Origin of the sequence: Staphylococcus sp. HMSC070D05, assembly GCF_001815595.1 — a bacterium.
Lineage (GTDB): Bacteria > Bacillota > Bacilli > Staphylococcales > Staphylococcaceae > Staphylococcus > Staphylococcus hominis.
Window position 1 is genome coordinate 15,049 of the sequence record NZ_KV821138.1, and the last position, 43,730, is coordinate 58,778.

Consider the following 43,730-nt stretch of genomic DNA (forward strand, 5'->3'; position numbering starts at 1 on the left):
TATCACATCTCTTATTTCAACCATCTTCTTATTGATTATGGTACCGTTCTTCTTGATTTATATGTTAAAAGATCATGAAAAATTTATTCCAGCAATTGGTAAATTTTTCAAAGGAGAACGTAAAGTTTTTGTTGTTGATTTACTTAAAGATTTAAACTATACCTTAAAATCATATATTCAAGGTCAAGTTACTGTTAGTTTCATCTTAGGTATTATTCTTTACATTGGTTATACCATTATTGGGTTACCTTATACACCATTGCTTGTATTATTCGCTGGTGTAGCAAACTTAATCCCATTTTTAGGACCTTGGTTATCATTTGCGCCTGCTGCAATATTAGGGATTATCGATGGTCCATCAACATTTATTTGGGTCTGTGTTGTTACATTAATTGCACAGCAACTTGAAGGTAATGTCATCACACCTAACGTCATGGGCAAATCATTAAGTATTCATCCACTTACAATCATTGTTGTTATCTTAGCAGCAGGTGATTTAGGAGGATTCACACTTATTTTAATTGCTGTTCCACTTTATGCAGTATTAAAAACAGTAGCAAGAAATGTATTTAAGTATCGTCAACGTATCATTGATAAAGCAAATAGCGATGTTAAAGATTAAATTAATTATTAATGCTTTTTAATTACTTACTGCGGATAGAATATATTCTATTCGCATTTTTTTATGTCATATCACATTAAATAATATAATGATAGAAAGCGAGATAAAATTCATTTTTAAGTCGTCGTTCTACATCATCAATGCATCCTCAATTTGCGTTGAACGTAGCTGTTCTTATTGAAACTCTCTATGTTCTAGCCTTGGAACTGAAATTGAATAAAGCTTAATACAAATACCTTTTCAATTCAGTCATCAACGGTCGATTTATTAAAAAAGTCTAAGACAACTCATTGTCTCAGACTCTTAAATTTATCATATATTTTATAACTATTTTTCAATTTAAACTTATTTAATTGCGTGGAAACCACTGTCTACGTGGATATTTTCTCCAGTCACACCACTTGAAAAATCACTTAATAAATAAGCAGCAGTTCTGCCCACTTCTTCTTGATCTACATTACGTCTTAACGGGGCACGTTCTTCAACTTCTTTAAGAATTAAATTCAATCCACCTACACCTTTAGCACTTAATGTACGAATGGGTCCAGCAGAAATCGCATTGACTCGAATATTATCTGGACCTAAATCATATGCTAAATATTTAACATTTGCTTCAAGACTTGCTTTTGCTACCCCCATTACATTATAGTTTTGAATTGCAAATTCTCCACCTAAATAAGTTGTAGCTACAATACTACCACCATCCGGCATAATTTTTTTCGCTTCATGAGCTACAATGGTTAATGAATATGAACTAATATCTTGTGCAAGTAGGAATCCTTCACGAGATGTTTCAGAAAAACGACCACGTAAATCTTCCATATTAGCAAATGCAATTGAATGATAGACGCCATTAATATTTCCAACTTCTTCACCAATTTTCGCAAAGCCATTAATGACATCTTCATCTTTTTGAACATCTATTTGATAAAGATGATGCTCTTTTTGATTTAATTGGTCTAATAATTTTTCTAATTCTTTTTTACTGCGTTCTTTACGATATGTAAATACGAGATTAGCACCTAATTCGTCTAATACTTTAGCTACGCCAAAACCAATACTACGTTTATTAGCGATACCCATAATGACAAAGGTTTTATTTTCTAAATTAATCATATAAATTATCTCCTTATGTTACTTTATATTAATCCGTTCATTATAAACGTTTTTAACATACATATTTTACCATTGTTAATAATATTTAATAAAGTAATAATAAATTTTCAAATCATATCAATAAAAGAGAGGTCCACAAAGTAATGTATCTTTTTATGTCATGTTCAAAGATACCCTTTATTTTGTCCTCTCTTTTAAATGGATTAATAATAAAATTCTAATTCAGATTTGAGTTCGTCTACATATTCTTTAGAACCTGTTACGATTAAACGGTCTTTATATCTAAGTTGCGTATCTCCATGTGGCACAATGGATTCATTATTTCTAACAATACGTACAAATATGATGTCCCCACCAAATGGGAAATTACGCAATAGAATATTTTCATATTTATAATTTAACATTTCAATTTCATATAGTGAAGTTTCAACATTACTTAAAATATTTAGCATATTTGGTGTTTCAATTAGACCTTTTAAGAAAATTTTATTACTAATAAAGTTACTAAATACTTCAATACCATCTGTTTTTAATTCTTCATCATCACCACTATTTTCTAGTCGACAAATAACTCTGTTTACACCATGAGATTTAGCTAATTTTGCTATCATTTTATTTAAACCGTCATCATTAGCAGAACATACGACAATATCTTGATTAAACAAGCCAAGTCTCTCTAATAAACTTTCTTCATATTCACTAATTTCAATGACAGTCACATTGTCAGGTAAATTTCGCTTATCACTTAAATCTTTACGGTAAAACAACGTTATATTATATAACTGTGAAGTCAGATTTTGAACAATTGGAATAGTCAATTGATTTTTACCAATTAACGCAATATCAATTTTTCGGTTCACTTCATCTGGAATTGGGAATAATTTTTTAAATACAACAGGTACAAATACACATGTAATAATTGCACTTAATATTAATATCCCTGACATTTCAGAAGTAATCGCTTTTAATTCTTCAGCAATTTTTGCTGCAGCAATAACAAGCGAAAGTGTAGATGTTAATAAAAATGCTGATGCAATTGTTGTTTTAGTATCAAACCATCTTCGAATAAATAAGACAGGAATCAACTTAGAAACGATAAAGGACAATATAAGTATCGGAATTATAATAAGTAAAGAGGGTTCTTTAATTAAAGATGGTATATCTAAATCTACACCAACCATAATAAAGAATATTGGTATAAAGAATCCGTATCCAAATGAATCTAAGGTATGAATCATTTCTTCATCAGGTTTTAACAGTGATACAACTACACCAGCTAAAAAAGCACCTAATATATATTCAGCACCAACACCCTCAGCAAGAGCAACCAGTAAAATGATTAATGCAAAAATGGCCCGTATGCCAATTTGTGTGGTACCACCCATTAAGCGTTCCATAAAATTTAATCGTTTAAATACAGAACCTAATAAATAAAATATTGCAGTAAATACGATTAAAATTGCAGATAGCCAAATTGACCCTCCGCCTTCACCATTGATTCCACCATAAATAGTTAATAAAACCATCGTAAATAAATCTGCTAATACTGCTACTAATAATATAAATTGTCCTATTGTTGTACGCATGATATTCATTTCTTTAAGTGTTGGCACAACTACACCCAATGAAATGGTTGAAATGATAATGACCATTAATAATACATCATCTACAAAGCCCAACCATTTAAATGCAAATGCTAAAATGATCGAAAGCACCATTATTAATGAAAAAACTGTAAGTGCTAATTGTAAATGACTGGGTAAATTCTTTTCATCTTTGTTAATACCCTGTCTTTTTCTTGTGTCTTTTTTAAATGCGCTGAAATCAATTTCCAGTCCACTTAAAAACATTAAAAAGATAAATCCTAATGTTGAAAGAATATTTAACATTTCATCTTTGTGGACAAGTCCTAAAAATGAATTTCCTATAATAATTCCCATTAATATTTCAGCTACGACAACCGGTAAAAAAGTGACGTTTAATCGGTTAACAATAATCGGTGTAAGAAATGCTGCGACGACGACTATGACTAAAGAAAAAAATCCCATTTCATCCCCCTATGTTAGATATGACATAAATGTTGTTGCAAGACCAAAATAAATCAACATACTTACAATATCATTGATAGTTGTAATAAATGGTCCACTTGCGACAGCAGGGTCAATATGAATTTTATTCATTAAAATTGGAATCATTGATCCTACTAACGTACCTACTGTCATGGCAATAGTTAAACTTGCACCTACAATCAGTGCCAAGAAGGGTTGACGATAAATAATGACAATAATTAAGAATAAAATCACTGCACATACAAAACCAGTTATTAACCCACTACCTGCTTCTTTTAAAGCTATTTTAAGTTTACTTTTTTCTTTAATATCACCATTAGAAATATTACGAACAGATACTGCTAATGATTGCGTTCCTGAATTTCCTGACATTCCACTTATAATAGGAATAAATGCTGCTAATAATGCAACTTGCGACAATGTATTTTCAAAACCACCCAGAATCGTTGCTGTTATCATACCTAAAAATGTTAAAATAATGAGCCATGGTAATCTCTTCAATGCTTTCTTAAATACTGATTGATCAGTAGATTTAGTATCAGAAACCCCCGCTAAACGTGAATAATCTTCATCTGCTTCTTCATTTACGACATCTAAAATATCATCTATTGTAATAATCCCTACTAAATGATGTTGATAATCGATAACAGGCATAGCAATAAAATCATAATCTTTCATTTTTTGAGCAACACGTTCTTGATCTTCTTCTACGTTTACACTTACAACACGTTGAATCATTACTTCTTCAACATGAGCATCAATATTTGCTACAATTAAATCTTTCAAAGATAGAACACCTACGAGTTGACCGACAGTATCAACAACATAAATCACATATATTGTTTCTGCATCAGGTGCTTGACTTTTAACTAGCATGAGTGCCTCTTTTACAGATGTACCAATATCCAATGAAATATATTCAGTAGTCATGATACCGCCAGCAGTATCTTCTTCATAATGTAATAACTTTTTGATTTTATCTGTGACTCTGTTGTCCATCAAAGCTAATAAACTGGCAACTTTTGAGTTAGATAATTCATTTAGAATATCAACTGCGTTATCTGTAGACATATTTTCTAATACTTCACTTGCATAATGTGCATGCATTGAATCAAATAATATTTCATATTCTTTCCCCTCAATATCTAATTGGTTAAAAAATCTACTCACTTCTTGAGGCGATAAAAATTCGAATATTCTTTGTCTATTCTGATTCACTGTATTTTCAAAGTATTCACTTTGTTCATATTGATGTAAAGTTAGAAATTCTTTTCTGAATTGATCTATGTCATTGCGGTCTAAACTGTCATCTAACAGTTTTTGATTGTATACTTTATTATGTTGTATGTCAGTTGTTTCTGTATTTAATGACATCAAGTGTACCTCCTAATTTTAATTTACACTTTGATATATTTTTTCTAAGTTTTTATAATCTATAATAATCTCGATTTCTTTATTATAGATTGGATGTATAAATTTTACTTTATAACACTGTAAAGATTGTGTTTGAATCTGAGGATGAAAACCATCATATAAGTCATCCCCAATAAGTGGATGACCAATATGCTTAAAATGAACTCTAATTTGGTGTGTTCGTCCAGTATGTAATTTAACTTCACATAAGCTTGCACTGTGATGACTACTCAACGTTTTATATTCAGTTTTTGCATATTTACCAGATGACGTAATACATCGAGTAATAATACTATCTTTATTTCTACCAATAGGTGCCTCTATCATAGATTGTTCTTTAGTTTTACCGTAACACACACATATATATCGCTTATCTATTTCAAATGTCGACATAAGATGATGAATATGACCATGTTTAGTAAAGATAACGATCCCCGTCGTATTACGATCTAATCTTGTAACAATATGAGGTACTACATATTGTACTTTATTCGTAGAATGATTTAAATAATACATCACGCGTTCAATTAAACTATCATGAGGATGTTCTCTTGAAGGGGCACAATTTAAATGCGCCGGTTTTGAAACGATAATTAAATATGTATCTTCATATAATATTTCAATATATTTGTTTGAAGGACGAAGATATCTACTCGGAACTTCTTCCGGAAGTTTAACAATAAGTTGATCATCTTTTTTCAACATATATCTAACTGTCACAGGTTGTCTATTAATAATTAAAGCGCCATCACGTTTAATGGCGCTAATTGTTTTCTTTGAATAATTATGACGTTGTAAAAATGTCTTAAGCATTTCTTCGCTATGAATATGGTATACAAATTTCATCAATCATCTTCACTTTCAATAAACGAATCATGAACTCTTTTCCAAAAAGGAAATGGTCTAAACCTAGCAAAGCGAACTTTTTCATTTGCGACTCTAAATTGAATGTCGCTCACATTTTTATGTTTTAGACTGACATGATCAATTGTTGTTCTAATTGTATTATGATTTACAGGTGTAATCAAACATGTATGATGCTTTGGTAATACTAAGGGTGAACCTACTGTCCTAAATACTCTATTATTAATAGATGCAATTTCAGCAATTTGTATGGCTTCAAGAGAAGGGTGAATCAGTGCACCACCTAGTGCTTTATTATAAGCCGTCGACCCAGAAGGTGTGGAAATACATAGACCATCTCCTCTAAATCGTTCAAAATGTTTACCTCTAATTGCGACATCTGCTACTAGTGTTGATCCATTTTCAGTTTTCAAAGTTGCTTCATTAAGTGCTAAATAGCGTGTTTCATTCTTAGTGTTGTTATATTTAACCATAATTTCAAGTAATGGATATTCAATCACTTGAAATTCTGAATGATGAATTTCTTCAATCAATTTTTCAACTTCATGAGGTAACCAGTCTGCGTAAAAACCTAAATGGCCAGTATGTACTCCAACGAATGCCACATTTGATAGCATATGACTATACTGATGAAAAGCTTGCAAAAGTGTTCCATCTCCACCGACAGATATGACTATTTCTGGATTTTCTGTATCCTCTATCATATGAAAACCATTCATTTGATTCATCATTTTATGTTTAAGAGTGTTGGATTTAGAGTCACCTTTAGATAAAATCGTATAACGCATTTATTGACACCTCATCAGTCATGTTTTTTTGCACGTTTTTGAGTATAATATTTTTGAGCTTCTTGTATTTCCTCTTTAATTTCAGACATCTCTTCATCTAATAAGTAAGCCGCTTCAGCAGCTCTTTCTAGACGATGTTGTATCTCAGCAGGATAATCTCCATCATATTTGTATCTTAATGTATGTTCGATTGTAGCCCAAAAATTCATTGCTAATGTTCGAATTTGAATTTCAGCTAATATCATTTTTTGACCACTTAATGTTTCAATTGGATACTCGATAATTACATGATATGAACGATAACCACTTTGTTTGGTATTATTAATATAATCTCTTTCTTCTACAACTTTAAAATCTTGACGTTGTCTAAGCATATTAACAACTACATCAATATCATCAACGAATTGACACATCATCCTTAAGCCAGCTATGTCGTACATTTCTTCACGTAATCGATCAAAAGGAATTCCCCTTTTATTCGCTTTATCAATGATACTTGTAATAGGCTTTACACGACCAGTTACAAATTCAATGGGTGAGGCGTTTTCTCCAACTTCATATTGCTTACGTAAGCCTTTTAATTTCACCTTTAATTCATCGACTGCTTGTTTATATGGTGTTAAAAATTGCTCCCATTGATTCATATGGTTCCACTCCGTTTCACTTTAGTTCGAAAGTTTCTTCAACTGCTGAAACAAACTCCTTACCATAGTTATTATTTCCTTCAACATTTTCTAAGATATAACTTAACTCATCTTGAAAATGTTCTAATTCTAATTCATCGTTAATAATTACTTTTTTATCTCTATTATTATGTAACATTGACCACGTCTCTTGTACAAAAATCAAATATGAATACGACGAGCCATCATCTAATAAATACGCAAAACTAAAATTATCACTATCTACAAGCATTTGTCCTACTTCATCTAATCCATCAGTTGGATCTTCTGAGTAGCAATAAATGCTATCATCTTTGATTTTAATTTCATTTACATATATACGCATGCTTGTTCCTCCTTATTATTCCTTATTAGTTTAACATAATTTAACTCTCAAACACACATTAGAGTACCATAGTTCAAGTATGCTCTAAACGATTAAATATTTAGCTTTATATATTTTATTTTTAGTATTGTTATTACTTTAATTTTTTACAAATGTCGGTCATAATGAACTACAATAATATACTAAAGATTTTTTAATGAGGTGTAATTATGAGTACTAATAATGAAATTGAATTTAAGCAATTAATTGATTTCAATGTATATAACGCGATTAAAGATTCTTATTTTAAACAACTCACACCATTCACTCAAACAAATTATTATATTGAATCACCTAGTTTCAAACTACGTAATCATCGTTCTGCTTTAAGAATACGTGTTAAACAAAACACATTTGAAATCACACTAAAAGTACCAGCCAAAATTGGCTTGATGGAATATAATCATCCAATCGATATTAAGCCTCATATTGGACAAACAATTATCAAATCAACATTACCTAGCGATATTCAAAAAATTCTTACTGAATTTGATATTGGAGAAAACGAATTAAGCGTTTTAGGTGCATTGACAACTGAAAGATTAGAAGTTGAATTTCAAAATGAACTATTAGTATTAGATAAAAGTCAATACTTTGATAAAACAGACTATGAACTAGAATTTGAAGTTAATGATTATCAAATAGGCTTTGAAAAATTTCAAAATTTATTAAAACAATTTGACTTAGTTCATAAACCACCTAAAAATAAAGTCCAACGATTTTTTGAATATCAAGCTCAATTATGATAGATATGAGATAAACTTGTGAAAAATCAAATTACTTTTAAATGTAAAAATTCATGTTATATTAGAAATATATTAATAGAAATTGGTGATACTATGGCTACAACACCTTATGATGTAATAGGAGAAAAAGCTTTGTATGATATGATTGATTATTTCTACTTTCTTGTAGAGAATGATCAAAGAATTAACCATTTATTTCCTGGAGATTTTAAAGAAACAAGTAGAAAGCAAAAGCTATTCTTAACACAATTTCTAGGTGGTCCTGATTTATACACTCAAGAACATGGTCATCCAATGTTAAAAAAGAGACATATGGAATTTAGAATTACTACTTATGAAAAAGATGCATGGTTAGAAAATATGTATAAAGCAATCAATAAAGCTCAATTTCCAGCAGGAGTTGGCGAATACTTGTATGAAAGATTGCGTTTAACTGCTAACCATATGGTGAATTCCTAAATATAATTGAAGGTGAGTTAAACATGGCTGAAGAACTTAAAATTGTAGATAATGCGAGTCGTGAAAACACTAATCTGTCACCTGTAAATAAAATAGAAATTTATTCATTCTTTGATCCCTTTAATAAAGATTGTTTTAAATTATCCGCAATTATATCTAAATTAAGAATTGAGTATAATCAATATATTCGAATTAGACATATTTTAAATCCTTCATTGAAGGTTTTGACTAAATGTCAAGCTCAAAGCACTTCAGATTTTGATAATATTGCCCTAGCATATAAAGCTGCTGAATTACAAGGTAGATTGAGAGCTGAACGTTTTATTCATTTAATGCAGAACGAAATTATACCGAAAAAAGATATTATCACTGAAGAAATGATTTGTAATTGTATTAAAAATGCTGGTTTAGATTATGATGTTTTCAAAGAAGACTTACAAAAAAATAAACTTACCGAAAGTTTAAAAATAGATTTGCATATTGCAAGAGAAATGGAAATTGAACAAGCACCTTCACTTGTATTTTTTAGCGAAGATGTACATGAAGAAGGTTTGAAAGTTGAAGGCCTTTATCCTTATCATATTTATACTTATATTATTAATGAATTAATGGGATGCCCTATCGAGAAAGAATTACCTCCAAGTCTCGAAACTTATATTCAATCCAAGCAATTAGTAACGATGGAAGAATTGCTTACTATTTATGAATGGCCGGAAAAGTTACTTGTAAAAGAATTGAAAAAATTAGCTTTACAACAAAAAATTGAAAAACTAAATTATCCCGACGGCGAATTTTGGCAATCTAAAATGCCTAAGAAATAACAAAGAGCGATCACTTATTTAAAGTGTATCGCTCTTTTTATATTAAATTAATTTAATAATTAAGCATAAAAAAAACGCCGTGTCTGATTACACGACGCTAAACAAAGGGGATGGGAGAAATTTTTCACTTCAAACAAAGGGGTATGTTTGTTATGTGATTAATTTCATGTATATAATATAACACGCTCAAAATGGCGTTTCAATATTAAACTACATTTCCAACCGAAATGTCATAAATTAGACACATTGAAAACGGATACACTATTTTTAGTGCTTCATTAATTTTTCAAATGCTTCTAATTTTTGTTCAAAAACTTCACAAGCTTGCTCTATAGGTTCTGGTGTAGTCATATCTACACCCGCATTCTTAAGAATCTCAATTGGGTAATCAGAACTACCTTTTTTCAAGAATTCATTTATATATCTTTCAACAGCAGGTTGTCCTTCTGTTAAAATTTGATGACTTAAACTTTGAGCAGCACTGTATCCAGTTGCATATTGGTATACATAATAATTCATATAGAAGTGTGGAATACGAGACCACTCTTTACTAATATGATCATCTGTTTCTACCACATCACCGAAGTATAGTCTATTTAATTTAGCGTACTCTTCATTCATACGAGTTGATGTTAATGGTTCTCCAGCTTCCTCAATTTGATGAATTTTATGTTCAAATTCAGCAAACATAGTTTGACGGAATAATGTTGCTCTGAAACGCTCAAGTTCTTGGTTTAGTAATAATAGACGTCGATCATCATCTAAATGTTTATCCATATAATCACTTAGTAGAGCTTCATTACATGTTGAAGCAACTTCAGCTACAAAGATAGAATAATCACTAGAGTTTGATGGTTGATTTTTACGACTAAAGTAACTATGTGCAGAATGTCCAAATTCATGAACAAGTGTATATAAATCAGAGGTTGTATCAGACCAATTTAATAAAATAAATGGATTAGTTAAATGTGCGCCTGAAGAATAACCACCTGAGCGTTTTCCTTTATTCTCATAAACATCTACCCAACGATGATTTAAACCTTCTTTAACTACATCTAAATATTCTTTTCCCATTGGCTCTAGTGCTTTTAGCATCCATTCTTTAGCTTCGTCATATGGCATTTCAAATTTAACATCTTTAACTAATGGAGTATAAATGTCATACATTTTTAAATCATCAATACCTAAAAGTTCTTTTCTCAATTGAGTGTATTTATGCAACAATGGAAGATATTTATGAACTGTTGCAACTAAATTATCATATACTTCTTCAGGAATATGGTTATTACTTAAAGCGCGTTCACGTGCCGTTTTATAGTTATGCGCACGCGCATTAAAAATATTTTTCTTAACTTCGCCAGCTAAAGTTGAGCCTAATGTATTGTTATATGCACTATACGCTTCATATAAGTTGTTATAAGCTGACTGACGTAATTCACGATCATCTGATTCTAAATATTTAATAAATGTACCTTGTGTTAAAGGATGTTTTTTTCCATCTTTGTCTACTGCATCTTTAAATTCTAAATCAGCATTACTAAACATGCCATAGACATTTTCTGGAGTTGATAATGCATCTTGCGCTTGGGTTAATAATTTTTCTTTATCAGCATCTAAAATATGTGGACGTTTTTCATTAATTAATTTCAATTCAAATGCATAACGTTTTAAATCATCGTTACTCTTAATAAAAGATTCTAATTTCTCTTCATCAATTTGCAAAATCTCTGGAACTAAGAAACTCCATGCTGAGCTAATTTTTATGATGAGTTGATGCGCACGAGATTCAAAACCAGTATATTTATCGTTAGATGTATCTTGGTCTTGTTTTAAATGTGCATAAACATACACCTTTTCTAATTGTGTTCCAATCTCATCTTCTAAAGCTAAAGCATGATATAAAGTTTTAGCACTATCTCCTAGATGTCCTTTAAATTGTTCTTCTTTACCTAGGTAACTTTCTACCTCTTTTAATGCTTTTTCAAAAGCTTCATCGCTTTCAAAAATAGTTGTTAAATCCCAAGTTTCATTTGGATATTTTCGTTCTTGCTCTTCTCTAGTAAGTTGTTGACTCATACATGTACCTCCTAAATGAATTAATGTTATAATTTTCTCATTCTTTTATTTATTTTGCACGTTTAAACTCCCACTTATTTGTTGAATATAATCATCTATTAACTTTAAAGTAATTTCTTCTTTATTAATATCCTGTAGATAAAATTGTCTGAATTTCAAATACGACATTAAATCATGCTTGGGAAGGTTATGTTTTAACAACAACTTAAGCTTGAGTTGCCATTGTACTGGATGATTTTCGATAAAAATTTGATACGAAAAAATATAACCTGTATCTCTACATACCTCATCGTCAGTTATTTGTAATTGATACATAGCGCTTAAAGACGGTTCTAGCACTGAACGTTTTTTTCTACAATTAAAAATATAACGACTGATATGTTTATCTGACAATTTATAACAATATGACTCATTCTTTTTTTCATTGAATGTTAATAATTCAGAAATTTGAATAATTCGTCTATGCGCAATAAATTTTCGGCCACCAATATGTTGTATATTGACATACTTTACTATCAGTTGTTTTTCATGCTCCCAACTGTATAGCGTTCTATCAACGGGATTAATGAAATAAGCTTGAAACGTGTTCAAGTATAAATAACCCTTATGATATTGTAATTGTTCGATAAGCCAAATAACTGCAACTCCAATTTGTTCAAATCCTCTTGATCGAGATTTAACCTCTTTTATACTTATTCTTGAAAATTGAACTTCTATAGCTACTTTAGCGTTCACAAGAATATCAGGATACTGCATAATTTTAGAAAAATAAGGTTCTATTTCAACATTAAAGTGATATTGTTTTAAATGTTGGGCAATAAAAAATTTAACGTAGTAATGTTTTTCTGTTTCATTTTTTATGCATCTTCTTTTAGTTTGAGAGACATGGGCAAAATGCGGAATCTTTTTTAACCCTTTTTTTAAAAGAAGTTTTTCTTTGCAATATGGACATCGGTATTCTTCACTAATGATAGCTTGATGAGCATATACGGTTTCATTATTACGATTAATCGCTACTAACATGCATTCACCTCATATTATTAAACGTTTAAGATGATTTATTTACTTTTAAAAAAAAGAGAGTAGCAAAGAAATTCATTTTAAATTTCTTTGCTACTCTCGATTAATCGTTATATATTATTCTACTGAATCAGTAAAATAACGACGTACTTGTGAAGTAACATTATGACTCATAATAATTTTAGCATAATCATTTAAATACACTTCTGTCTTATCACTAGGATAAGCGAATTCAAGTAATTGACTATAGCTATCATTAATTGTCTCTTGGCTAACAGTACTATCGAAGTGCATTGCATAGTAGTAATGTGAATCACTCATATACAATAAATCTTCAAACTCATCTGTAGATAGATTATGATGATAAGCGTAATGAATGACTTCTTCTAAGTCTTCGAATTTCACAATAATTGTTCTTAAACTAGAACGTTGTTGTGATGATTTACGTTTAGATTTATGTGCTTGTTTTTGTTGTGCACGTTGTTCAAATAAATCTTCAATACTTTCTTCTTGTTCTAATGTATTAGCTAGCAAATCATTCACTTGTTCCTCAAATTGTTCATTTGCATGATCATCTGACATGTTCATTGCTTCTTCATTTTTAGATTTAGAGATTGTGACTTCCACGCCTTTTTCAAATGCATGTACTTGAATCCAAAGAGGTCCTTCAACTACAAAATCTTCTTCTTCATTAATCTCGTCCATCATTGACCAAAAGAATTCTTCACCACGCTTACGATTTGTCCATAAATCTTCACGACTAAATCCTCTTGCTTCAATATCACCATAAGTTATAAATAATTTCACAGTTGTGTCGTCAACGCGTTCTATTCTCATATCATCTCACTCCTTACAGTCGATGAATAGTAACCATATTGTATTAGAACGTAAGTTAAATTACAATTTATTTGTTTGATTAAATTTCACTATTTTAAATAGGATACTATATCATATTATATTCCCTTTTTTTATTATAAAAAACAGCACTATAGCTAAGCCAGTGCTGTTAAATAATAGGTTCTTAAATTTTAAATATTAGTCGACTAAACGTTGAGCTTCTTGTAATTGGAAAGTACGAACTTTTCTAGGTAAGAAACGTCTGATTTCATCTTCGTTATATCCAACTTGCAAGCGTTTTTCGTCTAAAATAATTGGACGACGTAATAGTCCAGGATTATCTTGAATAATTGTATATAAATCTTGCAATGGTAAAGAATCAATATCAACGTTTAATTTTTGATAAGTTTTAGAACGAGTTGAAATAATTTCATCTGTTCCATCTTCAGTCATTTTTAAAATTTGTTTAATTTCATCAATTGTTAAATGTTCAGAAAAAATGTTACGCTCCGTATACGGAATGTCATGTTCTTGTAACCATGCTTTCGCTTTACGGCAAGATGTGCAACTTGGTGATGTAAATAATGTTACCATACATCTCACTCTCCTATTGAATAAATATTATTCATTATATTAATAATTATGCTAAATTGTCTTAAGCTTATATTATAAGTATAATATGTTAACATTAAAATCAAATGAGAAAATTCTAATTTTCCTAAGAAATTTCAAATTTTCTAAAAATTTCTCTACAAAATTTAATTTCTCTTGTATACGTCTATTATAACATAACTTACAATTTAAAAAAATACTGTTATAATCTAGTTAAAATGAATTATTTTTAAAGAAAGTAGGCATCTATATGGAGACATTATTTTCAGGAATACAGCCAAGTGGGATACCTACATTAGGTAACTATATTGGTGCATTAAAACAATTTGCAGAAGTACAGAACGATTACAATTGTTACTTTTGTATTGTAGACCAACATGCGATTACTGTCCCACAAGATAAAATCAAATTGCGCAAGCAAATTCGTCAGTTAGCAGCAATTTATTTAGCTTCAGGTATTGATCCAGACAAATCTACATTATTTATTCAATCAGAAGTTCCAGCACATGTTCAAGCCGGTTGGATGTTAACAACAATTTCAAGTGTTGGTGAGCTTGAACGTATGACGCAATATAAAGATAAAGCGCAAAAACGTACAGATGGTATTCCAGCTGGTTTATTAACTTATCCACCTTTAATGGCAGCTGATATTGTTATTTATAATACAAATATTGTACCTGTAGGTGAAGACCAAAAACAACATATGGAACTTACTAGAAATTTAGTGGAACGTTTTAATAGTCGTTATAACGATATATTAGTTAAACCAGAAATTCGTATGCCAAAAGTTGGTGGACGTGTAATGAGTTTACAAGATCCAACAAAAAAAATGAGTAAAAGTGATGATAATCAAAAAAACTTTATTTCATTACTAGATGAACCAAATATTGCAGCGAAAAAAATTAAAAGTGCTGTAACTGATTCAGATGGTATTATCAAATTTGATAAAGAAAATAAACCAGGAATTTCTAATTTATTGACCATTTATTCAAGTTTAACTGATCAATCAATTAAAGATCTTGAAACACAGTATGAGAATGAAGGATATGGAAAATTCAAAACAGATTTATCTGAAGTTGTTAAAGACTTTTTAGTACATTTCCAAGAAAAATATAACGAATTTTATAATTCAGATAAGTTAGATGACCTCTTAGATCAGGGACGTGACAAAGCCCAAAAAGCTTCTTTTAAAACATTGAAAAAAATGGAACGTGCAATGGGCTTAGGACGCAAGAGATAAATCATTATAAAAAAGACCACGAGTATAAGTAAATGACTCGTGGTCTTATTTTAGTTATCTTTCTTTTTTCCTGTTTCACGATCAATTGATTTATCAATATATACATGTTTCAGTGTAGTATCTGGACCAATTTTATGATACTGTAATCCTTTGACCTGTGGATTAGTTAAGTGTGCTTCACCTTTTTGATAAACAGGAGCTACTGGTGCATCATGAAGCAAGATACTTTCCGCACGTTGTAGCGCTTCATTTCTTTTTTCTGTTTCACGTAACAATGAACTATTTGATTCTTTTAAAAGCCTGTTATATTCTTTGTTATCCCAATCAGTATTATTTTGAGCATTATCCTTAGTCATAGTTTCTAAAAATGCTGTTGGATCAGGATAATCTGGACTCCAACCTGAATAAGTCGCTTCGTAATTATTAGCTAATTCTAAAGTGGTTTTTTGTTTAAATGGCATTTGTTTAATTTTTAATGTAACGCCTGGTAAGTTTGATTCAATTTGAGATTTAATATACTCTGCAGCTATTTTAGAAGCAGGCGTATCTTGCGTATTCATTGTAAATGCAAACTCTTCTTTACCTAATTCTTTTTTTGCCTTTTCCCAATTTTGTTTTGCTATCTTAGGATTATATTTTAAAGGAGACTCAACTGTACTTGCGAAGTCTTTTCCGTCAGGCGTCTTCGCTGTACCTATTCCCGTGAAGTTATTTGAAGCAAGAGACCCATCATTTAAAACAGTTTTTACATACCCTTTTTTATTAATAGCTTGCGCAATAGCTAATCTCAAATTTTTATTTTTAAATTCAGGCACTTTTTTTTCATTCATTTTAATATAAAAAGTACCAGCAGTTAAACGATAGTTTAATTCTTTACTGCCTTTATATTTATCAACTTGTTCAGAAGTGATGATTGTATCATCGATTGAATTAGTATCATATAAAGAAGCGCCAGCTTGTTGATCTTTTAAAACTTTATAATTTACTTTATCTAATTTAACATTTTTCTTATCCCAATATTGATTATTTTTAACCATTTGTATTTTATCTTCTACCTGCCAGTTAGTAACTTTGAAAGGACCATTATAAACTGCTCTTTCAGCATTCGTTCCATATTTTTTACCATATTTTTTGGCAATTTTAGCATCTTGTGGATAAAAAGTACTTAAAGCAAGTAATTCATTTATGTACGGTACCGGTCTTTCTAAATCAATTTGAAGTTTATATTTATTTAACGCTTTGATTCCTAAAGAATTTAATGGTTTTTTTCCAGTATTAATTAAATCTGCATTTTTTATATCACTCATTATATATGCAAATTCAGAGGCAGTTTTTGGATCTACAACTTTTCTCCATGCATAAACAAAGTCATGCGCTGTTACAGGATCTCCATTTGACCATTTTGCATCATTTCTTAAATTGATAGTCAGAGTTTTACCACCATTACTTTTTTGTGGTGTTTCTTTTGCTACACCTAAAGTTACTTTGTCATTTTTATCTATTGAATATAATCCTTCGAAAGTTTGACCAACAACATCACTAGAAACAGCATCTGTAATAAGAGCTGTATCTAAAGTAGTTATATCTTGACTAATTATTTTTCTGAATACCTGTCCTTCATCAGAATATAAACTTTTTTTGTTACTACATGCTGATAGTATTAAAGTGACAATAACTAATAGCGTTAAATATTTATATTTTTTCTTCACATTCTTGTCCTCCCTTCCTCAGACTTAATTATGTTGAAGATGAGTTTGTTCTTGTTCTTTTAAACGTACTGCTTCTTCATCTGTTACAAAAACATAATGATTAGGTCTAATTTCTTGCAGTCTACGTTCTGCATTTTTAGATTCATCTTCTTCATACACAATTCGCTTTCTTGTTCTTTCACTATCAGGATCAGGTTGAGGGATAGCAGATAACAGTGATTTAGTATAATCATGTAAAGGATGATAATAAATTTCGTCAGACGCTCCTAATTCTACAATTTTCCCAAAATGCATTACTGCTATACGATCAGAAATATATTTAACCATTGATAAATCATGGGCAATAAATAGGAAAGTAATACCTCGTTCTTTTTGCAATTTCAGCATTAAATTTACTACTTGAGCTTGAATAGACACATCCAATGCAGAAATAGGCTCATCCGCAATAATAAACTCAGGTTCTACAGCTAACGCACGAGCAATTCCTATACGTTGACGTTGTCCACCAGAGAACTCGTGAGGATAACGATTCGCATGTTCCTTACTTAAACCTACTGTTTCTAGCAAATCATATACACGACGTTTACGATCTTTTTTATTACTTGCTAACTTATGAATATCAATACCTTCTGCTACAATATCCATGACCTTTAGACGTGGGTTTAAAGATGCATATGGATCTTGAAAAATCATTTGAATTTTCTTATTGAAATTTAATAACTCTTTTCTTTTAGTAATCTTCTGGATGTCCTGTCCTTCGTAAAGAATTTCACCATCTGTAATATCATTTAGTTTAATCATTGCTTTTCCAGTTGTAGATTTCCCACATCCAGATTCTCCTACTAACCCCAATGTTTCTCCCTTATAAATATTAAATGAAATATCTTCGATTGCTCTAACTTCATTACGTTTGCCTTCATTAAAGTACTGCTTCAAATTTTTTATTTCTAATAATACTTCTTTACTCTTCTCCATTGAACGACACCCTTTCTACTCGACATGGTTTGTCGTAATTATTAGGCATTTGACGTTGTCTCTTTTTCACCATTTCCGGCGGTTCAACTTTTGGAGCGCGTTCGTCTAGCAACCATGATTTCACATAATGAGTAGGCGATACTTTAAACCATGGTGGTGCTTCCTTAAAGTCAATGTCTAGCGCATATTGACTACGTCTTGCAAATGCATCACCCTTTGGTGGATGTAATAAATCAGGTGGGGTGCCTGGAATTGCAATTAACTCTGTCTCGTTACTTGTCGTTAAATCAGGCATTGAAGATAATAATCCCCATGTATATGGATGTTTTGGATCATAGAAAATTTCATCGACATGTCCAGTCTCAATCATTTGTCCGCCATACATAACAGCCACTCTATCAGCCACATTTGCTACTACCCCTAAGTCATGTGTAATAAAAATAATAGATGTTTCAATTTTTTGTTGTAATTCTTTCATTAAATCTAAAATCTGTGCTTGCATTGTTACATCAAGTGCTGTCGTTGGTTCATCTGCAATTAAAATTTTAGGTTCGCATGCCAAAGCAGTTGCAATAACAATTCTTTGACGTTGACCCCCAGAGAATTGATGGGGATATGCTTTAAATCTTTTTTCTGCATTAGGCAATCCTACTAGATTTAAAATCTCAAGTGCACGTTTCTTTGCTTCAGGTTTATTATAATGACGATGTTTTATTAAAGGTTCCATGACTTGCTTACCAATTTGCATCGTAGGATTTAATGACGTCATAGGGTCTTGAAATATCATAGAAATATCTTTACCACGAAGTTTGTTTAATTCTTTTTCAGATTTAATTGCTAAATCTTCCCCTAAAAAATTAATTGTCCCTTTTTTAATTCTCCCTGTATCACCCTGGAACAATTTTGTAATTGCTTTTGTTGTTACAGATTTGCCAGAACCTGATTCTCCGACAATCGCTAATGTTTCCCCTTTATTTAAAAAGAAATCTACTCCTCTAACTGCTTGCACTTCCCCAGCAGTAATATCAAAGGAAACATGCAAGTTGTTGACTTCTAACACTCTTTCTGACATTGATTTTGCCTCCTTTGTTATTTACGCATTTTTGGATCAAATGCATCGCGTAATCCGTCACTAAATAAGTAAAAGAATAAAATTAATAAACTTAATACTGTAGCGGGAATAAATAATTCGTGTGGGTGTATTAACAACATTGCTCGTCCATCATTTACGAGTGAACCAAGCGATGTTTTCGGTGCAGGTACCCCTATACCAATAAAGCTTAAAAATGCTTCGAAGAAAATTGCACTTGGTACAGTAAACATAGATGTTACTACAATGGCACCTAGTGTATTCGGTAAAATATGTTTAAAAATTAATTTAAATTTTGAAGCTCCTAATGTTCTTGAAGCCATTACAAATTCTTGACTTTTTAGTTTTAAAAATTCACCACGCACTACTCTACTCATACCTAACCATCCGGTGATAGACATAGCTAAAATAATCGTCCAAATAGATGGTTCAAATATCAATACAAATAAAATAACAATAATAAGGTTAGGAATAGATGCTATAATTTCTAAAATACGTTGCATCACATTATCAATACGTCCCCCAAAAAACCCTGAAATAGCGCCATAAACGACTCCTATAAAGATATCTAGTGCAGCAGCTACAATACCAATAAATAATGAAATTTGAGCACCTTTCCATGTTCTAGTCCAAAGATCACGACCTAATTGATCTGTACCAAACCAAAAATTTTCTTTCACGCCCGCGTCTTTATAGGCGCTCTTACCATCTGTTCCTGTTCCATCAAAAGGTAAAAAGTGTACTTGATCTAGTACTGGAATTTTAGCAGGTAAATTTCGTCTAGTAACATCTTGTTCAGCATAATCATGTTTACTAAATGCTGGTCCTACAAATGCAAGAATGACAATTAAAATGAGTCCAATCAAACCGACAATTGCTAATTTATTTCTTTTCAACTGTGTCCAAGCATCTTGCCAGAAGTTTTTACTTTCACGTTGTATTTCTGGCTCTTTATTTAAATCGAGTTCTCTAATAACAAAATCCGTCCCAACCGCTCCTTCAGAGGTATGTGACATCGCTGCATTTGAATGGTCATCAAATGGTTTATTAAAATTTTCAGGCATTATTTTTTACCTCCTTGTACACGGATTCTTGGATCAATTACACCATAAAGAATATCTACGATAAAAATTGAAACGATAAATAATGTACTAAATAAAATTGTAGTAGCCATAATAACCGAGAAATCATTTGTTGTAATCGATCTAACGAATTGGTCCCCTAAACCGGGCACACCAAAGATATTTTCAATCGTTAAAGTCCCTGTTAAAATACCGGCTAACATTGGAACAATAATTGTAATAATAGGAATTAATGCATTTCTTAATGCATGTCCAAAAAGGACTCTTATCGGAGAGTTACCTTTAGCTCTTGCTAATAATATGTAATCAGAACTTAGTACCTCTATCATTTCAGCTCGAATATAACGAGCTACTGTGGCCATTACACTTGCTGATAATGCTAAGGAAGGCAATACTGCTGTTGAAAATCCTTCCCATCCTGCCACTGGAAACCATCTTAAACGTACTGCAAAAACGTATTGTAATAGTACTGCTAAGACGAATGAAGGTACTGATACTGCTATAACTGAAATAACAGTAGTTGTATAGTCTACCCAAGTGTTTTGTTTCGTAGCAGCTGCTACGCCTAAAATTAAACCTAAAATCACTCCAATAATCATTGCAGTAATCCCCATTTCCATAGAAGGAATCAATCTCGGTCTAATTAATGACCAAACTGGTTGATTATGATATTGGAACGAATAGCCAAAATCTCCAGTTACTACATTTTTTAAATAATGAAGATATTGCACTGCTACTGGATCGTTTAATCCATATTTTTCGTTTAAAATTGTTTTTTGCTCAGCGCTTAATTTAGCATCATTAAATGGTGAGCCAGGCATCATTTTCATTAAGAAAAATGTAATTGTGATGATAATAAATAACGATAAAAACATATATCCCAAACGTTTTAATATATATCGCGTCATTATACAGTCCTCCTTTACTAAATATTCAAAATTAACATTCCCTTCAAAATTTTCAGAAATATTTATACATATTATATATACTTTTTTCATAAAATTGCAATATAATTTTACATTTTCTTAATATAAGAGTAATTTTTATATATATTGTTTAAAAGAATATATATTTTAGATTTTATTTATAGTAAGTTTACAGTAAATTAGACTATATAGATAAAAAAGTTGGAGGCGTACATGAATAATATTAAAATTTGGTTTATATGGCTTTTTTTGCCACTCATATGTACTTTTTTACTTTGGATGTTCGTAACTCGACATTCGTTTGTCTCATTTATTGATATCTTATTTTATATATCACTTGTATTATTTATATTGTTATTTTTAATTCTCCTTGTACAAGAAGGTATATTTGATGCTACAAGTTTTGGTTTTAGACGCATGCGTTATCAACTCGCTTCTCGCGCTAAGAAAAAATCTTTAGAAAACGATGACTTTTTCAATCCAAAACAAGTAAAAAAAGAGCATTATACCATTTCAACATGGTTACTACCTGCTCTAATACTATGTGCATTTTACTTCATTTTGACTATTCTTATTTCAATTTTTCTATAAACATAAAAAACCATGCATATTATTGCATGGTTTTCTACTCTTAACTTAATTTTTAATCTTTAAACTTTTTAAATACTAATACTGCGTTATGTCCACCGAAACCTAGACTATTACTCATTGCATATTCAATTTCTAAATCTTGTGCTTCATTAGGAACAATATCTAAGTCACATTCTGGATCTGGCGAATCTGCATGAATCGTCGGTGCAACTTTAGAGTCACGAATAGATAATGCAGAGAAAATTGCTTCAATTCCCCCTGTAGCACCTAATAAATGCCCTGTCATAGATTTAGTTGAGCTAATTTTTAAGTTTTTAGCTGCATCTCCAAATGTATTTTTAATCGCTTTAATTTCATACAAGTCACCTACTGGCGTACTTGTACCATGTGCATTTAAGTATTGAATATCTTTAGCTTCAATACCTGCATCATCTAAAGCCGCTTGCATTGCACGAGAACCACCTTCGCCTTCAGGTGCTGGTGCAGTAATGTGATAAGCATCTCCAGTTGAACCATATCCTACAATTTCAGCGTAAATTTGTGCGCCACGTGCTTGTGCTGATTCTAATGATTCAATGACTAAGATACCAGCTCCTTCACCCATGATAAATCCATCACGTCCTTCTTGGAAAGGACGACAAGCTGTTTCTTTATCATCGTTTGTTGATAATGCACGACTTGCACTGAATCCTGCAAGTGCCATATGCGTAATAGGTGCTTCAGTACCACCAGTAATCATAGCATCAGCAGCACCTCTTTGAATGATTTTAAATGCTTCACCGATAGAATTTGTACCTGTTGCGCAAGCAGTAACAGTTGAACCATTAGGTCCTTTTGCACCTAAATCGATTGAAACTTGGCCAGTAGCCATGTCAGGAATAAGCATTGGAACAAAGAAAGGACTAACTCTTCTTGGTCCCTTATTCTTTAGTATTGTATGTGCAACTTCAAATGTTTCCATTCCACCAATACCCGAACCAATCCATACACCGATACGATTAGCATTATCATCATTGATAGTTAAATTAGCATCTTCTACAGCTTGTCTTGCCGCTACTACTGCATATTGTGTAAAACGATCCATGCGACGCGCATCTTTTTTCGAAATATGATCTTCAATATTAAAGTCTTTTAATTCACCTGCTAAGTGAACATTATATTCTTCAGTATCAACGCGTGTAATTGTATCAATTCCATTGACACCTTTTAAGGCATTTTCCCAATTTGTTTGGGCATCGTTTCCAATAGGTGATAATGCACCCATACCTGTAATTACCACTCTTTTGTTTTCAGTCATACATTAAATCCTCCTATTTACCCCATTTGATTACCATAGCGCCCCATGTTAGGCCGCCACCGAAACCTACGAGTACTAAAGTGTCATCATCTTTAATTCTTCCGTTTTCTAACTCTTGTTGAATACTTAAAGGAATCGAAGCAGCTGACGTGTTTCCAAAACGGTTAACTGAAACACTCATTTTTTCTCTTTCAATACCCAATCTTTCACGTGCTGATTCCATAATTCTGATATTTGCTTGATGTGGTATAAACATATCAATATCATCAGATTCTAAACCAGCTTTTTCAACTACACGTGTAGACGCTTCGCCCATAATTCTTACAGCGAATTTAAAAACTTCGCGTCCATTCATTACTAGTTTACCAGTCTCTTTATTTAAATATAAGTATTTTCCACCTGACCCATCTGAGCCCATTTCATAGCTAATAATACCTCGTCCTTCTGAGACTTCACCAATGACTACTGCACCTGCACCGTCTCCAAATAGTACAGCAGTTGAACGATCAGTTAAGTCAGTGATTTTGGATAATTTATCCGCACCCACTACTAGAATATTTTTATAGTCTCCAGATTGAACATATTGTTTTGCAGTAATCATTGAATACATGAAACCTGAGCATGCAGCAAGTTGATCCATAGTGGGCACTTTACCCGTACCTAATTTTTCTTGTAGTATATTAGCTACAGATGGAAATGGCATATCTCCAGTTGCTGTAGCTACAATAATCATATCTATATCATTCGGTTTAATACCAGCATCTTCAATTGCTTTCTTACTTGCTTCATATGCTAAGTCTGACGTATCTTGATCGTCACGAGACCAACGTCTTTCTTTAATACCAGTCATTTTTGAAATCCATTCATCAGACGTATCTAAAAAACCTTCAAAATAGGCGTTATCGACTACTCTCTCAGGCGCATAAGCACCAAAACCTTTTATACCTACGTTCATGAACGTACACCTTCTCACTTCAATTTTTAATACCAGGTATTAATTTAACATACTTTTTAAATCTAACTCAAGTAGTTAAACTTTATTAAACGATTTTGTTAAACAGTCACGAGTCAATAACTCATATAAAAATTGGTACAAATTTTTATACATTCTCTACTAATACTATACAAATAATTCACTTTACTTTAAAATGATAATATATATAAATTGGAGGTCATATATATGAAATACCTCGTAACTTTTATTTGGGCGTTAATCTTAACACAAATGGTTAACTTTGTACTTAATAGTTTAAATGGTGGCGGCAGTCTAGATGTGATTAAACCAATTATTATTGCAATCATCATTACCATTGCTATTGCCATTTTAAGTGCTATGATTAAACCTAATGATTTCGCTCGTAAAGGGAATAGAGACGTCTAAATAGTATTGGATTACGTGTTTGGAGTAATATAACGCTCTTAACAAGTTTAATATAAGAAAAGGCATTGGAAAGCAAAGCTTTCCAATGCCTTTTTATATACTATTCAGCTGAAGGTTTTTGGACATCAAATGTTAATTCTTGATTATCGTTAAGATCAACATCTACTTTTGTACCTTCTGGCATATTTTCTTTAATCATCATACGAGCAAGTGGTGTTTCAATTTGACGTTGTACAAAACGTTTAAGTGGTCTAGCACCAAATTGTGGTTCGTATGCTTCTTCACCTAACCATTTTTTAGCTTCGTCTGATACTTCAATTGAAATGCGTTGATCCATCAATCGAATATTTAATTGAGTTAAAATTTTATCTACAATCATACTCATATCATTGATAGATAATGGTTTAAATAATACAATATCATCCATACGGTTTAAGATTTCTGGTTTAAAGAATGCATGTAAACTATCCATAACTGCTTTTTCAGTGCTTTCAGTAATTTCACCAGAATCTTTAACATTTTCTAATAATATTTGTGAACCGATATTACTTGTCATGATAATAATTGTATTTTTGAAATCTACGCTACGACCTTTAGAATCAGTTAAACGCCCTTCATCTAAAATTTGAAGTAACACGTTGAATACATCACTATGCGCTTTTTCAACTTCGTCGAGTAGAATAACTGAATATGGGTTACGTCTTACCGCTTCAGTTAATTGACCACCTTCATCATGGCCTACATAACCAGGAGGCGCACCAATTAATCTAGAAACAGAATGTTTTTCCATATATTCACTCATGTCAATACGAATCATATGTTTTTCAGAATCAAATAGTGATGAAGCGAGTGATTTAGCTAATTCTGTTTTACCTACACCCGTTGGACCTAAGAATAAGAAACTACCTATTGGACGATTAGGATCTTTTATACCTGCACGCGCTCTCACTACAGCATCTGACACAAGATCTACCGCTTTATCTTGGCCTACAACACGTTCATGTAAGATATCACTTAAATTTAATAATTTTTCTCTTTCTGTTTCGACTAATTTAGAAACTGGAATGCCTGTCCATTGGCTTACAATATCTCCAATTTCCTCATCAGAAACAACTTCGCGAATCATGCGTTCATTATCACCTTGTTCATCATGGAAAGCTTCTTCGTATTCTTTTAATTCTTTTTCTAATTGTGGAATCGTACCATATTGTAATTCTGCTGCTTTTTCATAATTACTTTCTGTTTGCGCATCTTCTAAAGCTTGACGACTACGATCTAATTCAGCACGTTTTTCTTGAACTTTCGCGATTTTTTCTTTTTCTTGTTCTACACGAGATTGTAATGACGCTTGTTTTTCTTTTTCATTTGAAAGTTCTTCTTGTAATTCTTCTAATCGATGTTTACTGGCATTATCTGATTCATTTTTTAATGCACTTTCTTCAATTTCTAATTGCATAACACGGCGATTAACTTGGTCTAATTCAGTTGGATTTGATCCCATTTCTGTTCGGATAGTGGCACATGCTTGGTCGACTAAATCAATTGCTTTATCTGGTAAGAATCGATCAGTAATATAACGATCTGATAATTCTGCTGCTGCTACTAAAGCACGGTCTTGAATACGCACACCATGATAAACTTCATAGCGTTCTTTTAAACCACGTAAAATTGAAATTGTATCTTCTACGTCAGGTTCACTTACACCTACTTTTTGGAATCGACGTTCTAAGGCTGAATCTTTTTCAATATATTCTCTATATTCATTTAATGTTGTAGCACCAATACAATGCAATTCACCACGAGCTAACATTGGTTTTAACATATTACCAGCATCCATTGCACCATCTGTTTTACCAGCACCAACTAACATGTGAATTTCATCGATAAATAGGATAATACGTCCATCTGATTCTTTCACTTCTTTAAGTACTGCTTTAAGACGTTCTTCAAATTCACCTCTAAATTTTGCACCTGCAACTAATGCACTTAAATCTAATTCGAAAATAGTTTTATCTAGCAATGATTCTGGCACATCTTTACGCACAATACGTTGTGCTAATCCTTCTACAATTGCAGTTTTACCTACACCAGGCTCTCCAATTAATACTGGGTTATTTTTAGTTTTACGACTTAAAATTCGAATGGTATTACGGATTTCTTCATCTCTACCAATAACTGGATCCATTTTGCCTTGGCGAACTTCTTCTACTAAATCTCTACCATATTTCTCTAAAGCTTCATAATTTACTTCTGGATTTTGTGAAGTCACATGATTTCCCCCTCTAACTTTAGTAATAATTTCTTTGACTACTTCTTCTTTATTTCCTACAAATTGTTGTGTTGTTTCATCAATATCCATAGCAGCACGTAAAATATGTTCCATTGAGATATATTCATCTTCATATTCTTTCATATATGACTCAGCTTTATTTAATAATTCGTTTGCTTTTGAGCCAATATATTGTCCATATTGAACATTATCTCCTTGTACTGATGGATAGTGTTTTAATTTTTCACTATACGCTTGATTTAATTGGTCAGTGTCTATATTTGCACGTTCTAAAATACTTTGAAACAAGCTTTCGTCTTCTTCTAAAGTTCCTTTTAGTATTGCTTCAATTTCAATATTTTGTAATTCATTTTCTTTACTTAATTCAATTGCTTTTTGCAAAGCTTCTTGTACTTTATAAGTCATTTGATTGATATCCAAATTTATTCACCCCTACTTTTTGTATAAGAGTATGGTCAAATACTTCTTTTTTTGACTTTGACTTTCTTTGACCTTAAATACATTATAGACCTTCTTTGCTAATTAATCAACACTTTTACTTATCTTTTTAATAATTCAATAAATCCTATCATATCAAGCATTTATTTACGTTTCACACATCATTTACATATCACCTTACTATTAAACATTGTTACCTTCATTTTTTCTTAAATGTTAAAAAAGGATTAACTGTGTGAGCATCCTCAACTAGTTAATCCTTTTTAATTATTTATTTTTTAGTCATATTTTTTAGTATTTCGTCCGACAATGCTTGTACACCACTATGTTCTAAGTGCACACCATCAGATGCAAAATATTCAGTGTGACCAGCAGAGCGTTTATACCAGTCTACTAAAACAACATTTTTATGTCGTTTAGCTGCGTCTGAAAGTTGTTTATTTACATTATCTTGCCAGCTTCTCGGTACTCTTGTATTAACTAAATATATTTTGGCTTTCCCAAATTTACTAATCAGTTGGTCAAGCTCATCTTGAGTAAAATCTCCATTTGTACCAAGTTCTAATACAACTTGATTTGATGGTTTATTATAATTAGTATAATTATTTGCAACTATCAGGGCTTCTTGTAAATGACGACCTACTTTACCATCTATAGTTGCTTTAGGAACTTGAGATTTAAATTCTTCACCAATATCTACCATAACTGAATCGCCAATAAGTAATGGGCTGATATTTGTGTAAACTTTATCTTTATTCTCACTCTTACTTGTTTGTCCATTTAACTTAATATTTTCACCGGGCATCATTTTAACTAAATATTTATCAGCAGTACTTGTATTAAAACTGTTTGCTTTATTTGCAATTTCATCTTTTCCAAATCGATCAAATGCCCCCATAAATATTAATAGCAATGGAATCACAGCTATTATAGTAACTATTGTTCTTATAAATTTAGGTCTACGTAATCGGTCAAAAGAAAATGCTCTTAACCCTTCACGTCTAAATGGTGTTTCAATATAACGATAAGATAATTCCGCAAACACCACAGTTAATAGTATATCTAAGCTATATACATATATTGGTAACTGACCATCAACAAAATGTATATGTAGAAAACTAATGACGGCGAAATGCCATAAGTATAAACTATATGAACGTTTTCCGATATACACTAACAAAGGATGTCCTAGAAATTTAGCAATCATTGTAGATGGGTGAACAACACTTGCAATAACAAATAATGTCACTAAAGATATCAAATAAAATCCACCATTGTATATCCAATCACTATCGTCGTTAACTGTAAAGAATAAAATAATTAAGATAAGTAGGCTACCTATACCAATACCATCTATTGCACGACGTAATAGTTGTGGTGGATTAGCTTTTAATTTAAATGGTGGCCAAACAAATGCTAATATGACGCCTAATAATAATGTTTGTAAACGAGTATCTGTACCAAAATAAACACGCGAATATCCCACATTTGGTTGTGATATAACGACCATTTCTAATAAAGAGGCCAATGATACTATCCAAAATATAAGTGTCACATTACGATATTTTTTAATCGTAAGTAATAATATCACTAAAATGAACGGGAAAAATAAATAAAATTGTTCTTCGATAGCAAGAGACCATAAATGTTTAAGAGGCATGAATGAAAATTGTTCAAAATAGTTAACATCTTTAGCGATATACCACCAATTTGAAACATAAAATAGCGCTGCAATAATATCATGTTTAACTCTAATAATTTGTTGAGGTTCAAATAATAAAGTTGCAATACCAACTGTTATTAATAAAGCTATCACCGCTGGCAGTAGACGTTTTATTCGTCTAATCCAAAATTGTTTAAGATTAATAATTCCTTTTTCTTCATACTCTCTCAAAAGTAAACTTGTAATTAAGTATCCTGAAATGACGAAGAAAGTATCTACGCCAATAAACCCTCCAGTTAGCCACTTTCTATTCAAATGATATATAATGATGCCTAATACGGCAATTGCTCTTAGACCATCTAAACCAGGCATATAGCGCATTTTTGTTTTATCGTGCACGCCCTTTTCTAAATTTTGTTTCATTGTTCACATTCTTTCCCTATTAAATAATAAATTTTCAATAAATTCATTAGATATAAACGCACTAAAATCAGAATAACAATAAAGTTAATTATAGAAATTTATATGTATGATTGGTCATTCTATAGTCTATGAATTTAATACACTGTATAATATGATTCTGTGTTTTATACTAAGTTGACTGAAAACTTGATATACAATTAAATAAAATATAAATTCATTTTCATTGATTAATTCTTAATTGTTGAAAATTATACTTTTCTTAAGATATAAGTCTTATGTATTGTAGTATAACCTAGAAGTAAATTCAATTTATATTACAATTGTGTCATTTCTTTTTTACTCATTTAAAAATAAAATTGTCACATTCTCATATATTAAAAAAAGAGTAGAAGAAAAATTCATCCCCTACTCTCTATTAAATATTGTATCTAGCTCTTCATAATAAATAGCTTATACAATTAATGTTGTCGAGCTCACTTAAATTTATCCAACGCCTAATGCGATTTTTGCATATCTAGACATCATATCTTTATTCCATGGCGGATTCCAAACAATATTAACTTCTGTATCTTGAATCTCTGGAATTTCGGCTAATACTGTCTTAATTTGATCGATGATTTGTGGTCCAAGTGGACAGCCCATAGATGTAAGTGTCATTTCTACAGTACATAATCCTTCATCATCAACATTTACTTTATATACTAAACCTAAATTAACAATGTCTATGCCTAATTCAGGGTCAATTACCATTTCCAAAGCGCCAAGGATACTATCTTTTAATGCTTCTTCCATTAGTATCACCTCTCAATAATTATCTTTACACTAATATATCAAATATCCGACAAAACGCCAATAAAATGCTATGATACAATAAACTAATATTTATGAATCGCATGCAAGGAGATATTTATGAAACCTTATTTAATTTGTTTAGATTTAGATGGAACATTATTAAATGATAATAAAGAAATTAGCGGATATACAAAAAAAGTTTTAACTTCCTTACGAAAACAAGGTCATTATTTAATGATTGCAACTGGACGTCCTTATCGTGCAAGCCAAATATATTATCATGAACTTAATATGAATACACCTATTGTTAATTTTAATGGTGCCTACATTCATCATCCAAAAGCAGATGACTTTGAAACCAAACATGAGGTATTAGATGTAGATATCGCTAGAAGTATTATAGAGGCACTTCAAAAAGCTAATGTTACAAACATTATTGCTGAAGTTAGAGACAGTGTCTTTATCAATAATCATGATCCTCGATTATTTGAAGGTTTTTCAATGGGCAATCCTAAAATTCAAACAGGCAATTTATTAGAAAAACTTGATGAATCTCCAACTTCCATATTAGTGGAAGCTGAAGAAGTTAATATCACACGTATTAAACAAATGTTAACTCGTTTTTATGCTGAAAATATTGAACATCGTCGTTGGGGTGCACCTTTTCCTGTTATTGAAATCGTAAAACGAGGTATTAGTAAAGCTCGTGGCATTGACTATGTTAAATCATATTTAAATATAGATTCTTCTAATATTATTGCATTTGGAGATGAAGATAATGATTTAGAAATGATTAAATATGCTCAATACGGAATTGCTATGGACAATGGTTTAGATGATTTAAAACATATTGCTAATTATATCACTTATTCCAATAACGAAGATGGAATTGGGCGTTACTTAAATGAATTTTTCAAACTAGGACTACCTTATCAATAATAAAAACGAGAGTATTTAAAGTAAGATTCTAAAAATTATAATTGTATCTCACTTGTTTACTTCTTAGTTATGGAGGATATGTATGGCTAAAATTATTATAGTTGGTGCTGTGGCTGGGGGCGCAACATGTGCAAGTCAAATTCGTCGCTTAGATAAAGAAAGTGACATTATCATTTTTGAAAAAGATCGAGATATGAGTTTTGCTAATTGTGGTTTACCTTACTATATTGGACATCTCGTTTCTGATCGTCATCAAATATTACCTATTACACCAGACATTTTTAAAGAGAAGAAAAATATTGTAGTTAAAACACATCATGAAGTAATTGAAGTAAACGATCAACAACATGTCGTACGTGTATTAAATCATCAAACTGGCGAAACATTCGACGAAACTTATGACAAATTAATCTTAAGTCCTGGCGCTAGTGCGAATACTCTTGGATTTATTAATGATTTTACTTTCACTCTAAGAAATGCAGAAGATATGGACCAAATCGATCAATATATTACTCATCATAAAGCTAAGCGAGCATTAGTTGTCGGTGCTGGTTACATTTCATTAGAAGTATTAGAAAATCTTTATCAACGTGGTCTTGATGTGACATGGATTCATCGTTCAGATAAAGTCAATAAATTAATGGACCAAGATATGAACGCAGCGATTTTTAGCGAAATTGAGCAAAGAAACATTTCATATAGATTAAATGAAGAAATTGAATCAATTCAAGCGCATACTGTTTATTTTAAATCTGGTATACATGAAGATTTCGATATCATTATTGAAGGTATAGGAACTCATCCTAATTCATTATTTTTACGTTCATCAAATATTCATATAGATAAAAAAGGTTTTATTCCTGTTGATGATTGCTTTAAAACAAATATACCTGATATTTATGCTCTAGGTGATGTCATCACCTCACACTATCGCCATGTAAATATGAATGCTCAAGTACCTTTAGCTTGGGGCGCTCATCGTGCAGCAAGTATTATAGCAGAACAACTCTCAGGTAATGAGAATATTACATTTAAAGGTTTTCTTGGTTCAAATATTGTAAAATTTTTTGACTACACTTTTGCGAGCGTAGGAATAAAACCTGAAGAATTAAATCTATTTAATTATGAGATGGTTGAGATTACGTCTGGTGCACACGCAGAATATTACCCAGGTAATACACCCTTACACTTACGTGTCTATTTTAATAAAGATAATAGACAATTATTACGCGCCGCAGCAGTTGGAAAACAAGGCGCCGATAAACGTATTGATATTTTATCAATGGCTATGATGAATCAACTTACAGTAGATGAATTGGCTGAATTTGAAGTTGCCTATGCCCCTCCTTATAGTCATCCTAAAGATTTAATCAATATAATTGGTTACAAAGCACGCAATATATAAAAAGGATCGTTTGAGTAGACACTCAAACGATCCTTTTTACTTAACTTAAACCGAACAATTTAGATAATGGGCCCCATGGTAAGATAATTCCAAGAGCCATAGTAATAATAATTAAAATAATTGTTGCCCAAAATAAGCCATGACTAGGTGCATGTTTTTTTCTTTTAGCTAATGATACTTCCATTAAAGCAACAACACCTAAGCCACATAACATTTTTAAAGTAAGGAGCATGTGGTTGCCACCCTCACCATGACTCGCTGCCATAAACTCTTTAATTAATTCCCAAAATCCTGAGAATAATGTAAGGAGCATAAAAACTCTAAGCCCCATATGTAATGATTTAAAAGTTGGTGTTGGCCCTTGTGATTTTGAAATGTGTAAAAATGCAATAATGTATAACACAATGGTTAAAACCCAACTCACAATATGCATATGTAACAAGACTTGATTACCTCCAATATTTATAATCTCTTTCTCTCAATTATCATAACACATTACCACTTTTTAAGTCTTAAAATTTAAAAAGGAGAGAAGCGTTAGCTTCTCTCGCTTTAAACATAACTAGCATTATTGTTTAGCAATATAAGTTGTCAAAGTACCAATATTATCAATAGTTACTTTAACTTCATCGCCTGGTTGTAAGAATTTAGGTGGTTGTAATCCAGCTCCTACACCTGCTGGGGTACCAGTTGCAATGATATCACCTGGATGTAAAGCAACATATTTAGAAATTTCTTGAATTAAGTCATCAATTTTATTAATCATTTGACTCGTATTTCCATCTTGGCGAATGTCATTATTTACTTTAGTGACAATATTAACATTTTCTGGAGTAGGTAATTCATCTTTAGTAACAATATAGGGTCCCATTGGGCAACCACCTGTTAAACTTTTAGATAAGAATGCTTGATCTTGTGCATTTTGAGCAGTGCGGTCTGTAATATCATTAATAATGGTATAGCCATAAACATAATCCAGTGCTAAGCCTTTAGGAATCTTTTCACCATATTTACCGATAACAATTCCTAATTCACCTTCGTAATCTAACTGATCTGTAATATCTTTATGATTAGGAATTGTTGCGTTATCACCAGTTAAAGAAGAAGCTGCTTTAGTGAACACATATAAACGTTGCACTTCATGATTTAATTCAGAGGCATGATCTTTATAATTACGACCAAAAGCAATAACATTATTCGGTGGTGTTACCGGAGGTAAAAATTTAATATCATTAAATGAGAATTTATACTGATCTGCTTTTCCACTATTTTCAACAGCTACTACTGCTTTACGTACTTGTTCTTGGAAATCAAGTGTTTGGTTTTGTTGTAAACCTTCAAGTAACGTTTGTGGATGGAAGTCTCCTTCACCAAATTCAGCAAAAATTTGTTTTAAATCCCATACAGCGTCTTCACGCTTTACTTTAACGCCATATGATTCAGCGTTATTGTATTTGAATGATAAAAATTTCATTCATTATCAACTCCTCATCTATATCTTATTCATATTATAACTTTAATTATTAATAAATAACAAATATATATGTCTGAAATTTTAGAAATTTGACGCATCTTTTCTAAAATAAAATAAGCTCCATATTATAAAGTATCTTCAATGCTCATCTCACCGAATTGGAAGAAATATAAATAGCCGTTCACTCTTTTATTTAGTATTGTTTCTAAGGTGTTTTTGTAATATTTCATTTGAATTTTATACTTATCACGTAATTGTATTCCAATTTCTCGATCTGTCAGCCCTCTTCTTCGATTAAAAGCGTCTGTTTTGTAATCTACAAAATAATATTGATTATCTTTAATAAAAATCAAATCAATCATACCTTGGATAATGGAGACATCTTCATCTAAATCTGATATTTCATCTACACGTGCTTGGTTAACTACAAATGGTAACTCTCTATATACTTCATCAGCTTGTGCAATTTTCATATATAAGTCACTACGAATAAATTCCATAATTCTTTCAAATTGGATATCTTTTTTAGCGTCTTCTTCAATAATGTGTTTATCAATTAACATATGAATATAGTCATCTAACTCTGTTTCAGTTAATCGTTGTTCTCTAAATGGAAGATGCTGCATAACGGTATGCATCAATGTACCAATTTCATTAGCTTTACGTTTTCTTTCTTGTCTTAAGAATTTAGGACGTTCATAAGTATAAGCACCAATGCGATATTGCCTTACTCTATCGTAACTTGTTCCATCTTCTTTAGTTTCTAGTTGACGTTTTAATTCAGATACAGATTGTTTTGACGGCTTTTGAGTATTTTTTATAAATGGATACTTAAACGTTAATTGATGAATCATTTGTTGTTCATTTTCTTTATTATTCGGAGCCTCTTCTTCAATATCATTGATAGTTCGAGGTAATGTCTCATTTGAATCACTTATTAAAGATAAATCATCAAAATGAATGATTTTCAAATTTACATATGGTTTCAAACTGTCATCTAATTGATTGATAGATGTCTCAAATTGATAATCAGATGTGATAGATTGAGATAAGTGTTTCGCTAAAATACTATATACCAGATTAAAAGGTCGTTCTACTGATAATCTTTTATGAAGGGCAATGAGTTGATTTGAAATAGGCAAACGTTCATACTTTCTTAATTTTTCTTCTTTATCTACCGTTCCGATTAGAATGAGCTGTTCTTTTGCACGAGTTAATGCCACATACATTAAACGCATCTCTTCAGAAATCAATTCTTTTTCTGTTAACGCTTTAACAACTACAGATGAAAGTGATGGGTAAGAAATATTGTCTGTTAAATCATAGTACTCCATTCCTAAACCATATTTTTGATTTAATACTAAAGGTTTCCGAATATCTTCTTTATTAAAATTCTTAGAAAGACCAGAATAAATAACATATGGGAACTCTAAACCTTTACTACTATGAATTGTCATCATTCGAACTACATTATCATTAGGGCCTATCACATTTTCTTCACCAAAATCTTTTTTACGATCTATCAATTCATCGATAAATCTTATAAATTGATAAAGTCCTCTAAACGTAGAATTTTCAAATTCTATTGCTTTATTAAACAATCCAAAAAGATTAGCACGTCTGCCTTTACCACCAATTAGTCCACTAAAATATTGAATGACATAATGATCATTATAGAACTTATCAATTAACTGATACACAGGAAGTGTTTGCCCATAATCTTGATATAAATGTATATCTTCAATAAAACGACGTAATTTATCCACTAATTGTGCGTTAGCTTGATCATATTTTATATAGTGTAAAATTGATTGATAAAAGTAATCATCGTTTGAACTGACTACTCGAATTTCAGCAAGTTCATCTTCAGTAAATTGATAAATAACAGAGCGCATTAAACCAACTAGATAAATATCTTGCAATGGATTGTCAATCGTTCTAAGAAACGATAGTACTAGTCGTACTTCCGTTTGTTCAAAATAACCTTCCTTACTATTAACATGGAACGGAATATTATTATCTTTAAATACTTTTTGCAAACGTCTAGCATTACTCATTCCACGTTCTAAAATAACAATATCTTTATAAGTTGCTTTACGGTAGGCATTATTTTTCGCATCATAAACGAGTTTATTGTCAAGGATATGCTTTACTTGTTCAACTACATAATATGCTTCTTGTTCTTGTCTATCTAAGTTTGTGGCCTCATTTTCAGATTTAATAAGCGCATGCAATTCGAGTGGCATTGGTTTTTCTGGATAATAATGAGCTCCGAAATATAAACGTGCATCAGCATCATAATTAATTTCTCCCACTGCTTCATCCATCATATGATCAAAAAGATAATTAGTCGTTGAAAGTACTTCCTTTCTTGACCGGAAGTTATTAGATAAGTCAATTCGAAGTCCCGTTTGTTGCCCTTCTTTAGTGAATCGATGATATTTACCCATAAACAATGTAGGATCCGCTTGCCTAAACTTATAAATAGATTGCTTTACGTCTCCCACCATAAATAAGTTGCCATCTAATTCATCACCACGTTTGATAGTAGATATAATTGCCTCTTGTACTTGATTGGTATCTTGATATTCATCAATAAGTATTTCTTCAAATTGATGACGATAATCTTTAGCGATAGTAGAAGGAGTCCCTTTTTCATCTGTTAATATTTGTAAGGCAAAATGTTCATAATCTGCAAAATCTAGTACATTTCTACTACGTTTTTTCTTAGCAAAATCATTAATAATATCTTTAATGATTTGAACTAAATATTTTATTCGAGGCGCTAACTGTTTCATATCTTCTTTAAGTTCATCTACTGAACGCATTAAATATTTATTTTTTACATTTTGAATGGTTTCATTATATTCTTTATAGAAAGATTTAATATCTTCAAGTGTCTCTAAATCTTCATTTTCTTTTTTTATTTTTGATGACATTTGTGGAAACTTTTCAGGTGTATGATTAAGAAGTGCATCTCTATTCAAAACACCATCTTCTAATATTCTTTGGCATATCATTTTCTCTCTTTGGACAACTTCTAAATGTTTTTCAACAGCATTACAATGGGATAAAAGATTTTCTGCTTCAAGAAGTGAGTCAAATGCTGCTTTCATATATATTTCAGAAAGTAGTTTTAATTCTTTAAGGTAGTCTTGTTGCTTCTCATCATTCTCGTAAGGATCGACTAATGAATCTAACCATTTAAATGGTGAAGGATTAGCTATACTAAAATAATAAAATCGCTTTAAAATTTCTCTAAATCTATCGTCATTTCTATCATTTGATAGTTGTTCGACTAAAGTCAAAAATTCAATGTCAGGATCTTCATAATGATGTTCTAGTACTTCATCAATTGATTGTTCTAATAAAAGTATATTTTCTACTTCACTCATCGTTCTAAAATTAGGGTCTAGTTGGATAACATCATAATGTTGTTGAATCACTTTTAAACAAAAACTATGCAGTGTAGAAATTTGAGCCTGATGTATTTTTATACGTTGACTTTTTAAGTGTTCATTCTTAGGATCCTCTAATGAAGCTTGTTGAATACGTTGTTCTACACGATGTTTCATCTCTCTAGCACTTAAGTTCGTAAATGTCACTACAAGTAATTTATCAACATCTACTTCATCTCTTAAGATTTTTTGAATAATACGTTCAACTAGAACAGCTGTTTTTCCTGAGCCAGCTGCTGCTGCAACTAGTATATCTTGCCCTTTTGCATAGATACTGTTCCATTGTGCCTCCGTCCATTGTGCATCTTTAGGTTTTATCGGAATATTATTCATTGTCCTCACCGCTTTCTAATTCGACCTCTTGAATTACTTGAATTGGATTAATCGATTCATCTACATGACGATAATGTCTACTATCAATAAGACTATCTACGTGACATACTGACTGGAAACTACAAAATTCACATGGTAATTTGTCTTCAAATTTAAGTGGAGCTACTTCTGTGTGACCATCCATAATATTTGAGGCAGTCTCAATAAAATTATTTTTATTGTGTTGAATAAATTTATGAATCGTTGTTTCATCAGCAACTTGACTTCCTCGTGCACTAATACCTCCATCTTTTTTCAATGTCACAGGTACAATATCTGATTTAGATATCTCGTTAAGTCTTATATCCATAGCATCTATAACTTCAGCATCACTATTGATTAATCCTTTTAATTTATATTCTTTTAAAATAGCTTGATTAATATTTTTTTTATTTAATGCCTCTTCAGTTAAATCGCCCCATTTTTCAAATTTCAAGCGTTCATCATGAATGTGGAAATATAACAATCCACCTGGTTTAACCTCTGAACTTAAACCAAGTCGCTCTGAATTTTGTAATACGATATCCATATACGTCATCATTTGCATCTGTTTACCATAATAAACTTTTTTCAAATTTAAATTGGCGCTATGATTAGATGATTTATAATCAATAATATTTACAAAACTTGTATTATTTTTTGTATAGGCATCAATACGATCGATTTGTCCACGAATATTAATCGGTATCCCTTGTGTCGTCGTTAAGGGATGTGCAATTAACTCTTCTTCAGTTCTTGGTTTCTTTCTGAAAACAGTTTCAAAACGTTTTGGTCTAAATTTAGTATTTTCATTTTGATAACGAAGTGCTTTTAACGTACTTTCAACAATGACACCTATACGTTTAGATACATAACGATAATATGCATTGGAATCCATTAAATTAAATTGCACTTGTGGTAAGACATGTTGTAGAGCTTCTTCTGTAAGGGCATGGATTTTTTGATTATCCAGTTGACTAAATTCTCCATTTACTTTATCCGAAATATATTTTAAAGCATTATGAAAAATATTACCTAAATCAAAATTTTCAAGTTGATATTTGGTACGTTCATTTAAACGAAGGCCGTAAGTAGCATAATGTTGGAATGGGCAATCATTATAACCTTCAAATCGTGAAACACTAGCATTAATAGACGTTCCATATAATGCTTCTGACAATTGTGGTGTAAGTTGAATCGTTTCATTATCATATGTTAATGCTGTTAATAAATAGTTTATACTGTCATTTAATTCTTCATTTTCACTTATAACTTTATAAGCATCAAGCCACGTATCTGCTACCGCTTCTTCTTCCAACCACGATTTCAATGCTTCAAACAAATGAATTTTAGTTTGATGTGGATGTTCCATTAATGTAAGAGGATCAGCATGATGAAGATAATGAATATTTTTGATATCCAAATTACTGAACAGTACTTGGATTTGATTTAAAAATGGACTTTTCTCTTTTTCATCTCCTTGCATCCCCATAAGACTATATGAAAAAGTCATTTGTTCACATGCACGTGTCATAGCAATGTAGCATACAAATGCTTCATCCATTTGTAAGATATCAGAGGTTGGACTTAATTCAACACTTCCCCGCTCCTCTAACAAACGTTTTTCTTCATCGGTGATTAAGCTTGAAGATGACATGGGCTGTGGCATCACTCCATCATTCATCCCAACCATATAAACGTGTTTTTTATTATCAACCTTTGCTAAATCCATAGTCCCTATGCTCACTTGATCCAATGTTTGGGGAATCATTACAAATTCGAGTTGTTCAAGTCCAATGTCAAATACTTCTAAGAATCGATTTAAACTCATTTCTTCTTCTTCAAATACTGTGACTAAATCATCTAGTATTTGTATTAATCCATTCCATAATTGGTCAATTTCTTCTGCCTTCTCATGGTCCCCTTTTAAATCTAGTTCATCACGATGGGCCATTAAATGTTTAGGTAAATCAAAAGCTTCCATTGTTTCATAAAATGCAGTTGCATAATCTCTAACATTTGTAGAGTGCAGCATGGCCTGCTCAAAACGAAGTACTTTATTAACAACATCATCCTTTAAGCGTACGACGTCTTCAAATGCTTCTTTTTCTTCTTCAGTTAATTGATGCTCTTTACGTCCCATTTTTGTAAAATTATCGATATTAAACAATTTATCATCTAACCATTTTTTACCGTAAATACCTCGTTCAATGACAAAGTTTTCTAATAGATCAATTAAGTAACTACTATTTTTAAATTGATTAGATAAAATATTGGTTTTAAATAGTCTCATCATTGAACTAAGTCCCATATTAGTTTGAATCACTTCTAATAAAGAACGTATCATTTCCATTATAGGATGATGTGTCATTGATTTTTTAGTATCAATATTATAAGGAATATCGTATTGTGGCAAAATAGATTCAAATAGATAGGCATATGTTTCATCTCTATATAAAATTGCAATATCTTGATATCTAAAGTGTTTGTCACGTGTATCTTTAATAATACGTCGTGCTATTTCATTAACTTCTTCTCTCATATTCGATGACTCGAGTAAATCAATATAACCATGTGATTGAGTTGGATTAACTTGAAGTGCGTCAAATTGTTGTTCTAATTGTAATAAATCCTTATTTTTGAAACGATATGGTGTTGTAAAATAATGTTCATTTAAAGGTATATGTAATTCATTTGCAATTTCTTTTAAGTGAATAATTACTTCAGAAGGTTTTCTAAACATACTAAAGTGATCTTCATTACCATCTGTAGTTAATAATACAGTAACTTGTTTAGCATTTTGTACTAATGCTTTAATAATTTGATATTCAAGTGTTGAAAAGTTATAAAATCCATCTATATAAATATCAGCATGCTTAATCCACTCAGATTTGTGCATAATTTCAATAAAATAATTAAGACTGTCTTCAGCAGTAATAAATTCTCCATTTAATCGTTCTTCAAAATAATGGTAAATAAGCGAAATATCTTCTAGTTTATGACGGGTTCTTGTTTGTATTTCATTATCTTCTAAAAACGAATCAATTTGATGAGGTGTTACAGAGTATTTCTTAAAATCTTGGATTTGTTCACTTAATTTTTCACTAAAACCATAATAATCTGCTTGAGATTGATATAATTTCATTTCTGATTTGTGTTGTTGAACGATATTAAATATCATCATTTCAATAGCTGCTTTAGTTAAACGTGTTTCAGTTAATCCTCCGAGTTCTTGAAAGATTCTATAACTCAAACGCTCAAAATGTAAAACTTCTGTTCTTAAACTTCCATTTAACTCTCGATCATTTACGAAAGATTGCTCCAATTGAAACGTACTTTGGGTAGGCGCAATTAAAATGATAGGATCTCCAAGAGGATTTTCTTTCATTTGTTGTTTAATATTTTTAATCATATGATACGATTTACCGGTACCAGCTCTTCCAAGATATGTATTTAATTCCATTATCTACACGCTCCTTTACACTCATTTTACCACGGAACATACGTTCTTAAAAAGTGAAGTAGATAAAATAAAAGTAGAATGCGAATTCACCTGAATTGACATTCTACTTTCATTTTTAAATTAATATCTTACTTATCTGGATTAAAATTAAATTTAAAATCATTTAATGGCCAAAATCTAAATGATACTTTACCAACGATTTGTTGTTTATCTATTAATCCAAACGCTCTACTATCTTTACTAACTTCACGGTTATCTCCTAACACTAAATATTTATTTTTAGGAATAACATTAGAGTTAGGTTTAGCGTTAAGAAGGTCCTTAGTCTCAAAAGATCCTGTAATGTACTCTCCTTGTTTATGTTTTTCATTATAGTCTAAGTAAGACTCATTTACTTTTTTTCCATTAATATATAGCTGATCTTTTTTATATGTCACACTATCTCCTGGTACGCCTATCACTCTTTTAACATAGTCATCAGATTTATTAGCATGGAAGACAATAACATTTCCTTTTTTTATATTCCCTACCTTATAACCTAAAATGTTAACCATTACATGTTGTCCATCTTTTAATGTTGGATCCATTGAGTCGCCTTTTATTGTATAGGATTTGGCAACAAAAGTGACTACAAGCCATACGAGCAATAAACCTACAACTATCGCAACAATCCATTCTGTTATTTCTTTTTTCAAATATAACACCTCATCTATTTATTAAATTCATAGTTGAATGATCTAAAAGGATAATACCTTAGACATACATTTCCTATAACATCACTTTTTTTAATTAATCCATATCTTCTCGAATCAGTTAATGTATTACTATTATCATTCAACACTAAAAATGAGTCAGGTGGAATAATATCCCCATCAGTATTTTCCAAATCTCGTAATGCGAAATCATTAATATCTCTATTTTTAGCATAATATTTATTCACTTGTCTATCATCTTTATATAATTTGCCTTGTCTTATTTCTATCGATTCGCCTGTTTTACCAATAATACGGCTAAAATGAATTTGGTTATGATGACGATACATGATAACATCGCCTTCATTTAATAAATTAAATGTCACTTTCAATTTATTAATCATTATATAATCATTTTTATTTAGAGTGGGTGCCATTTCATTAGTATGAACAATTGTGCTTCTTAGTAAAAAAATTTGAATAAACATCACAAAAATAATTGCTAAAATAATGGATATACTTGTACTTATAATTCGACGCAAAATGTCACTCCTCATGTGTTCCCATAAAATGTTTTTCAACTCTTTTTCCAATAAACCATATGACTATAGTAACAATAATTAAAATAATTGCTCTTATAGGATGAGTTAAAAAGGTAGTCACTTCTCTACCCATCACCGCTAAAAATGATATGGAAATAAGCTTTGAAAATAATAAAATAATAAAATAATTCTTCATTTTAATATGAGAAAAACTAGCTACAAAGTTCACTACTGTATTAGGTGTAAATGGAAAACACATTAATATAAAAATAGGAACAAGTCCTTGTTTATCTATAAAATGTGTGAGTTTTTTCACACCTTTTTTTGCTTTAACTCTTTGCATAAAAGATGTATCAACGAATTTCCTACAAAAATAAAATACAGTAAATGTTCCAGCGACGATCCCTAACCAACTAATAATAGTTCCTGTAATAAAACCATAAATATGAACATTTAAGATGACATAGAGAGTTAAAGGAAAAACAGGAATTATAGCTCTTAAATAGAGAATAATAAAACCTGCAAAGTATCCTAATTGTTGTAACACATTAAACCAATGTTCAATTTGATGAAACACTATATCATCAAATCCTTTCTTGAAATTTCATCATTCTCTATTGAGTATAAAATTATTTTACACTCTTTTCTTAAAAAAACTATTAATTCACTAAGAAATCAGTCACAAGTACTAGATAACAGATTTAACATTAGTCATATTAATCTTTTAAAAAAGAATGAGATTGAATTCACAACGAATTCAATCCTTTTCTCTTGACCCCATCTTACGTTAAACAAAAACTTCTTTTTATGAAAGTCTATATGCTAAAAAAGATTGATATAAGTATATATTCAATTGAGTCATTGACTGCCAATATATTAAAAATGCCTAAGACAGCTCATCGTGTCCTAGGCTTTAAATGATTATTTTATTTAAATTTATGTTGATATTATAAACGTTCTTCTAATTCTTTTTTCTTATCCTCATAACCTGGTTTACCAAGTAAAGCAAACATATTTTG

36 protein-coding genes and 1 pseudogene are annotated in these 43,730 nt (G+C 31.0%); 9 read left to right on the top strand and 28 right to left on the bottom strand.

Annotated elements, in window-relative coordinates; genetic code table 11:
- A pseudogene (gene cozEa, locus HMPREF3046_RS11010) lies at window positions 1-622 on the top strand (lipoteichoic acid biosynthesis protein CozEa); the annotation flags it as partial.
- 345 nt (window positions 623-967) lie between these two features.
- Here the strand turns inward: cozEa and fabI are convergent.
- The 7 genes from fabI to HMPREF3046_RS06310 form a co-directional block, all read right to left on the bottom strand.
- Window positions 968-1,738 (bottom strand): enoyl-ACP reductase FabI, encoded by a 771-nt coding sequence (gene fabI, locus HMPREF3046_RS06280; protein ID WP_070717635.1) that lies wholly within the window; start codon window positions 1,736-1,738, stop codon window positions 968-970.
- A 203-nt stretch (window positions 1,739-1,941) separates the two neighbouring features.
- On the bottom strand, window positions 1,942-3,786 hold the full coding sequence (locus HMPREF3046_RS06285) for a monovalent cation:proton antiporter family protein (protein ID WP_070717637.1): 1,845 nt from the start codon (window positions 3,784-3,786) through the stop codon (window positions 1,942-1,944).
- A 9-nt stretch (window positions 3,787-3,795) separates the two neighbouring features.
- A complete protein-coding gene (gene mgtE / locus HMPREF3046_RS06290) occupies window positions 3,796-5,181 on the bottom strand; it encodes a magnesium transporter (RefSeq protein ID WP_070717639.1) in 1,386 nt (461 codons plus the stop codon).
- A gap of 18 nt (window positions 5,182-5,199) precedes the next feature.
- Window positions 5,200-6,066 carry an RluA family pseudouridine synthase gene (locus HMPREF3046_RS06295; protein WP_070717649.1) on the bottom strand — a complete coding sequence of 289 codons (867 nt, stop codon included), beginning with the start codon at window positions 6,064-6,066 and terminating at the stop codon, window positions 5,200-5,202.
- Window positions 6,066-6,872, bottom strand: a complete 807-nt coding sequence (locus HMPREF3046_RS06300; protein ID WP_070717651.1) for an NAD kinase — start codon at window positions 6,870-6,872, stop codon at window positions 6,066-6,068. The genes HMPREF3046_RS06295 and HMPREF3046_RS06300 overlap by 1 nt, the downstream gene beginning before the upstream one ends.
- Before the next feature lie 14 nt (window positions 6,873-6,886).
- The gene (locus HMPREF3046_RS06305; RefSeq protein WP_002448222.1) at window positions 6,887-7,516 is read right to left on the bottom strand and encodes a GTP diphosphokinase; all 630 of its coding nucleotides are present in this window, start codon (window positions 7,514-7,516) and stop codon (window positions 6,887-6,889) included.
- Window positions 7,517-7,532: 16 nt separating this feature from the next.
- Window positions 7,533-7,880, bottom strand: a complete 348-nt coding sequence (locus HMPREF3046_RS06310; RefSeq protein WP_002448177.1) for a UPF0738 family protein — start codon at window positions 7,878-7,880, stop codon at window positions 7,533-7,535.
- A 209-nt stretch (window positions 7,881-8,089) separates the two neighbouring features.
- Here HMPREF3046_RS06310 and HMPREF3046_RS06315 point away from each other — a divergent pair, with 209 nt between their 5' ends.
- The 3 genes from HMPREF3046_RS06315 to yjbH all read left to right on the top strand — a co-directional run bounded on the left by HMPREF3046_RS06315 (window position 8,090) and on the right by yjbH (window position 9,945).
- Window positions 8,090-8,665, top strand: a complete 576-nt coding sequence (locus HMPREF3046_RS06315; RefSeq protein ID WP_070717653.1) for a CYTH domain-containing protein — start codon at window positions 8,090-8,092, stop codon at window positions 8,663-8,665.
- A gap of 93 nt (window positions 8,666-8,758) precedes the next feature.
- The gene (locus tag HMPREF3046_RS06320; RefSeq protein ID WP_070718015.1) at window positions 8,759-9,124 is read left to right on the top strand and encodes a truncated hemoglobin YjbI; all 366 of its coding nucleotides are present in this window, start codon (window positions 8,759-8,761) and stop codon (window positions 9,122-9,124) included.
- Window positions 9,125-9,147: 23 nt separating this feature from the next.
- Window positions 9,148-9,945: a protease adaptor protein YjbH gene (gene yjbH / locus HMPREF3046_RS06325; RefSeq protein ID WP_070717654.1), complete on the top strand. Its 798-nt coding sequence runs from the start codon at window positions 9,148-9,150 to the stop codon at window positions 9,943-9,945.
- Window positions 9,946-10,212: 267 nt separating this feature from the next.
- Here yjbH and pepF read toward each other — a convergent pair whose 3' ends face one another.
- The 4 genes from pepF to spxA all read right to left on the bottom strand — a co-directional run bounded on the left by pepF (window position 10,213) and on the right by spxA (window position 14,472).
- Window positions 10,213-12,021, bottom strand: coding sequence for an oligoendopeptidase F (gene pepF, locus HMPREF3046_RS06330; RefSeq protein ID WP_070717659.1), 1,809 nt, complete (start codon window positions 12,019-12,021; stop codon window positions 10,213-10,215).
- Window positions 12,022-12,066: 45 nt separating this feature from the next.
- A complete protein-coding gene (locus HMPREF3046_RS06335; RefSeq protein WP_070717663.1) occupies window positions 12,067-13,044 on the bottom strand; it encodes a competence protein CoiA in 978 nt (325 codons plus the stop codon).
- 114 nt (window positions 13,045-13,158) lie between these two features.
- The gene (gene mecA, locus HMPREF3046_RS06340) at window positions 13,159-13,878 is read right to left on the bottom strand and encodes an adaptor protein MecA (RefSeq protein ID WP_070717667.1); all 720 of its coding nucleotides are present in this window, start codon (window positions 13,876-13,878) and stop codon (window positions 13,159-13,161) included.
- Window positions 13,879-14,076: 198 nt separating this feature from the next.
- Window positions 14,077-14,472, bottom strand: a complete 396-nt coding sequence (gene spxA / locus HMPREF3046_RS06345; RefSeq protein WP_002448146.1) for a transcriptional regulator SpxA — start codon at window positions 14,470-14,472, stop codon at window positions 14,077-14,079.
- Window positions 14,473-14,740: 268 nt separating this feature from the next.
- Here spxA and trpS point away from each other — a divergent pair, with 268 nt between their 5' ends.
- Window positions 14,741-15,730, top strand: a complete 990-nt coding sequence (gene trpS, locus HMPREF3046_RS06350; protein ID WP_070717670.1) for a tryptophan--tRNA ligase — start codon at window positions 14,741-14,743, stop codon at window positions 15,728-15,730.
- Between the two features lie 50 nt (window positions 15,731-15,780).
- Here trpS and HMPREF3046_RS06355 read toward each other — a convergent pair whose 3' ends face one another.
- Genes HMPREF3046_RS06355 through opp3b form a run of 5 tightly spaced genes read right to left on the bottom strand, consistent with a single transcriptional unit; the run spans window position 15,781 to window position 21,494 of the window.
- Window positions 15,781-17,439, bottom strand: coding sequence for a peptide ABC transporter substrate-binding protein (locus HMPREF3046_RS06355; protein ID WP_070717673.1), 1,659 nt, complete (start codon window positions 17,437-17,439; stop codon window positions 15,781-15,783).
- A gap of 24 nt (window positions 17,440-17,463) precedes the next feature.
- Window positions 17,464-18,414: an ABC transporter ATP-binding protein gene (locus HMPREF3046_RS06360; protein WP_070717676.1), complete on the bottom strand. Its 951-nt coding sequence runs from the start codon at window positions 18,412-18,414 to the stop codon at window positions 17,464-17,466.
- Window positions 18,401-19,486, bottom strand: a complete 1,086-nt coding sequence (locus HMPREF3046_RS06365; protein WP_070717678.1) for an ABC transporter ATP-binding protein — start codon at window positions 19,484-19,486, stop codon at window positions 18,401-18,403. The genes HMPREF3046_RS06360 and HMPREF3046_RS06365 overlap by 14 nt, the downstream gene beginning before the upstream one ends.
- Window positions 19,487-19,503: 17 nt before the next feature.
- Window positions 19,504-20,568 carry an oligopeptide ABC transporter permease gene (gene opp3C, locus HMPREF3046_RS06370; RefSeq protein WP_070717680.1) on the bottom strand — a complete coding sequence of 355 codons (1,065 nt, stop codon included), beginning with the start codon at window positions 20,566-20,568 and terminating at the stop codon, window positions 19,504-19,506.
- Window positions 20,568-21,494: an oligopeptide ABC transporter permease gene (gene opp3b, locus HMPREF3046_RS06375; RefSeq protein ID WP_070717683.1), complete on the bottom strand. Its 927-nt coding sequence runs from the start codon at window positions 21,492-21,494 to the stop codon at window positions 20,568-20,570. The genes opp3C and opp3b overlap by 1 nt, the downstream gene beginning before the upstream one ends.
- Window positions 21,495-21,725: 231 nt before the next feature.
- Here opp3b and HMPREF3046_RS06380 point away from each other — a divergent pair, with 231 nt between their 5' ends.
- Entirely contained in the window at window positions 21,726-22,103 is a 378-nt protein-coding gene (locus HMPREF3046_RS06380; protein WP_070717686.1) for a DUF3899 domain-containing protein, read from the top strand.
- Between the two features lie 52 nt (window positions 22,104-22,155).
- On the opposite strand, the gene fabF is transcribed toward HMPREF3046_RS06380, so the two are convergent.
- Together fabF and HMPREF3046_RS06390 are read right to left on the bottom strand one after the other, a co-directional pair.
- Window positions 22,156-23,400 (bottom strand): beta-ketoacyl-ACP synthase II, encoded by a 1,245-nt coding sequence (gene fabF / locus HMPREF3046_RS06385; RefSeq protein WP_049382334.1) that lies wholly within the window; start codon window positions 23,398-23,400, stop codon window positions 22,156-22,158.
- 13 nt (window positions 23,401-23,413) lie between these two features.
- Entirely contained in the window at window positions 23,414-24,355 is a 942-nt protein-coding gene (locus HMPREF3046_RS06390; RefSeq protein WP_002488368.1) for a beta-ketoacyl-ACP synthase III, read from the bottom strand.
- 225 nt (window positions 24,356-24,580) lie between these two features.
- Here HMPREF3046_RS06390 and HMPREF3046_RS06395 point away from each other — a divergent pair, with 225 nt between their 5' ends.
- Window positions 24,581-24,781, top strand: a complete 201-nt coding sequence (locus HMPREF3046_RS06395; RefSeq protein WP_002448243.1) for a DUF2929 family protein — start codon at window positions 24,581-24,583, stop codon at window positions 24,779-24,781.
- Window positions 24,782-24,881: 100 nt separating this feature from the next.
- Here the strand turns inward: HMPREF3046_RS06395 and clpB are convergent, their stop codons facing one another.
- The 3 genes from clpB to HMPREF3046_RS06410 form a co-directional block, all read right to left on the bottom strand.
- Window positions 24,882-27,491, bottom strand: coding sequence for an ATP-dependent chaperone ClpB (clpB, locus tag HMPREF3046_RS06400; RefSeq protein ID WP_070717689.1), 2,610 nt, complete (start codon window positions 27,489-27,491; stop codon window positions 24,882-24,884).
- Between the two features lie 289 nt (window positions 27,492-27,780).
- Window positions 27,781-29,595 carry an acyltransferase family protein gene (locus HMPREF3046_RS06405; protein ID WP_070717693.1) on the bottom strand — a complete coding sequence of 605 codons (1,815 nt, stop codon included), beginning with the start codon at window positions 29,593-29,595 and terminating at the stop codon, window positions 27,781-27,783.
- A gap of 483 nt (window positions 29,596-30,078) precedes the next feature.
- Complete coding sequence (locus HMPREF3046_RS06410) at window positions 30,079-30,387, bottom strand: metal-sulfur cluster assembly factor (RefSeq protein ID WP_002448080.1); 309 nt, start codon at window positions 30,385-30,387, stop codon at window positions 30,079-30,081.
- Between the two features lie 117 nt (window positions 30,388-30,504).
- Between HMPREF3046_RS06410 and HMPREF3046_RS06415 the strand changes: the two genes are divergently transcribed.
- Window positions 30,505-31,326 (top strand): Cof-type HAD-IIB family hydrolase, encoded by an 822-nt coding sequence (locus HMPREF3046_RS06415; RefSeq protein WP_070717695.1) that lies wholly within the window; start codon window positions 30,505-30,507, stop codon window positions 31,324-31,326.
- An 82-nt stretch (window positions 31,327-31,408) separates the two neighbouring features.
- Window positions 31,409-32,731, top strand: a complete 1,323-nt coding sequence (locus HMPREF3046_RS06420; protein ID WP_070717697.1) for a CoA-disulfide reductase — start codon at window positions 31,409-31,411, stop codon at window positions 32,729-32,731.
- A 40-nt stretch (window positions 32,732-32,771) separates the two neighbouring features.
- On the opposite strand, the gene HMPREF3046_RS06425 is transcribed toward HMPREF3046_RS06420, so the two are convergent.
- The 7 genes from HMPREF3046_RS06425 to HMPREF3046_RS06455 form a co-directional block, all read right to left on the bottom strand.
- Window positions 32,772-33,173 (bottom strand): YisL family protein, encoded by a 402-nt coding sequence (locus tag HMPREF3046_RS06425; RefSeq protein WP_070717700.1) that lies wholly within the window; start codon window positions 33,171-33,173, stop codon window positions 32,772-32,774.
- A 126-nt stretch (window positions 33,174-33,299) separates the two neighbouring features.
- Window positions 33,300-34,205 (bottom strand): fumarylacetoacetate hydrolase family protein, encoded by a 906-nt coding sequence (locus tag HMPREF3046_RS06430; RefSeq protein ID WP_070717701.1) that lies wholly within the window; start codon window positions 34,203-34,205, stop codon window positions 33,300-33,302.
- A gap of 125 nt (window positions 34,206-34,330) precedes the next feature.
- A complete protein-coding gene (gene addA / locus HMPREF3046_RS06435; RefSeq protein ID WP_070717704.1) occupies window positions 34,331-37,996 on the bottom strand; it encodes a helicase-exonuclease AddAB subunit AddA in 3,666 nt (1,221 codons plus the stop codon).
- Window positions 37,989-41,477, bottom strand: coding sequence for a helicase-exonuclease AddAB subunit AddB (gene addB, locus HMPREF3046_RS06440; protein ID WP_070717706.1), 3,489 nt, complete (start codon window positions 41,475-41,477; stop codon window positions 37,989-37,991). Before addB ends, addA begins: the two co-directional genes overlap by 8 nt.
- Before the next feature lie 128 nt (window positions 41,478-41,605).
- Entirely contained in the window at window positions 41,606-42,172 is a 567-nt protein-coding gene (gene lepB / locus HMPREF3046_RS06445) for a signal peptidase I (protein ID WP_070717708.1), read from the bottom strand.
- Between the two features lie 14 nt (window positions 42,173-42,186).
- Complete coding sequence (lepB, locus tag HMPREF3046_RS06450) at window positions 42,187-42,711, bottom strand: signal peptidase I (RefSeq protein ID WP_070717710.1); 525 nt, start codon at window positions 42,709-42,711, stop codon at window positions 42,187-42,189.
- A 4-nt stretch (window positions 42,712-42,715) separates the two neighbouring features.
- Complete coding sequence (locus HMPREF3046_RS06455; protein ID WP_037555865.1) at window positions 42,716-43,291, bottom strand: TVP38/TMEM64 family protein; 576 nt, start codon at window positions 43,289-43,291, stop codon at window positions 42,716-42,718.
- Between the last annotated feature and the right edge of the window lie 439 nt (window positions 43,292-43,730).

Excerpts from the sequence above, each read along its gene's own strand:
- spxA (WP_002448146.1), bottom strand. The coding sequence starts at position 14,472 with ATGGTAACATTATTTACATCACCAAGTTGCACATCTTGCCGTAAAGCG.
- HMPREF3046_RS06335 (WP_070717663.1), bottom strand. The coding sequence starts at position 13,044 with ATGTTAGTAGCGATTAATCGTAATAATGAAACCGTATATGCTCATCAA.
- addB (WP_070717706.1), bottom strand. The coding sequence starts at position 41,477 with ATGGAATTAAATACATATCTTGGAAGAGCTGGTACCGGTAAATCGTAT.
- fabI (WP_070717635.1), bottom strand. The coding sequence starts at position 1,738 with ATGATTAATTTAGAAAATAAAACCTTTGTCATTATGGGTATCGCTAAT.
- opp3C (WP_070717680.1), bottom strand. The coding sequence starts at position 20,568 with ATGCCTGAAAATTTTAATAAACCATTTGATGACCATTCAAATGCAGCG.
- pepF (WP_070717659.1), bottom strand. The coding sequence starts at position 12,021 with ATGAGTCAACAACTTACTAGAGAAGAGCAAGAACGAAAATATCCAAAT.
- HMPREF3046_RS06305 (WP_002448222.1), bottom strand. The coding sequence starts at position 7,516 with ATGAATCAATGGGAGCAATTTTTAACACCATATAAACAAGCAGTCGAT.
- HMPREF3046_RS06430 (WP_070717701.1), bottom strand. The coding sequence starts at position 34,205 with ATGAAATTTTTATCATTCAAATACAATAACGCTGAATCATATGGCGTT.
- HMPREF3046_RS06300 (WP_070717651.1), bottom strand. The coding sequence starts at position 6,872 with ATGCGTTATACGATTTTATCTAAAGGTGACTCTAAATCCAACACTCTT.
- HMPREF3046_RS06390 (WP_002488368.1), bottom strand. The coding sequence starts at position 24,355 with ATGAACGTAGGTATAAAAGGTTTTGGTGCTTATGCGCCTGAGAGAGTA.
- HMPREF3046_RS06360 (WP_070717676.1), bottom strand. The coding sequence starts at position 18,414 with ATGGAGAAGAGTAAAGAAGTATTATTAGAAATAAAAAATTTGAAGCAG.
- HMPREF3046_RS06285 (WP_070717637.1), bottom strand. The coding sequence starts at position 3,786 with ATGGGATTTTTTTCTTTAGTCATAGTCGTCGTCGCAGCATTTCTTACA.
- HMPREF3046_RS06410 (WP_002448080.1), bottom strand. The coding sequence starts at position 30,387 with ATGGAAGAAGCATTAAAAGATAGTATCCTTGGCGCTTTGGAAATGGTA.
- HMPREF3046_RS06405 (WP_070717693.1), bottom strand. The coding sequence starts at position 29,595 with ATGAAACAAAATTTAGAAAAGGGCGTGCACGATAAAACAAAAATGCGC.
- addA (WP_070717704.1), bottom strand. The coding sequence starts at position 37,996 with ATGAATAATATTCCGATAAAACCTAAAGATGCACAATGGACGGAGGCA.
- HMPREF3046_RS06295 (WP_070717649.1), bottom strand. The coding sequence starts at position 6,066 with ATGAAATTTGTATACCATATTCATAGCGAAGAAATGCTTAAGACATTT.
- HMPREF3046_RS06320 (WP_070718015.1), top strand. The coding sequence starts at position 8,759 with ATGGCTACAACACCTTATGATGTAATAGGAGAAAAAGCTTTGTATGAT.
- opp3b (WP_070717683.1), bottom strand. The coding sequence starts at position 21,494 with ATGACGCGATATATATTAAAACGTTTGGGATATATGTTTTTATCGTTA.
- mecA (WP_070717667.1), bottom strand. The coding sequence starts at position 13,878 with ATGAGAATAGAACGCGTTGACGACACAACTGTGAAATTATTTATAACT.
- HMPREF3046_RS06380 (WP_070717686.1), top strand. The coding sequence starts at position 21,726 with ATGAATAATATTAAAATTTGGTTTATATGGCTTTTTTTGCCACTCATA.
- HMPREF3046_RS06395 (WP_002448243.1), top strand. The coding sequence starts at position 24,581 with ATGAAATACCTCGTAACTTTTATTTGGGCGTTAATCTTAACACAAATG.
- HMPREF3046_RS06315 (WP_070717653.1), top strand. The coding sequence starts at position 8,090 with ATGAGTACTAATAATGAAATTGAATTTAAGCAATTAATTGATTTCAAT.
- fabF (WP_049382334.1), bottom strand. The coding sequence starts at position 23,400 with ATGACTGAAAACAAAAGAGTGGTAATTACAGGTATGGGTGCATTATCA.
- HMPREF3046_RS06420 (WP_070717697.1), top strand. The coding sequence starts at position 31,409 with ATGGCTAAAATTATTATAGTTGGTGCTGTGGCTGGGGGCGCAACATGT.
- HMPREF3046_RS06415 (WP_070717695.1), top strand. The coding sequence starts at position 30,505 with ATGAAACCTTATTTAATTTGTTTAGATTTAGATGGAACATTATTAAAT.
- yjbH (WP_070717654.1), top strand. The coding sequence starts at position 9,148 with ATGGCTGAAGAACTTAAAATTGTAGATAATGCGAGTCGTGAAAACACT.
- mgtE (WP_070717639.1), bottom strand. The coding sequence starts at position 5,181 with ATGTCATTAAATACAGAAACAACTGACATACAACATAATAAAGTATAC.
- trpS (WP_070717670.1), top strand. The coding sequence starts at position 14,741 with ATGGAGACATTATTTTCAGGAATACAGCCAAGTGGGATACCTACATTA.
- HMPREF3046_RS06365 (WP_070717678.1), bottom strand. The coding sequence starts at position 19,486 with ATGTCAGAAAGAGTGTTAGAAGTCAACAACTTGCATGTTTCCTTTGAT.
- HMPREF3046_RS06310 (WP_002448177.1), bottom strand. The coding sequence starts at position 7,880 with ATGCGTATATATGTAAATGAAATTAAAATCAAAGATGATAGCATTTAT.